The organism is Stutzerimonas nosocomialis (genome assembly GCF_005876855.1).
GTDB lineage: Bacteria > Pseudomonadota > Gammaproteobacteria > Pseudomonadales > Pseudomonadaceae > Stutzerimonas > Stutzerimonas nosocomialis.
In genome coordinates this window covers 1-53673 of record NZ_QLAE01000034.1, presented here as the reverse complement: position 1 = coordinate 53673, position 53673 = coordinate 1, and the positions used below count along the sequence as shown (strand labels likewise).

Annotated in this window: 44 protein-coding genes; 16 read left to right on the top strand and 28 right to left on the bottom strand. The window is 67.1% G+C overall.

Going from position 1 to position 53673, the window contains the following annotated elements; translation table 11 throughout:
• Positions 1-148: 148 nt before the first annotated feature.
• Both DN824_RS18100 and DN824_RS18095 read left to right on the top strand, forming a co-directional pair.
• A complete protein-coding gene (locus DN824_RS18100; protein ID WP_138409807.1) occupies positions 149-970 on the top strand; it encodes a DODA-type extradiol aromatic ring-opening family dioxygenase in 822 nt (273 codons plus the stop codon).
• Positions 971-995: 25 nt separating this feature from the next.
• The gene (locus DN824_RS18095) at positions 996-1274 is read left to right on the top strand and encodes a DUF2218 domain-containing protein (protein WP_138409806.1); all 279 of its coding nucleotides are present in this window, start codon (positions 996-998) and stop codon (positions 1272-1274) included.
• Positions 1275-1280: 6 nt separating this feature from the next.
• On the opposite strand, the gene DN824_RS18090 is transcribed toward DN824_RS18095, so the two are convergent.
• The 7 genes from DN824_RS18090 to glgA form a co-directional block, all read right to left on the bottom strand.
• Entirely contained in the window at positions 1281-2105 is an 825-nt protein-coding gene (locus tag DN824_RS18090) for a M23 family metallopeptidase (protein ID WP_138409805.1), read from the bottom strand.
• Positions 2106-2284: 179 nt separating this feature from the next.
• Positions 2285-4435, bottom strand: coding sequence for a glycogen debranching protein GlgX (gene glgX / locus DN824_RS18085; RefSeq protein WP_138409804.1), 2151 nt, complete (start codon positions 4433-4435; stop codon positions 2285-2287).
• Positions 4436-4501: 66 nt separating this feature from the next.
• Positions 4502-4828: a DUF2934 domain-containing protein gene (locus DN824_RS18080; protein WP_138409803.1), complete on the bottom strand. Its 327-nt coding sequence runs from the start codon at positions 4826-4828 to the stop codon at positions 4502-4504.
• Positions 4829-4842: 14 nt separating this feature from the next.
• Positions 4843-7632 (bottom strand): malto-oligosyltrehalose synthase, encoded by a 2790-nt coding sequence (locus DN824_RS18075; protein ID WP_138409809.1) that lies wholly within the window; start codon positions 7630-7632, stop codon positions 4843-4845.
• Entirely contained in the window at positions 7632-9704 is a 2073-nt protein-coding gene (gene malQ, locus DN824_RS18070; protein ID WP_138409802.1) for a 4-alpha-glucanotransferase, read from the bottom strand. Before malQ ends, DN824_RS18075 begins: the two co-directional genes overlap by 1 nt.
• Positions 9697-11472, bottom strand: a complete 1776-nt coding sequence (gene treZ, locus DN824_RS18065; protein WP_138409801.1) for a malto-oligosyltrehalose trehalohydrolase — start codon at positions 11470-11472, stop codon at positions 9697-9699. The genes malQ and treZ overlap by 8 nt, the downstream gene beginning before the upstream one ends.
• 11 nt (positions 11473-11483) lie before the next feature.
• Complete coding sequence (gene glgA / locus DN824_RS18060) at positions 11484-13034, bottom strand: glycogen synthase GlgA (RefSeq protein ID WP_138409800.1); 1551 nt, start codon at positions 13032-13034, stop codon at positions 11484-11486.
• 301 nt (positions 13035-13335) lie between these two features.
• Between glgA and DN824_RS18055 the strand changes: the two genes are divergently transcribed.
• Complete coding sequence (locus tag DN824_RS18055; RefSeq protein ID WP_138409799.1) at positions 13336-13842, top strand: CinA family protein; 507 nt, start codon at positions 13336-13338, stop codon at positions 13840-13842.
• Here DN824_RS18055 and DN824_RS18050 read toward each other — a convergent pair.
• A complete protein-coding gene (locus DN824_RS18050; RefSeq protein WP_138409798.1) occupies positions 13839-14951 on the bottom strand; it encodes a mechanosensitive ion channel family protein in 1113 nt (370 codons plus the stop codon). The two genes, DN824_RS18055 and DN824_RS18050, sit on opposite strands and share 4 nt — an antisense overlap.
• A 202-nt stretch (positions 14952-15153) precedes the next feature.
• Between DN824_RS18050 and DN824_RS18045 the strand changes: the two genes are divergently transcribed.
• Together DN824_RS18045 and DN824_RS18040 are read left to right on the top strand one after the other, a co-directional pair.
• Positions 15154-15693 carry a ferritin-like domain-containing protein gene (locus DN824_RS18045; protein WP_138409797.1) on the top strand — a complete coding sequence of 180 codons (540 nt, stop codon included), beginning with the start codon at positions 15154-15156 and terminating at the stop codon, positions 15691-15693.
• 87 nt (positions 15694-15780) lie between these two features.
• On the top strand, positions 15781-16044 hold the full coding sequence (locus DN824_RS18040) for a DUF2061 domain-containing protein (RefSeq protein ID WP_241663989.1): 264 nt from the start codon (positions 15781-15783) through the stop codon (positions 16042-16044).
• Between the two features lie 14 nt (positions 16045-16058).
• On the opposite strand, the gene DN824_RS18035 is transcribed toward DN824_RS18040, so the two are convergent.
• Positions 16059-16319, bottom strand: a complete 261-nt coding sequence (locus tag DN824_RS18035; protein WP_138409796.1) for a DUF1652 domain-containing protein — start codon at positions 16317-16319, stop codon at positions 16059-16061.
• 292 nt (positions 16320-16611) lie between these two features.
• On the opposite strand from DN824_RS18035, the gene DN824_RS18030 reads away from it, so the two are divergent.
• The 3 genes from DN824_RS18030 to DN824_RS18020 all read left to right on the top strand — a co-directional run bounded on the left by DN824_RS18030 (position 16612) and on the right by DN824_RS18020 (position 21916).
• The gene (locus tag DN824_RS18030) at positions 16612-16926 is read left to right on the top strand and encodes a hypothetical protein (RefSeq protein WP_138409795.1); all 315 of its coding nucleotides are present in this window, start codon (positions 16612-16614) and stop codon (positions 16924-16926) included.
• Between the two features lie 72 nt (positions 16927-16998).
• A complete protein-coding gene (gene ligD / locus DN824_RS18025; protein ID WP_138409794.1) occupies positions 16999-19599 on the top strand; it encodes a DNA ligase D in 2601 nt (866 codons plus the stop codon).
• Between the two features lie 103 nt (positions 19600-19702).
• On the top strand, positions 19703-21916 hold the full coding sequence (locus DN824_RS18020) for a hybrid sensor histidine kinase/response regulator (RefSeq protein WP_138409793.1): 2214 nt from the start codon (positions 19703-19705) through the stop codon (positions 21914-21916).
• 52 nt (positions 21917-21968) lie between these two features.
• Here the strand turns inward: DN824_RS18020 and DN824_RS18015 are convergent, their stop codons facing one another.
• The 6 genes from DN824_RS18015 to DN824_RS17990 form a co-directional block, all read right to left on the bottom strand.
• The gene (locus DN824_RS18015) at positions 21969-23120 is read right to left on the bottom strand and encodes an acyl-CoA dehydrogenase family protein (RefSeq protein WP_138409792.1); all 1152 of its coding nucleotides are present in this window, start codon (positions 23118-23120) and stop codon (positions 21969-21971) included.
• Between the two features lie 73 nt (positions 23121-23193).
• Complete coding sequence (locus DN824_RS18010) at positions 23194-24237, bottom strand: enoyl-CoA hydratase/isomerase family protein (protein WP_138409791.1); 1044 nt, start codon at positions 24235-24237, stop codon at positions 23194-23196.
• Positions 24234-25127, bottom strand: a complete 894-nt coding sequence (gene mmsB, locus DN824_RS18005; RefSeq protein WP_138409790.1) for a 3-hydroxyisobutyrate dehydrogenase — start codon at positions 25125-25127, stop codon at positions 24234-24236. The genes DN824_RS18010 and mmsB overlap by 4 nt, the downstream gene beginning before the upstream one ends.
• Positions 25128-25187: 60 nt before the next feature.
• Positions 25188-25961: an enoyl-CoA hydratase gene (locus DN824_RS18000; protein WP_138409789.1), complete on the bottom strand. Its 774-nt coding sequence runs from the start codon at positions 25959-25961 to the stop codon at positions 25188-25190.
• Between the two features lie 13 nt (positions 25962-25974).
• Complete coding sequence (locus tag DN824_RS17995; protein WP_138409788.1) at positions 25975-27486, bottom strand: CoA-acylating methylmalonate-semialdehyde dehydrogenase; 1512 nt, start codon at positions 27484-27486, stop codon at positions 25975-25977.
• A 43-nt stretch (positions 27487-27529) separates the two neighbouring features.
• On the bottom strand, positions 27530-29245 hold the full coding sequence (locus tag DN824_RS17990) for an AMP-binding protein (protein ID WP_138409787.1): 1716 nt from the start codon (positions 29243-29245) through the stop codon (positions 27530-27532).
• A 315-nt stretch (positions 29246-29560) separates the two neighbouring features.
• Here DN824_RS17990 and DN824_RS17985 point away from each other — a divergent pair, with 315 nt between their 5' ends.
• Entirely contained in the window at positions 29561-30520 is a 960-nt protein-coding gene (locus DN824_RS17985; RefSeq protein WP_138409786.1) for a LysR family transcriptional regulator, read from the top strand.
• A gap of 145 nt (positions 30521-30665) precedes the next feature.
• Here the strand turns inward: DN824_RS17985 and DN824_RS17980 are convergent, their stop codons facing one another.
• The gene (locus DN824_RS17980; protein ID WP_138409785.1) at positions 30666-31685 is read right to left on the bottom strand and encodes an SDR family oxidoreductase; all 1020 of its coding nucleotides are present in this window, start codon (positions 31683-31685) and stop codon (positions 30666-30668) included.
• Between the two features lie 403 nt (positions 31686-32088).
• Between DN824_RS17980 and DN824_RS17975 the strand changes: the two genes are divergently transcribed.
• Positions 32089-33120 (top strand): SDR family NAD(P)-dependent oxidoreductase, encoded by a 1032-nt coding sequence (locus DN824_RS17975; RefSeq protein ID WP_138409784.1) that lies wholly within the window; start codon positions 32089-32091, stop codon positions 33118-33120.
• A 13-nt stretch (positions 33121-33133) separates the two neighbouring features.
• On the opposite strand, the gene DN824_RS17970 is transcribed toward DN824_RS17975, so the two are convergent.
• The gene (locus DN824_RS17970) at positions 33134-33535 is read right to left on the bottom strand and encodes a hypothetical protein (protein WP_138409783.1); all 402 of its coding nucleotides are present in this window, start codon (positions 33533-33535) and stop codon (positions 33134-33136) included.
• 262 nt (positions 33536-33797) lie between these two features.
• On the opposite strand from DN824_RS17970, the gene DN824_RS17965 reads away from it, so the two are divergent.
• On the top strand, positions 33798-34127 hold the full coding sequence (locus DN824_RS17965) for a four-helix bundle copper-binding protein (protein ID WP_138409782.1): 330 nt from the start codon (positions 33798-33800) through the stop codon (positions 34125-34127).
• A 91-nt stretch (positions 34128-34218) separates the two neighbouring features.
• Here DN824_RS17965 and DN824_RS17960 read toward each other — a convergent pair whose 3' ends face one another.
• Positions 34219-34770, bottom strand: coding sequence for an ATP-dependent Clp protease proteolytic subunit (locus DN824_RS17960; RefSeq protein ID WP_138409781.1), 552 nt, complete (start codon positions 34768-34770; stop codon positions 34219-34221).
• A gap of 744 nt (positions 34771-35514) precedes the next feature.
• Here DN824_RS17960 and DN824_RS17955 point away from each other — a divergent pair.
• Positions 35515-36711: an MFS transporter gene (locus DN824_RS17955; protein ID WP_138409780.1), complete on the top strand. Its 1197-nt coding sequence runs from the start codon at positions 35515-35517 to the stop codon at positions 36709-36711.
• Positions 36712-36721: 10 nt separating this feature from the next.
• Here DN824_RS17955 and DN824_RS17950 read toward each other — a convergent pair whose 3' ends face one another.
• Positions 36722-37030, bottom strand: coding sequence for a hypothetical protein (locus tag DN824_RS17950; RefSeq protein WP_138409779.1), 309 nt, complete (start codon positions 37028-37030; stop codon positions 36722-36724).
• A gap of 207 nt (positions 37031-37237) precedes the next feature.
• On the opposite strand from DN824_RS17950, the gene DN824_RS17945 reads away from it, so the two are divergent.
• On the top strand, positions 37238-38170 hold the full coding sequence (locus DN824_RS17945) for a DUF808 domain-containing protein (RefSeq protein WP_138409778.1): 933 nt from the start codon (positions 37238-37240) through the stop codon (positions 38168-38170).
• Between the two features lie 97 nt (positions 38171-38267).
• Here the strand turns inward: DN824_RS17945 and DN824_RS17940 are convergent, their stop codons facing one another.
• The 3 genes from DN824_RS17940 to DN824_RS17930 form a co-directional block, all read right to left on the bottom strand.
• Positions 38268-39443: an AGE family epimerase/isomerase gene (locus tag DN824_RS17940; RefSeq protein ID WP_138409777.1), complete on the bottom strand. Its 1176-nt coding sequence runs from the start codon at positions 39441-39443 to the stop codon at positions 38268-38270.
• A 205-nt stretch (positions 39444-39648) separates the two neighbouring features.
• Positions 39649-43758: a chemotaxis protein CheB gene (locus tag DN824_RS17935; RefSeq protein WP_138409776.1), complete on the bottom strand. Its 4110-nt coding sequence runs from the start codon at positions 43756-43758 to the stop codon at positions 39649-39651.
• A 43-nt stretch (positions 43759-43801) separates the two neighbouring features.
• Complete coding sequence (locus DN824_RS17930; protein WP_138409775.1) at positions 43802-44128, bottom strand: hypothetical protein; 327 nt, start codon at positions 44126-44128, stop codon at positions 43802-43804.
• A 170-nt stretch (positions 44129-44298) separates the two neighbouring features.
• Between DN824_RS17930 and DN824_RS17925 the strand changes: the two genes are divergently transcribed.
• Positions 44299-44901 (top strand): GNAT family N-acetyltransferase, encoded by a 603-nt coding sequence (locus tag DN824_RS17925; RefSeq protein ID WP_138409774.1) that lies wholly within the window; start codon positions 44299-44301, stop codon positions 44899-44901.
• Here DN824_RS17925 and DN824_RS17920 read toward each other — a convergent pair.
• The 6 genes from DN824_RS17920 to DN824_RS17895 form a co-directional block, all read right to left on the bottom strand.
• The gene (locus DN824_RS17920; protein ID WP_138409773.1) at positions 44878-46455 is read right to left on the bottom strand and encodes an ABC transporter substrate-binding protein; all 1578 of its coding nucleotides are present in this window, start codon (positions 46453-46455) and stop codon (positions 44878-44880) included. The two genes, DN824_RS17925 and DN824_RS17920, sit on opposite strands and share 24 nt — an antisense overlap.
• A gap of 148 nt (positions 46456-46603) precedes the next feature.
• Positions 46604-47029: a GNAT family acetyltransferase gene (locus DN824_RS17915; protein ID WP_138409772.1), complete on the bottom strand. Its 426-nt coding sequence runs from the start codon at positions 47027-47029 to the stop codon at positions 46604-46606.
• 31 nt (positions 47030-47060) lie between these two features.
• Positions 47061-48137, bottom strand: a complete 1077-nt coding sequence (gene modC / locus DN824_RS17910; protein WP_138409771.1) for a molybdenum ABC transporter ATP-binding protein — start codon at positions 48135-48137, stop codon at positions 47061-47063.
• On the bottom strand, positions 48130-48801 hold the full coding sequence (gene modB, locus DN824_RS17905; protein WP_138409770.1) for a molybdate ABC transporter permease subunit: 672 nt from the start codon (positions 48799-48801) through the stop codon (positions 48130-48132). The genes modC and modB overlap by 8 nt, the downstream gene beginning before the upstream one ends.
• Complete coding sequence (gene modA / locus DN824_RS17900) at positions 48798-49559, bottom strand: molybdate ABC transporter substrate-binding protein (protein WP_138409769.1); 762 nt, start codon at positions 49557-49559, stop codon at positions 48798-48800. Before modA ends, modB begins: the two co-directional genes overlap by 4 nt.
• A 9-nt stretch (positions 49560-49568) precedes the next feature.
• Positions 49569-50384 (bottom strand): TOBE domain-containing protein, encoded by an 816-nt coding sequence (locus DN824_RS17895; RefSeq protein ID WP_138409768.1) that lies wholly within the window; start codon positions 50382-50384, stop codon positions 49569-49571.
• A 478-nt stretch (positions 50385-50862) separates the two neighbouring features.
• Between DN824_RS17895 and DN824_RS17890 the strand changes: the two genes are divergently transcribed.
• Positions 50863-53034, top strand: coding sequence for a PAS domain-containing sensor histidine kinase (locus tag DN824_RS17890; protein WP_138409767.1), 2172 nt, complete (start codon positions 50863-50865; stop codon positions 53032-53034).
• A 2-nt stretch (positions 53035-53036) separates the two neighbouring features.
• Positions 53037-53405 (top strand): response regulator, encoded by a 369-nt coding sequence (locus DN824_RS17885; RefSeq protein WP_138409766.1) that lies wholly within the window; start codon positions 53037-53039, stop codon positions 53403-53405.
• Positions 53406-53673 lie beyond the last annotated feature (268 nt).

Below are 53673 nucleotides of genomic sequence, written 5' to 3'. Positions count from 1 at the left end.
GGGATTTCGATGATGTTCCGGGTGCTTTATTGGAGCCATCCAGGGTGCGCTTCGCAGGTCCCAATGAAGTGGCGGGACCTACACGCTTCGCTTCGCGGTTCGCGTGTAGGCGATACTGCCCACCCGTTCCCTCGCACAGGGTGTCGCGATGACTGCCGTAACCGATTCCGTTTCCACCCAGCCCAGCGCGTTCATTCCCCACGGCGCCGGCCCGTGTTTTTTCATGGACTGGAAACCGGCCGATGCCTGGGACGCGATGGCGGGATTCCTGAGCGGCTTCGCCGCGACCCTGGCGCAGCCGCCGAGCGCCATCGTGCTGATCTCCGGCCATTGGCTGGAGCCTGCGTTCACCGTCACCAGCGCGCCGGCGCCCGAGCTGATCTACGACTACTACGGATTCCCCGAGCACACCTATGCGCTGCGCTACCCGGCGCCGGGTAGCCCTGAGCTGGCCGCGCGGGTGCGCGATTTGCTGGCGAACGCGGGTCTGGCCGCGGGCGAGGACGCGCAGCGCGGTTTCGACCATGGCGTGTTCATCCCGTTGAAGCTGATGTTCCCCGAGGCGAGGATTCCCGTGGTGCAGCTGTCGCTGCGCGACGACCTCGACCCCGAGGCGCATCTGGCGGCCGGGCGCGCACTGGCGCCGTTGCGCGGGGAGGGGGTGCTGATACTGGGTAGCGGGATGAGCTTTCACAACATGCGCGGCTATGGCGACCCGCGCTTCGGCCCTGTCTCCGATGCGTTCGACGCCTGGTTGACCCGTGCGGTCGAAGCCCCGGCCGAGCGCCGCGAAGCCGAGCTGGCGCGCTGGAGCGAGGCACCCTCGGCACGCCTGTGCCATCCGCCAGGCGCCGAGGAGCATCTGCTACCCTTGCTCGTCGCGGCGGGCGCCGGTCATTCGGGCCCCGGCCGCAAGGTCTTCGTCGACCGGGTGATGGAGACCACCCTGTCCGCCTTCCGTTTTGCCTGATCCTTCACTTCCAGAGGAGCTCCAGATGGCCGTTTCCACCGCCAGCATCGCCACCCAAACGCCCGAGCGGCTGATCAAGCGTCTTTGCAAGCACTGGGGACACAAGTTCCCGGTGGACCTGCAGGAGCGGAGCGGCACCATCGAGCTGCCCCTCGGCCGCTGCAGCATGCAGGCCGGCGACGGCACGCTCCAGGTCGAGCTCGAAGGCGAGCAGGAGAACCTGCCGCGTCTGCAGGACGTGGTCGCCGATCACCTGCAACGCATGGCCAGCGAAGAATCGCTCGTCATCGACTGGCGCGGCTGACGCCGCTCAGTCGCCACCCATCGCGAAGTTCGGCAGCGATTCCACCGGCCGGGAAAAACGGAAGGGGATCGAAACCAGGGACTGGCCGTCGGACTTCTGCACCACGAAATGAAGATGCGGCCCGGTGCTGCGCCCGGTGTTGCCCGAGCGCGCCAGCAGCGTGCCGGTGCCGACCTTTTGCCCCAGCCTGACCACCACGGAGCCCTTCTGCAAATGCAGGTAAGCGCTCTCGGTGCCGTCGCGGTGGCGGATCCGCACGAAATTGCCCGACGGGTCGGGCCTCCTGCCGGCCTGTTCGTTGCGCACGTCGACCACCGTTCCCTCGCGCGCCGCGATGATCGGCGTCCCCACCGGCATCGCGACATCGACCGCATAGCGGCCCTTGGGGGTGTTGTGGCTGAAGTCGCCACCCGCGCCCTGGGTGATGCGGAAGGGGCCACCCTGCCAGGGCAGCGCATAGGCATGCCCGCCGACGGCACCGGACTTGCCCGGATTCGGCGAGAACTGCATGGCGTAGCTGAAGGCGTGCTGGTACATCAGGGGATAGCCCGGCTGGCGCTTGCGCAGCGTCGCCACGCGTACCCGGCTGCGCGCTGGCACGGTCTTGCGCAGCGGGCCCTTGCCCACGCCCTGAACGTTGACCGTACGGCTGAACACCAGCACGGCGGTGATCGGCACGTCCAGGTCGTTGCGCACGTCCATCGTCGTGCCGGTCCGGCCTTCGTTGACCAGCAGCCTGACACCGGAGCCTGTCTTCGAGCCGGCGGCCTGTACCGCCAGCGGTACCAGCCAGCTCGCCATCAGAAAGAACACTAGCGACAATCGAAGCATTGGGTGATCCCTCACAGTGGATGAGCCAGCGACCTCAGCGCTGCCGGCTGGAGGAAGTCCAGCTGTGGGACTCGATGCCGAACGCGATGGTTCCATCACCCGCAGACCGTCCGGCAGATGGTAGGAACGACAGCGCCCCGGCTGCTTTGGCAGGCGGGGCGCGGCTCGTCGCTTGGGGGTTATTCCTCGTCCTTGACCAGTTCGTAGAGCAGCAGGGAGCGGCCGGTGACCGCGTACTCGGTATCGAACTGGAAGCGCTCGGTGCGCGCGTCCGGCGAGTTGGTGTCGATCAGGCGCTGCCAGTGCGCGCCCTGGGGCACGGCCGGCAGGGTAAAATTGACCACGTCGTGATGCGCGTTGACGATGATCAGCAGCGTCGCATCCGAGCCCGCGCGGCGAATGCCGGTCGGTTGCGCACGGCCGTCGAGCAGCATGCCCATGCACCGGTTGCTGCCGTCTTCCCATTGTTCGACGGTCATTTCCTCGCCGGAGGGCGACAGCCAGGTGACGTCCTTGACGCCGATCTCCTCGTTGTAGGCACCCACCAGGAAACGGCCACGACGCAGCATCGGGAAGCGCTGGCGCAGGCGGATCAGCTTGCGCACGAAGCCCATCAGGGCTTCGCCTTCCTCGCCGAACTCCCAGTTCACCCAGCCGATCTCGCTGTCCTGGCAGTAGGCGTTGTTGTTGCCGTGCTGGGTACGGGCGAACTCGTCGCCGGCGACGATCATCGGCGTGCCCTGGGAGAACAGCAGGGTGGCGAAGAAGTTGCGCATCTGGCGGAAGCGCAGCGCGATGATTTCCGGATCGTCCGTCGGGCCCTCGACGCCATGGTTCCACGACAGGTTGTTGTCGCTGCCGTCGCGGTTGTCCTCGTCGTTGGCCTCGTTGTGCTTGTTGTTGTAAGACACCAGGTCGTTGAGGGTGAAGCCGTCGTGCGCGGTGATGAAGTTCACCGAGCTGAACGGACGCCGGCCGCGCTGGTTGTACAGGTCGCCTGAGCCGGTCAGGCGCGCCGCGAAATCGGCCAGCTTGTCGTCGTCGCCTTTCCAGAACGAACGCACGGTGTCGCGGAACTGGTCGTTCCACTCGGCCCAGCCGGGCGGGAAGCCGCCGACCTGGTAGCCGCCGGGGCCGATGTCCCAGGGCTCGGCGATCAGCTTGGTCTGCGCCAGCACCGGGTCCTGGCGGCAGGCCACGAGGAAGCTGTGGCGTTCGTCGAAGCCGTAGTGCTCGCGGCCGAGGATGGTCGCCAGGTCGAAACGGAACCCGTCGACATGCATCTCGGTGGCCCAGTAGCGCAGCGAGTCGGTGACCATCTGCAGGACGCACGGATGGCTCATGTCCAGGGTGTTGCCGGTGCCGGAATCGTTGACGTAATAGCGCTTGTTGTCCGGTATCAGGCGGTAGTAGGAGGCGTTGTCGATGCCGCGCATGGACAGCGTCGGGCCCATCTCGTTGCCCTCGGCGGTGTGGTTGTAGACCACGTCGAGGATCACTTCGAGCCCGGCGTTGTGCAGGTGCGCGACCATCTCCTTGAACTCGCTGATCTTGCCGCTGGCCAGGTACTTGGCGTGCGGCGCGAAGAAGGCGATGGTGTTGTAGCCCCAGTAGTTGCTCATGCCCTTTTCCAGCAGATGCTGGTCCTGGACGAAGCCGTGGATCGGCAGCAGCTCGATTGACGACACACCGAGCTTGCGGATGTAGTCGATGACCTCCGGCGTCTTGAGGCCCGCGAAGGTGCCGCGGAACTCTTCCGGCACCGCCGGGTGCTGCATGGTGAAGCCGCGGGTATGGGTCTCGTAGATGATGGTCCGGTCCCAGGGCACCTGCACCGGGTGATCGCGGCCCCAGGTGAAGGCCGGGTCGATGATCTTGCTCTTGGGCACGAAGGGCGCGCTGTCGCGCTCGTCGAAGCTGAGGTCGCCATCGGGATGGCCGATGGTGTAGCCGAACAGCGCCTCGGACCATTTCAGTTCACCCACCAGCTGCTTGGCGTAGGGGTCGATCAGCAGCTTGTTCGGGTTGAAGCGATGACCGTTCTCCGGGTCGTACGGGCCGTGTACGCGGTAACCGTAGATCTGCCCCGGGTGGGCGTCGGGCAGGTAGCCGTGCCAGATCTCGTCGGTGTATTCGGGCAGTTCGATGCGCTCGAGCTCGGTCTCGCCCGTGGAGTCGAACAGGCAGAGCTCCACCTTGGTCGCATTGGCCGAAAAGATCGCGAAATTGACGCCCAGGCCGTCCCAGGTCGCGCCGAGCGGAAAGGGAAGGCCTTCACGAATGCGCGACGGGCTGGACACCTGTGGCGGCTGGGCGTTCTTGCTGGACATGGTTCCTCCGTTCGGCGCCGTTGCGCCGATGCAACTCGGTTGTTTGTGGGGTTCAGCGCCCCGAGTTCATGTTTCTTTGGGCTTGCGAGGCGCGCGGGTCTTCTTCATCACCTCGGGCGTGCCGGCAGCCGCATCGGTCGCCTTGGGCGTCGCCTTGGCGGTGCGGCTGCCGTTCTTGGTCGTCGCCGGCTTGGCTACCGCCGCGGGCGTGGCGTCGGTGGGCTTGGTGGCGGTCTTGCGGGCGCGGGCGGGCTTGGCCGCGGGCGAACTGTTTTCAGCCTCGGCTAGCTTGCGGGCCATTTCCCAGTGCCGGGCTTCTTCGCCCACGGGGCAGCCTTCGGACTGCCAGATTTCGTAGGCGAGCTCGCGGATGCGCTGGTCGTCTGCATTCATATCGGTGAATCTCCTTAGGTTGAGGCTGTTGTTTGAAAAATGGCCATGGGCAGGCTATCCAGAGCCTGCGCTACACCCAGGCTCACCCGTGTGGGTGTGACTGCGGATCGAGCAAAAAGTCCCGCCAACGAAACGCCATCCAGCGCTTCGGGCAGCTCGACCTGTGTATCGCCCCATTTCTCCGGGGCGATGCTCGGCTGGTTGGCGCCGTCCAGCAGGGGATAGGCCAGTCGCGCCGCCAGCACCACCAGCCAGCGCCCCTCCCATTCGCGGGCGAAAGCGACCAGGCGGTCGGCCTGGGCGCCGCTGACCTTCAGCGGCAGGTAGCGGCCTTTGGTGAACAGCTCCGGATCGTCCCGGCGCGCCTTGAGCGTGCGTGCGATCAGCCACTGCTTGATGCGTGCATCGTGCCAGTTGGCCAGCAGCTCGGCCGCATCGGCGTCGAGCGAGAAGCTGGCCCGGCGCGCCTCGAAGTCCACCGGCCGGCGGTTGTCCGGGTCGACCAGGCTGAAGTCCCAGTAGTCCGCGCCCTGGTAGAGGTCGGGCACGCCGGGGGTGGTCATGCGCAGCAGGGTCTGCGTCAGGCTGTTGAGCGCGCCGGTGGGGGCGAGTTCGGCCGCCGCGGCGGCGATGTCCCGGCGCAGCGCCGCCCCGGACTCCTCCAGCAGCAGCGCCTGGGTGTATGCCCGGCAGGCCGACTCGTAGGCCTCGTTGGGCGCACCCCAGGTGCTGCGCAGCTTGGCTTCGCGCACGGCCTTTTCCTGCCATTGCAGGATGCGCTTGCAATACACCTCCATGCCCTCGGCATCGTCCGGCTGCAGCGTCGGCTCCCAGCTGCCGAGCAGGGTCTGGAACAGCATCATTTCATCGGCGGGCGAGGGCGCCGGACCGTCGTCCAGCTCCATGCGCCAGGCGGCGGCCTGGTCGCGCCACTGGCCGACCTTGCCGGCGAACCAGGGCGCGCGCTCGCTGATCACCGCGATGCGCGTGCGGGTGTCTTCGCCGCGCTTGTGGTCGTGGGTGGCGGTGGTCAGCAGGTTGCCGGGGAAGTGCTGCTGGCGCGCCAGGCAAGCCTGGTGGAATGCCTCGACGGTGCCGCTGAAGTGCTGGGGATCGAAGCCGACGTCGTTGCGCGACAGCAGCACGGCCGAGCGGTAGCAGGAGGTGTCTTCCACGGCCTTGGCGGCGGCGGGCGAGGTCAGCTGCTGGAAGCGCGTGCAGGCATAGCGGCGCGCGTTGCGAGGCGCGCCCCGGGGCACCGAGCGCAGGCTCTCGCCGCCGAGCCAGCGCTCCAGGTGATCGAGCAGCGGCCAGTCGGCCTCGGGCAGGGTGGTCCGTGCGCCTTCGAGCGCCTGCTGGAAGAACGGCTCGTCGGCTTCGCGGCGTCCGGCCGCCGAGATGTAGGTGCGATAGACCGGGAAGTGAACGATCAATTCGAGCAGCGCCCGGCGAATCGCGCCGAGGGTGATGTCGCGGGTCATCAGGTCGCTGCGCGCCACCTGCAGCAGCGCCTGGGCCACCGCCTCGAAGTCGCCGGCCAGCGTACCGGTCAGGACCAGTTCGCGCGCCTGGCGGACTTCCTCCATGAAGTCGTCGGTGCGGCCGCTGGTCTCGCGCCACAGTTCGCACAGGGGGTCGTGTCCGGCCGGATCGTGCTGCACCAGGGACACCTGGTTCATGAACTCGTAACCGGTGGTGCCATCCACGCCCCAGTCGTCCTGGAGCGTTTCGCCATCGGCGAGGATCTTCTCGACGTAGATCGGCACGTGGTCTTCGGCCGCCTCGGGCGGCCGCGAGGCGTTCAGCCGGTCGACCCGGCGACGCAGGCGGCGGCAGTAGCCGCGCGGGTTGGCCAGTCCGTCGATATGGTCGATGCGCAGCCCGTCGACCAGCCCATCGGCGACCAGCTCGAAGATCTTCGCGTGGGTCTCCTCGAATACCACCGGGCGCTCGACCCGCAGGCCGCCCAGCTCGTTGATGTCGAAGAAGCGCCGCCAGTTGATGTCGTCGGCCGCGGTACGCCAGCTGGCCAGGCGGTAGCTCTGCCGTTCGAGCAGCGAGTGCAGGCGCTTGAAGCCCTGGTCGGTGGTCGAGTCGTAGAGCGAGAGGGCGTCCTCCAGGCACTGGCGGATGGCCGGGTCCTTGAGCTGCTCGGCCAGGTCGGCGCGCAGCTGGCGGGCGGTCTGGTAGGGCGCCGGGTCGGTCTTGAGCGCATCGAAGTGCTGGGCCAGGGGCCTGAGTGCCTCGCAGCCGCGCAGCACCTCGCCGTAGCTCGGCGGAGTGATGGGGAAGCGATGTTCGTAGTGTTCGGCATAGAGCGAGCCGGTGTCCGCATCCAGGCGCAGCGGGATGAGGCCCTGCTGCAGGGCCTCGCCATAGTCGACGCCGAGGAAGGGGATCAGCAGCTGGCCTTCGAGCAGCGGGTCGGGCGAATTCCACTGGATGTCGAAGAACTGGGCGTAGGGGCTGCGACGGCCCCATTCGAGCACGTCGAGCCACCAGGCGTTGCCGCTGCCGCCGACCGCCATGTGGTTGGAGACGATGTCCAGGATCAGCCCCATGCCCTTGGCGCGCAGTGCCTCGACCAACCGGTGCAGGGCCGCTTCGCCGCCCAGCTCGGGGTTGATGCGGGTCGGGTCCGTGACGTCGTAGCCGTGCATCGAGCCGGGACGGGCGGTCAGCAGCGGGGAGGCATAGACGTGGCTGATGCCCAGCTGGTCGAAGTAGTCGACCAGTGCCGTCGCGTCGTCCAGGGTGAAATCGCGGTGAAACTGCAAGCGCAGGGTTGCGCTCAGGGCCTTGATCATTGCCGACTCCGAAGGGATTGCCATCGTGCTTGCGCCAGCCGCTCCAGCCGTCGGGCCGGCGTCTGCGCGTCTAGCAGCGTGGCGCTGTCGCCGGCATAGCGGCGGCGCCAGTTGGGGTGGCTGTCTATGGTTCCGGGCAGGTTGGGCTGGTCCACCAGGCCGAGGGCGTCCTCGAGCGGCAGCAGTACCAGCGGCGCGGGGGTATGGCCGATGAACGAAGTGGCGCCATCGACCACCTCCTGCTCCTGCATCTCGTCGCCTGCCGGGCTGCCGGTGTCCTCGCGCAGGGCGCGCACCAGCCCGTGCCGCTCGCGCTCGCGTTCTTCCATCTGCCCCTTGCGCTTGGATTCGTCGACCTGGCCGACACGGATACGCCAGTCGATGTCGTTGGCCTGCCACCAGCCGGCAATCGACGGAATGTCGTGGGTGGCGGTGGTGGCCAGCGCATCGTCGGGCCATTCGCGCGGCGGCACGAAGCGGGCCTCGTCGTCCCGCTCGAAGAGCAGCACGCGCATGCCGAGAATGCCCCGCGCGGCGAGCTTTTCGCTCAGCCCCTCGGGCACCGTGCCGAGGTCCTCGCCCAGGATCACCGCCTTGTGCCGCCAGGCTTCGAGGGTCAGCAGGCGCAGCATGTCGTCGAACGGGTAGTTCAGGTAGGCACCCTGATCGGGCCCCACGCCCTCGGGCGTCACCCACAGACGCATCAGGCCCATCACATGGTCGATGCGCATGCCGCCGGCATGGGCGAGGTTGGCGCGCAGCATCTCGATGAAGGCCCGGAAACCGTTCTGCTTCAGCCCCCAGGGCGAGAAGGCGGAAATGCCCCAGCTCTGGCCCTGGCGATTGAGGATGTCCGGCGGCGCACCCACCGACAGCGACGACAGCAATTCGGCCTGCCGGCTCCAGGCCTGACTGCCGCCGCTGTCGGCGCCCACCGCGAGGTCCGCGATCAGCCCGATGCCCATGCCTGCGCTCTTGGCCGCCACCTGGGCGCGCTCCAGCCCCCGGGCCATGAGCCACTGGGCGAACGCGTGGAAGCTGATCTCGTCGGCATTCTCCTCGGCGAAGCGCAGCACCGCCGGGCTCGACGGATCGCGATACTGCTCGGGCCAGCTGGCCCAGCCCTGGGGCGAGCCGTCGTCGTCGAGCAGCACGGCATGCAGCGCTTCGAAGCGGCAGTGGTTTTCCAGGGCCTCCCCACCGGCGGCGCGGAAGCTTTCGAAATCCTGTTGCAGGGGATCTTCGCCGGCGCTGAAGTCCTCGAACAGCGCGCGCAGCAGGCGCATCCGCGCGTGCGTGACCGCCAGCCAGTCCACCAGTTCGAGCGCCTCGAGGCGCTGCAACTCATCGGCAAGGCCGCAGGCGTCGATCGCCTGGCGTAGGCGCCGCTCGCCCAAGATGCTGCCCGGCGAGCTGTGCAGCACGTTGAAGAACAGCCGGCTGGAAGGCGAATAGGGGCTGTACTGGTTCGGATACCCCGGGAACATCGCATGCACCGGGCTGATGCCGATCGCCGAGGCGCCATGCTGCGCGGCGTTGCGGGCGAAGTCTTCCAGCGCCTCGGTATCGCCCACGCCGCCGTCTCCGGGGCGGCGAAGCCCGTAGAGCTGGACGGTCAGGCCCCAGGCGCCGGGGCCGGCGACGTCCTCGACCGAGGGGCAGGCCTCGGGCGCCACCGCGACGGTGATCCGTTGGCCGTCCAGGCTGAGCTGGTGATAGCCCGGCGTCTCGATGCCGGGCAGGCGCGCCCGGGCATCCAGCGTCCCGGTCAACGGCTGGGTCTGGTCTTCCAGGCTCAGGCTGTAGGGCGTGTCCGGTGCGAAGTGGTCGCCGAGGTCCAGCGGCATGCCCAGGTCGACGGTCATCAGCGGCGGCAGCTGTGCCTGGCCGACGCTTTCCTCGAGTTTCTGCAGGCTGCGGCGGATCTGCTCGTCGCTGCCGGCTTCCAGGCCGAGCGCGGCAAGCACCTTGCGCAGTACGTCGTCCGGGACCCGCTGGTCGTTGCCGTCGGCATCGACCCAGTCGATCGACAGGCCGGCCGCCCGGGCGAGCTGCTTGAGGTCAGACATGGGCAGGCTCCAGGTGGACGAAGGCGGTGCGCGGCGGCAGCCTGTCGCGGCTCGCCTCGGCCTCGTGGGCACTGGCGTGGAGCAGCCTGGCGGATTCGCCGGCGGGATCGAGCGCCACCGGCAGGTCGCTCAGGTTGAGCGCGATCCGCAGCCGGGAGCCGTCGCCGAGCTGCCAGTGGGCCAGCGCGGCCGCGGTGCCCAGCGCCTGGGCGCCGCCGAAGCGAGCCCCTTCGAGGCGCGGGATGATCTCGCGGTGGCGAACCGAGAGCAGCTCCCGGTACAGCGCGTGCCATTCGGCATGGCCGGGTTCGCGGATGCTGGTGAAATCCGGGCAGGAGGCGTCGAAGGTCTTCTGCTCGTTGGGGTCGGGAATCCGCGCGCGCGTCGCCTCGTCCTGGAATTCGGCGAACTCGGCGAATTCGCCACGCCGGCCTTCACGCACCGCATCGGCCAGTTCGCCGTGGTGGCTGGTGAAGAACAGGAACGGCTGACGCGAGCCCCATTCCTCGCCCATGAACAGCAACGGCACCATCGGGGAGAGCAGCAGCAACGCCGTGGCCGCCCTGAGCGCGTCGGGGTCGGCGAGGCTGATCAGGCGTTCGCCGAAGGCGCGGTTGCCGGTCTGATCGTGATTCTGCAGGAACAGCACGAAGGCCGTCGTAGGCAGGTGCCCGCTCGGCTCGCCACGCGATTCACCACGGCGGTTCTGCTGGCCCTGGTAGATGAAGCCTTCGCCGAGAAAGCGCACCAGCTTGTCGGTCGAGTCCTGGTGGTAGTCGCCGTAGTAACCCTGGCTTTCGTCGGTCAGCAGGGTGTGCAGCACGTTATGGCCGTCGTCGTTCCACTGGGCATCGAAGCTCTGTTCGAGCAGGCTGGAACGGTTGTGTTCGTTCTCCAGCACCAGGTGCACGTGGCGTCCTGGCTCGGTCTCGGCGCGGATGCGCTCGGACAGCTCGGTGAGAAAGCTGCGGTCCGGAATCGCATGCACCGCATCGAAACGCAGGCCGTCGAAGCGGTACTCCATCAGCCACATCAGCGCGTTGTCGATGAAGAAGTTGCGCACCTCGCTGCGGCGAAAATCGATCGCATCGCCCCAGGGCGTCTGCTGGTCATGGCGGAAGAAGTGCTTGGCGTAGCGCCCCAGGTAATTGCCATCCGGGCCGAAGTGGTTGTAGACCACGTCGAGAAAGACCATCAGCCCCAGCTCATGGGCCCGGTCGATCAGCCGCTTGAGGTCTTCGGGGTTGCCGTAGGAGGCTTCGGGCGCATAGGGCAGCACGCCGTCGTAGCCCCAGTTGCGGTCGCCGGGGAATTCGGCGATCGGCATCAGCTCGATGGCCGTGACGCCAAGCTCGGCCAGCTCCGGCAGGCGCGCTTCGATGCCCGCGTAGCCGCCGTACGCCAGTACGTGCAACTCGTAGAGCACCGCCTCGTGCCACGGCCGGCCTTTCCATTCGGGGGTGCGCCAGCGATAGGCGTCGGGGTCGATCAGCACGCTGGGTGAGTGCACGTCGCCGGCCTGGAGGCGGGACGCGGGGTCCGGCACGTCCAGTTCGTCATCGATGCGAAAGCGGTAGTGGGTACCCGGACGGCAGGGCGCCTCGACGCTGTACCAGCCGTCGTCGGCCGCCTGCATGGGGAGTGTGTCGCCATCGACAAGAACCAGGCTGACGCTTTTGGCGTCGGGCGCCCAGAGCCGGAACCGAGCATGAGTATCGTCAAGAAGGACCGGTCCGTGATGCCCCCTCCGGGTGTATTGCATTGGCATTGATGACCTCTTCAAACAGTGGTTGCGGCCGCCTGCTGGTCTCCCAAAAGTCGCCGATAGAGTTGGTCGTACGGCGCGATCGACTGTCGCCAGAAGAACCCGGCGTTCATCGCGCGGCAACGCATCGCGTTGAGCAGCTGGGGGCGCTCGAACACCGCCAGCGCACGCTCAACCGCGTGGCGATAGCTGTCGACCGTGGCGTCGTCGAACAGGAACCCGGTGACGCCGTCCTCGATGGAGTCGGCCAGCCCGCCGGTGCGGCGTGCGACCGGCAGCGAGCCGAAGCGCTGGGCGTACATCTGGCTCAGGCCGCAGGGCTCGAAGCGCGAGGGCATCAGCAGAAAGTCGCTGCCGGCGAACAGGCAGCGCGCGTCGGTTTCGTTGAAGCCGATGTGCACCCCGACCTGGCCCGGGTAGCGCGCGGCGAGTTCACGCAGCTCGTCTTCGATGCGGGCGTCGCCACGGCCGATGATCGCCACCTGGCCACCGGCTTCGACGATGGTCTGCGCGACGCCACGGGTCAGGTCGATGCCTTTCTGGTGGACCAGCCGCGACACCACGCTGAACAGCGGCCCCTCGGACGGCGCCAGGCCGAACATCTCCCGGACGTGGCGGGCGTTGGCGGCCTTGCCGGCCCAGTCATGCAAGCCGAAGTTCTGGATCAGGTGGGTATCGGTGGCCGGGTCCCAGCTTTCGTCGATCCCGTTGAGGATGCCGCTGAGCAGCCCCTGGCGGGCCTTGACCCGCAGATAGCCATCCAGCCCGCAGCCGAATTCCGGGGTGGTGATTTCTTCGGCATAGGTGGCGCTGACCGTGGTGACGTGGTCGGCGTAGGCGATGCCGGCCTTGAGCAGGGACAGGTGCCCGTAGAACTCCATCTGCTCGAAATGGCACGCCTCGACCGGGATGCCCAGGCGGCGACGCTGGTTCATGCTCATCAGCCCCTGGTAGGCCAGGTTGTGGATGGTGAACACGCTCGGCGTCTTCAGGCCGCGCCAGCGCATGTAGGCGGGCACCAGGCCCGCCGGCCAGTCGTGGGCGTGCACCAGGTCCGGCGCCCAGCGGATGCAGGCGGTGCCGCCGGCGATTTCCGCCGCGGCCAGGCCGAGCCTGGCGAAGCGAACCGGGTTGTCGGGCCAGTCGTTGCCGTGCTCGTCGCCGTAGGGCGTGCCGTCACGCTCGTACAGCTCGGGGCAGATCAGTACATAGATGATCAGGCCATCGGGCAGGTCGAGCCGGCCGATCTTGCAGGCCGGCACGTCCGCCTGGGGGCCAAGGCTGCCGACCACGCGAATCGGCTGGCCGCATTCGAGCACCTGCGGGTATCCGGGGATCAGCACGCGCACATCGTGCAGCGGACCCAGGGCTCGCGGAAGGGCGGCGGACACGTCCGCCAGGCCGCCGGTCTTGACCAGATCGGTCAGCTCGGAGGTGACGAACAGGATTTTTTTCTTGTCGTCCTGGGTGCTGCTGATCTGCAGCACCGGGCGGTTCCCTGAAGGTAACGATCGATCGATTTTCTTCGATGCTATCGGCTGGGCATTCACAGCTGCATTACTCATCACGTTCTCCACGAGCCACCGGCCACCATGCCGATGCCAACAACGAGCACAAATTTCCCGCGTTAAGGCCCTAAAACCCGACGCAACCATGAGCACAGCAAGATTTGGAGTTCCTTGTTCGAACCGCCGCGCAGGCGGGTAGGACAGCGTTGGCCCTACACCTGAACAAGACCGGGACGCTATGAAGAAGTTCTCACCTTTGGGCGAAAAGAGCGGGGCTGGAACTTTGCATCTGACCGCCGGCTCGGAAAGGGACGCCGCGCCTTAAACGAAGACGCCTTACAAGACTGGAGTACGAGCCATGCAAGACCTTGCTGACGTGATTTCCTTTCTCAAGGAAAACGACCTTCAGCTGACCACCGCCGAATCCTCCACCTGCGGCCTGATGGCCTCGCTGCTGGGTGACCTGCCTGGCTGCGGCCAGGTCCTCGACAGCGGCTTCGTCGTCTATTCGCCCAAGGCCAAGAACCGTCTGCTGCACGTCAGTTTCGAGACCATCGAAACCTTCGGCCTGACCAGCGAAGAGGTGGCCACCGAGATGGCCATCGGCGCGCTCAACGCCAGCGTCGCCACCATTGCCATCGCCAATACGGGCGTTGCCGACGACTCGGCCGAAGACGAGGCGGGCACCCATTGCTTTGCCTATGCGCTGATGAAGGACGATCGGCAGGTGGTGATCAGCGAAACGGTGAAGTTCGACGGCGATCGGGTAGAGGTGCGCAAGCAGGCCGCGCGCCACGGCCTCACGGTGCTCGCCGAGAAGTACCGACTGCTGCTGGACAAGCTGCGCCAGGGCGCCGACGACTAGACCGGCGGCTGCCGTTCGGGTTCGACGTGCTCGGGGGTATCGCGGTCGATCTGGTGCTTCTGACCGACCGCCAGGTCCGCCCGCAGTTGCGGCAGCGCGTTGGGGTACTGGCGCTGGACGAAACCGATCAGGTTTTCCCGGATGTGGCAGCGCAGGTCCCAGTTGCGTGACGAGTCGGGCGAGCTCACCAGCGCCCGCAACTGAATCGACTTCTCGCTGGTATCGGTCACCTGCAGTACGCAGACGCGGCCGTCCCAGAGTTCGGGGACGTCCTTGCAGAGCCGGCGCAGCTCCTCGCGCAGCGGCTCCAGCGGCAGGGAATAGTCGACCCAGAGGAACACCGAGCCGATGAGGCTCGAACCGCTGCGGGTCCAGTTCTGGAACGGCTGTTCGATGAAGTATTGCAGCGGCGTCACCAGGCGGCGGTCGTCCCAGATGCGCACGATCACGTAGGTCGCGGTGATTTCCTCGATGCGCCCCCATTCCCCTTCGACGATCACCACGTCGTCCAGGCGGATCGGCTGGGTGATGGCGATCTGCATGCCCGCGATCAGGTTGGCCAGCACCGGGCGGGCCGCGAAACCCACCGCAAGACCGGCCAGACCCGCCGAGGCCAGCAGGCTGGTGCCGAACTGCCTGGCCGCGGGAAAGGTCATCAGCATGCTGGAGACGCCGACCAGCAGGATCAGGAAGCTCAGGCTGCGCAGCAGTACGCGGGTCTGGGTCTGGATGCGTCGGGCGCGCAGGTTGTCGGCGACGTTGACCGGGTTGCTCAGCAGGATCACCTGTTCGATCCCGCGCAGCGCCCGCAGCGCCATCCAGGTGACGCAACCGATGATCAAGAGACCAGTGACGTGGCGCGCCGCGCCGATGAACAGCACCTCGTCGGACGCGGCGGTCCAGACCGCCTGCAGGCCCAGCAGGGGCAGCAGCAGGCGCACGGGTTTTTCCAGGTGCTGAGAGAGTTCGCGGGTCACCACGAAGCCGCGGGCCAGGCGAAGAATCACGGCGGTGAGCACCCGGCTGAACAGGCTGAGGATCAGCAGAACGATGGTCGCTGCCGCGAGCGCTCTGAAGTTGGGGTTGGCGATCTGGTCTTGCCAGTCCATCAGGGCGGCTGGGAGTTCGATGAGTCTGCTCCGTTTTCCGTAGGTCCAGAGTCAGAGACTGGACCGCAGGAGCAAAGTTCAGCGATCGGAACTGTCCGACAAGCGCGCTCAAAAAACGGGAACTCCCGCAATCGGAGCCTCTCCCAATCTACATGGGTGCCGCAGCGGCCCCGCTTCAAGACCCCATTTAGGAGTACGGATCATGCAAAGTGCACAGACTGGTATCGACACCAACGATGTCCGCGTCGAGCGAATGGTCGAGTGGCTGCGCGACGCCCATGCGATGGAGGCCCAGGCCGAATCCATGCTGACCAAGCAAGCCGCCCGCATCGAACACTACCCGGAAATGAAGGCGCGCATCGAGCAGCACATCGAGGAGACGCGCAATCAGTCCCGCCTCATCGAGCAGTGCCTGGAGCGCTACGGCCACTCGGCGTCCACCCTCAAGGACATGGGCGGCAAGATGATGGCGATGGGGCAGGCCATGGGCGGGATGATGGTCGAGGACGAAATCGTCAAGGGTGGCCAGATGGGCTACGTCTTCGAGAACCTCGAGATCGCGTCCTACACCATTCTCATCGCGGCGGCCGAATCCCTGGGCGACACCGAGACCAAGCGGATCTGCGAGTCGATCCTGAAGGAAGAAGAGGCCATGGCCACCTGGATCCTGGACAACCTGCCACAGCTGACCCAGGCGTACCTGACCCGCGCGGCGACGCCGGACGCGGTCGCCAAGCGCTGACCCGTCGCCGGCATGCGCAGCTCCGTTGCGCATGCCGGTTCTTCGTTCATGCGTAACTCCTCATGCACCAACGCCCGGGATCATTACATGCCAAGACCGATGCTCAAGACCTTGACCTTCGCCATCCTTCACTTCGCCACCGCGTTTCTGGTGGTGTACGCGCTGACGGGCAGCTTCGTCATCGGCGGGACCGTCGCGCTGATCGAGCCGCTGTGCAACACGGTGGTGTTCTATCTGCATGAGCGCGCCTGGTTGCGGTTCGGCAAGCGCAAGGCCGAACGCACGACGAGCTATGGCCACGACGTGCTGCTGCGCCACCTGGGTAACAAGGCCCGACCAGCTGACAAGTAAGGGGCCGATGGCGCTCAGTCGTGGCGCGTTTCCAGCACGCCGCGGGTGGCGAACAGCTCGATCCGCAGCTCCTGCGCCAGGCGCACCAGATGCGCGGCGTCACGGCATTGCTCGTCCGTCACACCCAGGACGGTGAGCTCTTCGGTTCCGCTGGGTTCGCCGTACACGCGGATGCTCAGGGTGCGGTTGAGCTGCGTGCGGCACTCGCATCGATAAGGCTGCAGGTGGTCATGCAGGATGGCTTCGATCTGAGTCAGAGACAGGCGTCGGTCCATGGAATCCTCCTTATGCTGGAGGTGGACGAGAACGCAGATAAACCCCTTTGCGTCCCGCTGGTTTCTCAACCCTAGCACGCCGGCAACCGATGTAAACCCGGCCTGGCGCGGCGCAGCGACGCGGCCGGCCAGGACGGCCTGCCAGGGCCTTCGGGCCTTCTACCGTTCATCGGCTATCGCTTTCCCGGTCGCCACGGCGATACGGTCCGCTGCAACTCGCCGGTGCGGGCATTGCCCAATCCATAGAACCCACAGGAGGTTGCGTCGCTGTCGCAGCCTGAAGGAGATCCCGATGAAGAAACTGACCGCCAGCCTGTTCGTGAGCTGTCTGTTGACCGTGCCCGCCGTGACCTTCGCCCAGTGGCCCGCCGGCACTCCGGAATCCGAGCGCGGCGCCATGCCGAGCACTCAAGGCAATCCGGCGCCGCAGGAAGAGGTCGAGACCCGCGTCGACAGCCAGGGCCGCACCGTCATCGAAGACGGGCGGGAAGTGAGGGGCGCCGGCGAGGCGGCCGGGCAGGCGGAGCAGGGCGGCCGCCACTCGGGCGACGGCGGCATCACCGACAGCAGCTCCGACCCCGGCCAGATCGAAGGCCCGGCCCGCTGATCGGGCCGGCGCCCGGCGGCTGTGGCCGGGTCATCCCATCTACCGATCAAACGCCCGTCGTCGGAGGGTTGCATGGCGCTGGACGAATACAATCGCAAGCGTGATTTCGCGGCCACCCCCGAGCCGTCGGGCGCCACGCCCAAGGTGCGCAAGAAGGGCCGTGCCGCCGCCCATGCGCTGCAATATTGCATCCAGAAGCACGACGCGACGCGCCTGCACTACGACTTTCGCCTGGAGCTCGACGGCACTCTCAAGAGCTGGGCGATCCCCAAGGGGCCGTGCCTCGACCCCAAGGTGCGCCGCCTGGCGGTGCATGTCGAAGACCACCCACTGGACTACGCGACCTTCGAGGGCAACATCCCCGAAGGGCACTACGGCGCCGGCGACGTCATCGTCTGGGACCGGGGCGTGTGGACGCCCGAGGGCGATCCCCACCAGGGCTACGAGAAGGGCAAGCTGAAGTTCGCCCTCGAAGGCGAGAAGCTCTCCGGCAGCTGGAACCTGGTGCGCACCGGCATGAGCGGCAACAAGGAACAGTGGTTCCTGATCAAGTCCCGTGACGACGCGGCGCGCGACGAGAGCGACTACGACGTGGTCGCCGAGTTGCCCAACAGCGTGCTGAGCGATCGCACGCTGATTCCCCGCAAGCGCGGCGCCGCCAAGGCCAGGGAGACGACCGCCTCGGTGAAACCCCCCGGCCGGCGCCGCCCGCGCAAGGAAGGCGCCGTCGAACTCGAAGGCGCCCGCCCCGCACCGCTGCCCGACAGCTACAAGCCGCAGCTCGCGACGCTGGTGGAGTCGGTGCCCGACGGCGACTGGCGCTACGAGATCAAGTTCGACGGCTACCGGATCATGGCGCGCATCGAGTCGGGCAAGGTCCAGCTGTTCACCCGCAACGGCCACGACTGGACCGCCAGGATGCCGCGCCAGGCCGAGGCGCTGGCGAGCCTGGGGCTGGAGTCGGCCTGGCTCGATGGCGAGGTGGTGGTGCCCAACGAGGAGGGCACCCCCGATTTCCAGGCCCTGCAGAACGCCTTCGAGGTCGGCCGCAGCGCGAGCATCGTCTACTACCTGTTCGACATGCCCTACCTCAACGGCATGGACCTGAGCGGCGTACCGCTGGTGGACCGCCGTGCGGCGCTGTCCGCCGTGCTCGAGCGCAGCGAAAGCGATCTGCTGCGCTTCTCCGCCGATTTCACCGAGGAGCCCGACAGCATCCTGGAAAGCGCCTGCCAGATGAAGCTCGAAGGGCTGATCGGCAAGCTCGCCGGCAGCGCCTACGTGTCCCGGCGCAGCAACAGCTGGGTGAAGATCAAGTGCAAGAACCGACAGGAATTCGTGATCGTCGGCTACACCGACCCCAAGGGCGCGCGCAGCGGCTTCGGCGCGTTGCTGCTGGGCCTGCACGATGAGAGCGGCGCGCTGCGATACGCCGGCAAGGTGGGGACCGGCTTCAATCACGCGACGCTGCAGAGCCTGCACGCCAAGCTCAAGCCGCTGAAGGTGAAGAAACCCGCGGTGGTCAATCCGCCCACCGGGGCAGACGCCCGTGGCGCCCACTGGCTCGAGCCCTCGCTGATGTGCGAGGTCGCCTATGCCGAGATGACCCGCCAGGGCATCATCCGCCATTCGGTGTTCCACGGCCTGCGCGCGGACAAGCCCGCCGAGAACATCACCCACGAGCGCGCCGTCCCGCCGCCCGACGAAGCGTCAGGCAAGCCCGACCGCAAGCGCGCTGCGAAGAGCCGCACCCGCACCACTGCGGACACGCCGTCCAAGGCCACGGCACCGATCAGGATCTCCAATCCGGAGCGGGTCATCGACAAGAGCAGCGGTGCGACCAAGATGGAGCTTGCCCGCTACTACGCGCAGGTCGCCCCCTGGTTGCTGCCGCACCTGGCGCAGCGGCCGCTGGCGCTGGTGCGCGCCCCCGAGGGTATCGACGGCGAGCTGTTCTTCCAGAAGCACTCGGAAAAGCTGAGCATTCCCCACATCACCCAGCTCGACCCCGCGCTCTATCCCGGGCATGCGGCGCTGATGGTCATCGACTCGCCCGAAGCGCTGGTCGGCGCGGCGCAGATGGGCACCATCGAACTGCACACCTGGAACGCCGTCGCGCCGGATCTCGAACACCCTGATCGCTTCGTGCTCGACCTCGACCCGGACCCCGCGCTGCCCTGGAAGCGCATGGTCGAGGCGACCCAGCTGACCCTGACGCTGCTCGACGAAATCGGCCTGCAGGCCTTCCTCAAGACCAGCGGCGGCAAGGGCATGCACATCGTCGTACCGGTCACGCCGGGGCAGAGCTGGGACGAGGTCAAGGCCTTCAGCCAGGGCATCGCCCGTTACATGGCCAAGCTGTTGCCGGATCACTTTTCCGCGGTCAGCGGGCCGAAGAACCGCGTCGGCCGGATCTTCATCGACTACCTGCGCAACAGCCGTGGCGCGAGCACCGTGTCGGTCTATTCGGTACGCGCACGCGAAGGGCTGGCCGTATCGGTGCCGATCCACCGGGACGAGCTGGCCGACATCAAGGGCGCCGACGTCTGGACGCTGCGCACCCTGCTGCCACGCCTGGAGGAACTGGGCGGGGACGATCCCTGGGCGGGCCTGGCCGAGGTGGAGCAGGTGATCACCGACGAAATGCGCGAGCGCCTCGGCATCCGTCGTTGACCCGCGCACCGCCACCTGGCCGGCTGCCTGCTCTTTGGCGCCAATGGTATGCTCGCGTACCCGCATCCTGACGATGCGGCCTTTCGCCCGGTGAGCAGCAATCGTGTCCATCCGTTCCCGTCTGATTCTGCTTGTCCTGTCGGTTCTAGCACCCACGCTGCTGTTCTGCCTTGCGGTGATCTACTCGGTCTATTCCGCCCAGCACGCCCATATCCAGCGGACCATGAGTGAGGCCACCCGCGCGGTCGCCCTGGCGATCGACCGGGACCTGGCCAGGCGCGACGCGATCGTGTCGACCCTGGCTCACTCGCCGTCGCTGGTTCGCGGCGACTTCCCGGTGTTTCGCTCCTACCTGATGAGCCTCCTGGAGTCGGACGAGAACGTCTTCGTGGTCGGCGACGAGGAGGGCCACCAACTGCTCAACACCCGCGTGCCCGAGGGCCAACCGCTGCCGGAAAACACCGCTGCCGCGTCCTATCCGCTCCACGAGGGCATGAACGTGTCGGGCCTGTACATGTCCCGGATCGGCAAGCAATACAGCTTCGCCGTCACCAGGCCGGTCTACCGCGACGGCGAACTGGTCTACCACATCTCCATGGGCTCGTTCGCCAGCCAGATCGATGACGTGCTGGCCGAGCAGCGGTTGCCCGAAGGCTGGCTGGGAACCGTGGTGGATCGGGACATGACCATCGTGGCGCGTTCGCGCAGCCCCGAGACCTACGTCGGGCTGAAGCCCAGCGACTACATGAAGGACGTGTTGCGCCAGTCCAACCGCGGCTCTACCGAGTCGGTCACCCTCGACGGCACGCCGGTCTATTCCTTCTTCAGCCGTGCGCCGGCGTCGGGCTGGACGGTGATCCTGGCGCTGCCCAAGGCGGAGCTGCGCGGCAGTGCGCTGCGCGCCGTGACGGCGGTTTCCATCGGCAGTCTGCTGCTGCTCGGCGTCTCGCTGATCCTGGCGTTCTGGGTCGGGCGCAAGATCACCCGTCCGCTCGACGTGCTGGACGATGCCGCGCAGGCCATGGGCCGTGGCGAGCCGATCGAGGCGCCGGTGACCGGCCTGGACGAGACGGACCGCACCGGCCGGGTGCTGGCCGAAGCCAACCGCCGGATTCTCAACGGCAACGCGCTGATGCTCGAACGGGTGGCCGAGGCCGTGCGCCAGGCCGAACAGTCGCAGCAGGCCATGCTCCAGGGGCAGAAGCTCGAAGCGCTCGGCCGCCTTACCGGCGGCATCGCCCATGACTTCAACAACCTCCTGCAGACCATGACCGTCGGCCTGCAGCTGGCCGAGCGGATGACCGTCGATCCGCGCGCGAAGATGGCGCTGGAGGCCTGCAGCCGTTCGGTCCAGCGCGGCACCAAGCTGACCCGGCAGCTGATGATCTTCGGTCGTCAGCGAACGCAGGAGTCGCAGGTGATCGACCTGCGCGAGCTGCTGCTGGGCATGACCGATCTGCTCGAAGGCGCCTTGCCCAGCCGGATCAACCTGCGGGTCGAGCTGCCGGAGCGCCCCTGGCTGACCTGCGCCGATCCGCTGCAGTGCGAACTGGCCATCCTCAACATGACGTTCAACGCCCGCGATGCCATGCCCGATGGCGGCGAGGTGCGGATCGGCCTGGACGAAGTCCGGCTGCCGGACGACAACCCCCATGCCCTGCCGGCCGGCTCCTACATCAGCCTGACGCTGCGCGACAACGGCCAGGGGATGAGCGAGGACGTGCTCGCCAAGGCCTTCGAGCCCTTCTTCACCACCAAGGCGGTGGGCGCCGGTACCGGCCTGGGCCTGGCCCAGGTCTACGGCTTCGCCAGCCAGTCAGGCGGCACGGTGGTCATCCACAGCCAGCCCGGCGAAGGCACCGAGGTCCGGGTGCTGCTGCCCATCTGCCAGGAAAACGAAGTCGCTCCGCAAGCCGCTGCGCCCGCAGCGATCGAGGGCCGCTTCGACGCCCGGGTGCTGCTGGTGGACGACAACGAGCAGGTGCGCGACGTGGTCGCCTCGATGCTGCGCGAGCTGGGATGCGAGGTCGAGGAGGCGGCCGATGCCGCCCAGGCCCTGAAGCGATTCGACGATCCCGACAAACCGGCCTTTGACATCGTCTTCTCCGACATCGTGATGCCGGGCGAGCTGGACGGCATCGGCCTGGCCCAGGCCCTGCGCGCCCGCTCGCCGGAACTGCCGATCCTGCTGGCGACCGGCTACACCGAGCGTGCACCGGCGGACTACGGCTTCCGCGTGCTGGCCAAGCCCTACGACATGCACCTGCTGGTCGAGGCGCTGCAGAGCGAGATCAGGCACGACCGCGAGGGGGCCTGAAGGTCTCCTCGCTCACGCCCGGTTCAGCTCCGGCCCGAGCAGCCACTCGGCGCTACAGGGAATAGTCTGCAAGCTGGCGGGCGATGAGCAGCCGCTGCACTTCGCTGGAGCCCTCGTAGATCTGGGTGATGCGTGCGTCGCGGTAGTAGCGTTCCACCGGGTAGTCTTCGAGAAAGCCGTAGCCGCCGTGGATCTGGATGGCCTGGGAGCAGACCTTTTCGGCCATTTCCGAGGCGAACAGCTTGGCCTGGGAGGCTTCGGAGAGGCAGGGCAGGCCGGCGCTCTTGAGGCGTGCGGCGTGCAGCACCATCAGCCGCGTCGCGTTGATCCGGGTGTGCATGTCGGCCAGCATGTTGGCGATGCTCTGGTGGCCGATGATCGGCGTGCCGAACTGGACCCGTTCGCGGGCATAGCCGAGCGCCGCCTCGAAGGCGGCCCGGGCGATGCCCAGGGCCTGGGCGGCGATGCCGATGCGGCCGTTTTCCAGGTTCGACAGGGCGATGGCCAGGCCCTTGCCGCGGGCGCCCAGCATGTTGGCCTCGGGAATGCGGCAGTCGTCCAGGGTGATGGCGCAGGTGTCCGAGGCGCGGATGCCCATCTTGTGTTCGCTGCGCTCGACCTGGAAGCCCGCCGTGTCGGTCGGCACCAGGAACGCGGAGAGGCCTTTCTTGCCCAGGTCCGGGTCGGTCACGGCGAAGACGATCGCGAGCCTGGCCCGCTTGCCGTTGGTGACGAACTGCTTGGCGCCGTTGAGCACCCACTGGCCGTCGCGCAGCTCGGCGCGGGTGCGCAGGTTGTGGGCTTCGGACCCGGCCTGGGGCTCGGTCAGGCAGAAACAGCCGATGGCACGGCCGCCGGCCAGGTCAGGCAGCCAGGTCTGCTGCTGCTCGTCGGTGCCGTATTGCAACAGCGGGCCGCAGCCCACCGAGTTATGCACGCTCATCATCGTTCCGGTGGCGGCGTCGGCCGCCGAGATTTCCTCCACCGCCAGGGCGTAGGCGACGTAATCGGTATAGCTGCCGCCCAGGCGTTCGGGCACCACCATGCCCAGCAGGCCGAGCTCGCCCATCTGCGCGATCAGCCGGTCGTCGATCCAGCCGGCCTTTTCCCAGGCCTGGGCGTTGGGCGCGATCTCGCGGCGGGCGAAGTCGCGCGCCATGTCGCGGATCATGATTTGCTCTTCGGTCAGTTCCAGATCATGCATGGGGCTGTTCCTTGTTCTTGTAGGGCGTCTCGGCGGTCACCGCCAACCTTCAGACACGCGAAGGGCGCGACCGTCAGAGCCCATCGAAAAAATGCTCGACCTGCTCGGCGGTGACCTGCTCCAGGCGCTGGTAGCGCCAGCGCGGCTTCTTGTCCTTGTCGACCAGCATCGCGCGCACGCCTTCGGCGATGTCGCCATGCTCGAACCAGAGCGCGCCGACGTGCTGCTCCATCTCGAAACAGCCCGCCAGATCCCGTTCGGCGCCACGCCGTTGCAGCTCGTGGGTCACCACCAGCGCCAGGGGCGAGCGGCTGTGCAGCAGCGCGAGGGTGTCCTGTGCCCATGGGCGGTACTGCGGATGCCGCTCGCCTTTCAGCGACTGCAGGATCGAGGCGACGTCGCCGGCGGCGAAGTGCTCGTCGATGGCCGGCTGCAGGGTCGCCAGCGGCGGATCGGGCAGTTCGCGCCGCAGGTGATGCTCGAACAGCCGGGCCATGCCATCGGTTTCGTGCAGATGGGCCAGGGTCTCGTCCAGCCCTGCGAGCGCGTCGCTGGCCAGGTAGCCGTCGGCGAGCCCGCAATACAGGGCATCGGCCGCGCCGACACGGGTGCCGGTCAGCGCCAGGTAGAGCCCGAGTTGGCCGGGCAGGCGCGGCAGGAAATAGCTGGCACCGACGTCGGGGAAGAAGCCGATGGCCGTCTCCGGCATGCCCAGCTGGCTGCGTTCGGTGACCAGGCGCAGCCGGGCGCCCTGGGCCAGGCCCATGCCGCCGCCGAGGGTGAAACCGTCCATGAGCGCGACGATGGGCTTGGGGTAGCGGTGGATGTACTGGTCCAGCGCGTATTCGTCGCGGAAGAAACGCTCGTGCATGTCGCTGCCGGCGCGGTGGCTCTCGTAGAGCGCACGGACGTCGCCGCCGGCACAGAAGGCCTTGTCGCCGGTGCCGCGCAATACGATCACCCGCACCGCCGGGTCCGGCTCCCAGGCCTGTAGATGGGCGTGCAGCTGGCACACCATCTCAAGCGTCAGCGCATTCAGCCCCGCCGGCCTGTCGAGGATCAGGTGGGCGACGCCGTCGCGCACCTCGCTGCGTATCGGCGCTTCGGCCGTGTTCATGGCTGCTGCCTGAGGTAGGTCTGGATGATCGCGGAGAAGTCCAGCCCGCCGTTGCCATCGGCGCTGAAGCGCTGGTAGAGCTGCTGGGCGAGGGCGCCGAGAATCACCGGCTGGCGAATCTGCTTGGCCGCCTCGGTGGCCAGCCCCAGGTCCTTGAGCATCAGGTCGGTGCCGAAACCGCCGCTGTAGCCACGCGAGGCCGGTGCGTTTTCCAGCACGCCGGGGTAGGGGTTGTAGGTGTCCGAACTCCAGCAGCGCCCGCTGGAGGTGTTGATCACGCCGGCCAGCACGGCGGGGTCCATGCCCAGGGAGACGCCCAGGGACATCGCCTCGGCGACGCCGATCATCGAGATGCCCAGCAGCATGTTGTTGGCCACCTTGGCGACCTGCCCGTTGCCCGAGTCGCCGCAGTGCACGATGTTCTTGCCCATCGCCGCGAGGATCGGCTGGGCGCGGTCGAAGTCGGCCGCCGAACCGCCCACCATGAAGGTCAGGGTGCCGGCCGCCGCGCCGCCTGTGCCGCCGGACACCGGCGCATCGAGCATCGGGTTGCCGCGTTCCTGGGCGGCCCTGGCGACTTCGCGGGCGCTCATCGGGTCGATGGTCGATGAGTCGATGAGCATCACGTCCGGCCGGACATGATTGAGCAGGCCCTGGCTGCCCAGGTAGACCTGACGCACGTGGATGGCGGCAGGCAGCATGGTAATGATGAGTTCCACCGGCGCCCGCGCCACCGCGATCGGCGAATCCGCGGCGGTGGCGCCTGCCTCGACGGCGCGGGTCATCGCCTCGGGCGACAGATCGAAAACGGTGAGCCGATGGCCCGCCTTGAGCAGGTTGAGGGCCATCGGGCCGCCCATGTTGCCCAGTCCCAGAAAGCCGATATGCATGGTGATGTCTCCGTCTCGAACACCTCGCGGCCGGGGCCGCGAACGGTGCGGTAATGGGATTCAGCGATGGCCGAACCGTGCGGTGCGCTTGTCGATGAACGCCTGCATGCCTTCCTTCTGGTCGGCCGTGGCGAACAGCGAATGGAACAGCCGTCTCTCGAAGCGAACCCCCTCGCAAAGGCCGATCTCCAGGGCGCGATTCACGCTTTCCTTGATCATCAGCACCGACTGGCGGGAGCGCCCGGCGATCGCCCGCGCGACCTGCAGGGTTTCCTCCAGCAGCGCATCGGCCGGTACGACCCGCGCCACCAGGCCCGCGCGCTCGGCTTCGTGGGCATCCATCTGGCGCCCGGTCAGGCACATCTCCATGGCCTTGGACTTGCCCAGCGCCCAGGTCAGGCGCTGGGTGCCACCGATGCCGGGCATCACCCCGAGGGTGACTTCGGGCAGGCCGAAACGGGCGGTGTCGGCGGCGTAGATGAAGTCGCACATCAGGGCCAGCTCGCAACCGCCGCCCAGGGCGTAGCCGGCCACCGCCGCGATCAGGGGCTTGCGTCGCTGGGCGATGCGGTCGGCGGCGGCGAAGAAGTCGTCCAGGTAGCTCTGCGGGTAGCTCAGGTCGACCATCTCCTTGATGTCCGCGCCCGCCGCGAAGGCCCTGGCCGAGCCCGTGATGACGATGCAGCCGACCGCCGGGTCCGCCTCCAGGCGATCGAGCGCCTGGTTCAGCTCGCCGATCAGCTGGCTGTTCAGCGCGTTGAGTGCCTTTGGCCGGTCGAGGGTGAGCAGGCCGACGCCGTCGCTCACTTCGACCTGCAGGGTGCTGTCGCTCATGCTCGCCTCCGGCTCACTTGAGGGTGATGGTGGTGTTGACCGAAGTGCCGACGTCGCTTTCGTCGAACCAGCGCTGGGTCACGGTCTTGGTCTGGGTGTAGAACTGCACCACCTGCTTGCCGTAGGGACCGAGGTCGCCGAGCTTCGAGCCCCGCGAGCCGGTGAAGGAGAACATCGGCACCGGCACCGGGATCGGCACGTTGATGCCCACCTGGCCGACGTCGATCTCCTCCTGGAAGTGCCGCGCCGCCGCGCCGGAGCGGGTGAAGATCGCGGTGCCGTTGCCGTTGGGGTTGGCATTGATCAGGGCGATGGCCTCGTCCAGGGTCGCGGCGTGCATCACGCACAGCACCGGGCCGAAGATCTCCTCGCGGTAGATGCTCATCTCGCTCGTGACGCCGGAGAAAATGGTCGGGCCGACGAAGTTGCCGTTCTCGTAGCCGGCGACGGCCGGGTTGCGGCCGTCCAGCTCCAGCGTCGCGCCTTCCTGCTGGCCGCGCTCGATCAGGCTGCTGACGCGGTCCAGCGCGGCGCAGGAGACCAGCGGGCCGACGTCGGTGCCGGCTTCGACGCCCGCATTGACCTTCAGCGTGCGCGCCTTGGCCACCAGGTCGCCGATCCACTCCTGCGCCTGGCCCACCAGCACCACCACCGAGAGCGCCATGCAGCGCTGGCCGGCGGCACCGAAAGCCGCGCCCGCCAGGTTGTTGAGCGTCTGTTCCTTGTGCGCATCGGGCAGCACGATGGCGTGGTTCTTCGCGCCCATCATGCATTGCACGCGCTTGCCGGCGGCGCTGGCGCGGTTGTAGACGTGGGTGCCGACATGGGTCGAACCGACGAAGGACACCGCCCTGATGTCGGGGTGGTCGCAGATCGCGTTGACCACCTCGGCGCCGCCATGGACGACGTTGAGCACGCCCGCCGGCACGCCGGCTTCGAGCGCGAGCTCGGCCAGGCGCATGGTGACCATCGGGTCCTGTTCGGAGGGCTTGAGCACGAAGGTGTTGCCGGTGGCGATGGCCATCGGGAACATCCACAGAGGGATCATCGCCGGGAAATTGAAGGGTGTGATGCCGGCGCACACGCCGATCGGTTGCAGCAGGGTATAGGTGTCGACGCCGCTGGCCACGTTGTTGGCCAGCTCGCCGAGCTGCAGATTGCCGATGCCCGCGGCGTGCTCGACCACTTCCAGGCCGCGGAACACGTCGCCTTCGGCGTCGGCCAGGGTCTTGCCCTGTTCGGCGGTGAGGATGGCGGCTAGCTCTTTCATGTGCTCGCGGATCAGCTGCTGGTACTTGAGGAAGATCCGCGAGCGCGCGCCGATCGGCGTCTTGCGCCAGGTCTGGAAGGCGCGTTTGGCGCTGCTTACCGCCGCCTCGATCTCATCGGCGGTGGCGAACGGCACCCGGGCCAGCACCTCCTGGGTCGCCGGGTTGACGATGTCGCGCCATTGCTCGGTGGTGGAGTCGACGAACTCGCCGTCGATCAGGAGTTTGACGCGGGGTACTGCCTGGCTGTCGTTCATGCTGCGGTCCTCAGGAATGTGCAGTGGGCTCGATTCGCGGCGCTCAGCAGGCGACGCCGACCTTGAGCGAGGGGAAGTCCTCTTCGAAGTATTCGTGCGGCTCGCGGGTCTCGCCCTGACGGCGCCGGGCTTCGAGCTGGCGCAGCTCGACCCGGCGGATCTTCCCCGACAGGGTCTTGGGCAGCTCGCTGACGAACTCCAGGCGCCGCACCCGCTTGTAGGGCGCCAGGTGCTCGCGGGCGAAGGCGAGGATGTCGGCCGCCAGCTCAGGGCAGGGCGCATGGCCCTGGGCCAGGATCAGGAAGGCCTTGGGCACGCACAGCCGGACGGGATCGGGGCTGGGCACGATGGCCACCTCCATCACCGCGTCATGCTCGATCAGCGCGCTTTCCAGCTCGAAGGGGCTGATGCGGTAATCGGAGGCCTTGAACACGTCGTCGGCGCGCCCGACGAAGGTGATGTAGCCATCGCTGTCGCGCACCGCAGTGTCGCCGGTGCGGTAGTAGCCGTCGCGCATCACCTCGGCGGTCTTCTCGGGGCTGTCCTCGTAGCGGGTCATCAGCCCGAGCGGGCGCGGATCGATCCGCAGAGCCACTTCGCCCTCGTCGCCCGGCTTGCCGTCGGCGTCGAGCAGTACCACCTCGTAGCCGGGCAGCGGCCGCCCCATGGAGCCCGGCTTGACCGCCTGGCCCGGCGTGTTACCGACCAGCGCGGTGGTTTCCGACTGGCCATAGCCGTCACGCAGGGTCAGGCCCCAGCACGCCTGGATCTGCTCGATGATCTCCGGGTTGAGCGGCTCGCCGGCACCGATCACCTCGCGCAGCTTGAGCCGGCCGCGGTAGGCGGCGAGGTCTTCCTGGATCAGCATGCGCCAGACCGTCGGCGGCGCGCACAGGCTCGTCACGCCGTAACGTTCCAGGGCGGCGAGCAGGCCCGGTGCGCTGAAACGCGCCACGTTATGGATGAACACGCAGGCACCGGCGTTCCAGGGCGCGAAGAAGCAGCTCCAGGCATGCTTGGCCCAGCCCGGCGACGAAATGTTCAGGTGCAGGTCGCCGGGCTGCAGGCCGATCCAGTACAGGGTGGACAGGTGCCCGACCGGGTAGCTCTGGTGGCTGTGCAACACCAGCTTGGGCTTGGACGTGGTACCGGAGGTGAAGTAGAGCAGCAGCGGATCGCTGGCGAGCGTCGGCCCGTCCGGCTCGAACGTCTCGGGCATCTGGTCCGCGACGCGGTAGTCGGCCCAGCCCGCCGTCGCCTGGCCGATGCACAGCCGCGTGTAGTCGCCCTCGAGCGCTTCGAACTTGCCGCAGTGGTCGCTGCCCACCATGACGTGGCGCACCCGGCCGCGTTCGAGCCGGTCGCGCAGGTCTTCGCCGGTCAGCAGGCCGGTGGCCGGGATGACCACGGCGCCTAGCTTGAACGCGGCGAGCATGGTTTCCCATAGCGCCACTTCGTTGCCCAGCATCAGCAGGACCCGGTCGCCGCGATTCACGCCCAGGCTGCGCAGGTGGTTGGCGACCTGATTGGAGCGACGCGACAGCCGATCGAAGCTGTAGACCTCCTCGCTGCCTTGCTCGCAGACGATGCGCAGCGCCGGCGCCTGGTTGTCGCGCGCCATCTCGTCGAAGTAGTCCAGCGCCCAGTTGAACCGGGACAGCTCGGGCCAGCGGAAGCCCTCGACGGCACGGGCATGATCGGTGCGATGGGCGAGCAGGAAGTCACGCGCAGCGACGAAGGAGCGGCTGTTCGGGTTCATCGGTGTTCTCCGTGAGGAGCCTTCCGTGGCGTTCTGGTCGGGGCGGCGAGCGGTCGCGCCCACGCGGCAATCGTGGCGGTAGCGGAACGATCAGACGGGAGGTGTTCGCCCCGAATCAGGGGCACGGAGGTGTGTGGCGGACAGGTGGCGCGGCACCCGGATCGGGGCGCGGGCAGGGCAGTGGTTCATCGTGGCCGTCTCGTTCTTGTTGTTGTGGTGGCAGGCAACACGCCCAACGGCGCATGGCCTTGCCCGGTGGGATCGAGTATAGATGGGGGAACTTCACCTTAAAAATCACAAAAAAACCGAAGCCATATGCAAAAAACTCACATGAGCCCCAACGAGCTGAACTGGGACGACCTCAAGTTCTTCCTCGAAGTGGCGCGCAGCCGCAAGGCCAGCGCCGCCGCCAGGCGCCTGGGCGTGGACTACACCACCGTGTCGCGGCGCATCCGTACCCTGGAGCAGGCGCTCGGCGCACTGCTGTTCGAGAAATCGCGCGGCAGTGGTTTCGTGGTGACGCCCGAAGGACAGCGCCTGCTCGGCTACGCCGAAGTGCTGGAAAGCACCCTGCAGACGGCCTGCGAACAGGTCGCCGGCACCGGTCTGTCGCTGTCGGGCAATGTGCGCATCGGCTCTACCGAGGGCTTCGGCACCTACTTCGTCACGCCGCAGATCTGCGAATTCCAGCGTTTCTACCCGGCGATCACCTTCGACGTGCTGCCGGTGCCGCACTTCGTGAGCCTGTCCAGGCGCGAGGCGGACATCGCCATCGCCCTGGAGCGGCCCGAGCGTGGCCCCTACATCTGCTCGAAGCTGTGCGACTACCGGCTCAAGCTCTACGCCACGCCCGAATACCTGGCCCGCCATGCACCGATCCACGGCGTCGCGGACCTGGCCGGGCACTGTTTCAACACCTACGTCGACGACCTGGCCTTCAGCCCCGAGCTGCTCTACCTGGAGCGGGTGGTGCCCGGTGCGATCAGCACGTTGCGCAGCACCAGCGTCATCGCCCAGTACCAGGCGACACTGCAGGGGCGGGCCTTGGCGATCCTGCCGTGCTTCATGGCGGCGCCCGATTCGAGGCTGGTGGAGGTGCTGCCGGACGAGCTGGCCATCACCCGGCATTTCTGGATGTTCTATCGAGAGGACCTGGCCAGGCTCAAGCGCATCACCCTGGTGGCGCGCTACCTGCGCGCCTGCGCCGAGCAGAATCGAGGCCTTTTGATGGGCGAAACCAATCGCATGACCTTCTGCGAGTCGGCGCCGGACTAGCCTCGCCGGTGGATGTCGCCCGTGACCTGTGTTGGCCTTTTCGCGGTCAAGGCTGGGCGCCCCCGACTGTTCCCACGAGAGCCCTCGATCCGTGGGAGTGGTCTTGACCGCGAGTCTTTCTTCCCCATAAGGCGCGACGAACCGCCTACGGCAGCCCATTACCGCCCGTGGCGGCGAACACCTGCCCGGTCACGTAGCTCGCTTCGGTGGAGGCAAGGGTGACGAACAGCGGCGCGATTTCGGCGGGCTGTCCGGGCCGTTTGTACGGCGTGTCGCCGCCGAAGGTTTCCAGGTTCTCCATGGTCTGCCCGCCGGACACCTGCAGCGGTGTCCAGAACGGGCCGGGCGCCACCACGTTGACGCGGATGCCTTTCTCGATCAGCTGCTTGGCCAGGCTCTTGCTGAAGGTGGTGATGCCGGCCTTGGTCATCGAATAGTCGAGCAGGTTGTCCGGCGCGCTGTAGGTGACCACCGACGAGGTATTGATGATCGCGCCGCCTGCGGGAATGTGCGCAAGGGCGGCCTTGGTGATCCAGAACATCGCATAGAGGTTGGTCTTCACCGTCCAGTCGAATTCTTCGGTGCTGATGTCCAGGATCGAGTCGTAGCTCCGCTGGCGCGCGGCGTTATTGACCAGGATGTCCAGGCCGCCGAGCTCCTTGACCGTGGTTTCGACCATCTGCCGGCAGAACGCCTCGTCGCGAATGTCGCCGGGCACCGCGACGGCCTTGCGACCCTCGGCGCGGATCAGTTCGAGCACCTCCTGGGCGTCGGGCTCCTCGTCGGGCAGGTAACCGATGGCGACGTCCGCCCCCTCGCGCGCATAGGCGATGGCCGCGGCCCGCCCGATACCCGAGTCACCGCCGGTGATCAGCGCCTTGCGCCCGGCCAGGCGGCCGCTGCCGCGATAGCTCTTCTCGCCGTGATCGGGGCGCGGCTCCATCTTGCCCGCCAGGCCCGGCCAGGGTTGCGACTGCTTCTGGAACGGCGGCTGCGGATAGAGCGTCTTCGGGTCCGTCATGGGCGCGGCGGTCGCAGCCCCGGCGGCGCCGGAGCCACCGGCCGCGTTCTGGGCGAACACCGGCGCGGCGGCGGCAGCGGCAACGGTCACGGCGGCGCCTTGCAGCAGCTTGCGGCGGGACGAAGAGATATCGTTCGAACTCATGGACGGGCTCCTGGGTGGAGAGGGTGGAGGCGCGGCTGCGCCTGGAGGCACCTGCGAAACGGTGCAGGCGGTAGACGGGCCCGGCGCTGCCATCGTTCGGCGCGTTCATCCGAATCCCCAGGCCTGCTGCCGGCGCTGCGCGAGGCGATTTCCCCGATCACGAAGCCCTGCCGCGCTCATGTGGGGGCGGTCGGCAATGCTCGTGCTGGAACCAGCAACGCCTTTGTGGAGCCGTCTTGACCGCGAAGGACTTGGCGCCGATTCGCGGCCAAGACGAGGCGTCCCCGTCCGCGCCCACGGGTTCGATACGCGAGGCGCCACGACAGGCGCGCTGCAACCAGCACCGGCCATGGCTGTCGACTCATGGAGGCGCGCTTTGGCGCTCACGACCCAGGAGCACGCGATGACCCGCCCGCACCCCTCGTCCATCGCCCGGATCTGCATGCTGCTCGTCGCTGCGCTGTGGCTGGCCGGCTGCGCCATCTCGCCCCGGCTGAAGCCGGAGGACGCGCCGGCCGTGGCGGGCAAGACCTTCGTCGTCACCGGCGCATCGAGCGGCCTCGGACGGGGCGTGGCGCTCAGGCTCGCGTTGATGCAGGCCAACGTGGTGCTGGCCGCGCGGCGTACCGAGGTGCTCGAGGAGGTGGCCGCAGAGGTTCGCTCCGCCGGCGGCAAGGCGCTGGTGGTGACCACCGATGTCAGCGATGCCGAACAGGTGCAGCGTCTGGCCCGGCAGACACTGGATGCCTTCGGCCGCATCGACGTTTGGATCAACAATGCCGCAGTCGGCGTCCTCGGGCGGTTCGAGGAAATCCCCCTGCGGGACCATGCGCGCGTGGTGGACGTCAACCTCAAGGGCGCCATCTACGGCAGCCATGTGGCGATGCGTCAGTTCCGCCAGCAGGGCTACGGAACGCTGGTGAACGTCGGCTCGGTGGAAAGCGAGGTGCCGCTGGCCTATCACGCGTCCTACGCGGCCACCAAGGGCGGCGTGATGAACCTGGGCGTCGCGCTGGCCGAGGAGATCCGCCTCAGCGGCAGCGATACCATCAGTGTCGCCACCGTGATGCCCTGGGCGATCGACACGCCGTTCTGGGAGCATGCCGCCAACTACACCGGCGGAACGGCGCGAATGGCGTCGATGGACGGCCCCGAGCAGGTGGTCGAGGCGATCGCCTGGGTCTCGGTCCATCCCCGCAAACGCCTGCCGGTGGGCTGGAAGGCGCGGGGCGCGGTGGTTTCCCATTCGCTGATGCCCGGGCTCAGCGAGCGGATTTCAGCGAACATCGCGCACCGCTGGCAGATCGAGAACGCGCCGCCGGCGCCGGCCACCACCGGTGCCCTTTACCAGCCGATGCCCTCGACCAGCGGTGTCGACGGCGGCGCAAGGCAACGGATCGAGCGGGAGGAGGCCGCCCGCAGGCAGGCGCGATAGGGCGGCGTCTGGCTCAGTCGAGCAGCTGGTCGTCGCGCTGCAGCACGTAGATCCGGCTGCCGGCGTCGTCGCTGTAGTCCACGACGAAGTACATGATCACCTGCACGCCGGGGATCGTCGCGACGAAGTCGCCGACCTGGGTGACGAAGGCCTGCTTGCTGCCGGGCGCCGCCTCCGGCTCGATGTAGGCGGTGAAGAACGAAGCGGGATCGGCGTCGCCATAGAATTCGTCGCGTTCCAGGGCATCCCAGTCGGCGGGCGGCTCGAAGACGCCGCGAAACAGGATACGGGCATCGCCCAGATCGGTTTCATCCGCATCGGGGTCGCGTTCGTCGGGGCGGTAGAGGGTGCAATCGAGCGCATCGGGATGTTCGAGGATGGCGCTGCGGGACGGGTGTTGCGCGAGATCGGCCAAGGAAACCTCCCAATGATGGCGGTACCGTCGTGTCTGACGGCGCACGACAGTGTGGGAGAAGTCGCCGCGTGGCAGCAACCGGTTTGCTTGTGGCCGGTTTCACGCCGGCTCATAGAGGCCGTGACGATACCCAGCCGGACGTCAGGCTGGCGACGAAGCGGAGGAAACCCCCGGCGCCGATCGGGTCGTATCTGAGGGCGCCGCGAAAGCCGTGGCCGACCGCTCCGAACGTGCTCGACCGACCCGACACAGGAGAATCCCGATGACGACCGCTCAATACGACAGCTGTATCCAGGCGTGCAGCACCTGCGCCGTGGCGTGCGACACCTGCGCCGCTTCCTGCCTGCGTGAAGATGACGTGAAGATGATGGCCCGCTGCGTCCAGCTGGACATGGACTGCGCCGACATGTGCCGGATGGCGGCTGCGCTGATGGCCCGGCAAAGCGACTTCGCCAAGCAGTTCTGCGCGCTCTGCGCACAGGTCTGCCGTGCCTGCGGCGAGGAATGTGGCAAGCACGACGCCGATCACTGCCGCAAATGCGCCCAGGCATGCCTGGCCTGCGCGCAGGAGTGCGAGCGCATGGCGGCCTGAATCGCCAGCCGAGCCCGGCCGATGCCTCTGCCGGCATCGGCCGGGCCTGCAGCGCGCTCAGCGATCGCCCAGCGTCAGGCTCGGACGACGGTCAGGAATGGACCGCCCAGGAAACGGCGCCCGCCGGCATGTAGGCATCGTCCACCGCGTGGATGAGCCCGGTCGCCAGCGCTTCCTCGGGGTTGAGGATTCGCGGGGCGGCCATCAGGTACTTGGCGATGTCCAGCGACTGCTCGGCACCCTCGGTCCGCTCCTTGACGATGTCGGCGTAGAGCTGCAGGTCGTAGTCGAGGCTCATGGCGTACTCGGACATGCGCGAATGGTCGACCGAGCCATGGATGTTCCAGTGGAACGGGTGAAACAGGAACTTGCTGTGGCGACAGGCCGTTCTCTTGCGTCCGGCCAGGAACAGGATATTGCCCATCGACTCCACCGTGCCCAGGTTGTGGGTATGAACCGGAACGGGAAGCGACATGAGGAAGTTGTAGAGCGAGAATCCGTAACTGCACTCACCGCCCATGGTGGCGATCTTCAGGATGATCTCCGATGCATCCTGCTGAACGGCCTGGGAGCACTTGTCGATAAGTTGCCCGCAGGTTGCGGAGTTGATCGGGCCGGTGAAGTTGACAATATGTGTGGTCATAATTACTACCTGACGATTATGCCGTTGGATATCTGGCTGTGAGCCACGTTTAAACACGTCGGCCTGTCGCTGCGTATCTTGAGCGCGCGATGGATTTCTCCCGATATGGGCGACGAGCGGTGAGCTGCGTGCGGAGGAGCTGCGTGTCGATTGGCGACGAAGGCTCCGTAGAGGCCGTCTCGCTGGGGCCTGCCGCCATGCGCACTGGAATCGGTGCGGTTGCAAATGGGCGGCTGGCCGAAGTCGGTCGGCCTGAAAGGCCGGACCCGGGGTTTAGCTGGCTTGGAGAAGTTTCATGTCTCTTCGCGGCGCCGATTATAGCGAACAGATCTTGTCGATAGTTCCCTCCGATTGCCTGGTGTCCGACGAATGGAAGATATGCCGTTTCGTTCAACGGTCAGCAAAACCACAGTTACCGTAGTTTCAAAAGTGTCTGGAAACAGCGTCATTCCAGTGTTCGCTTCGCTATTACCGTTTCGCTTGGACCTATTGCCGCTTCGTTTAAAAGAGTATCGTTCGGAGTGGCCGCAGACCGATGAGTCAGTTTCCAACCGCCGATTACCGCTCCGCGAGCTGACGCCGAGCCGGGGAGGGAAGTGACCGCTCCCTGCGGCATCGTCTGTCTATCCGTGCGCCGTCCGGTCCGGGTCGACGGACACGGCACCTCGCGGCCGACACCCCGATGCCCTGCGCTCACGGCGGCATAGGGCGCCGGCTCCCGATCACTTTCTGCAAGGCGCTTCGATGAGTTCTGCCAGACCTGCGTCCAACGACACCGCGCTGATCCTCTCGCTCGTGCTCTTCAATTTCATCTCGTTCATTTCCATCGGCATCCCGCTGGCGTCGCTGCCGGGCTACATCCATCACGACCTGGCATTCAGCACCACCGTCGCCGGCGTGGTGATCGGCGTGCAGTACCTCGCGACCCTGATGTGCCGGCCAATGGCCGGGCGCCTGGCCGACGAGCTGGGGGCGAAGAAGACGGTCATCCTGGGCATGGCCGTCAGCCTGGCCAGCGGCCTGCTGCTGACCCTGGCGGTGTGGCTGGATCACTGGCCCCTGGCGAGCCTTGGACTGATGATCGTGAGCCGGTTGCTGTTGGGACTGACCCAGAGCCTGGTCGGTATTTCCGGCATCAGCTGGGGCATCGCCCGGCTCGGGCCGGACAGCGCGGCGCGGATCATTTCCTGGAACGGCGTTGCCGCCTATGGCGGTGTCGGCATCGGCGCGCCGCTGGGCGTGATGCTGACCGACCAGCTCGGTGTCTGGAGCCTCGGCGTGCTGACCATGCTGCTCGCGGTCCTCGGCCTGGGCCTTGCCTGGCGCAGGGAGCCGGCGCCGGTCAGCCGGGGCGAGCGCCTGCCGTTCGGCAAGGTGCTGGGGCGTGTGGCGCCGCATGGCATGGGCCTCGCGCTGGCCACCATCGGCTACGGCGCGATCAGTTCGTTCATCGCCCTGTATTACTCCGCTCGCGGATGGGAAGGCGCGGCCTGGTGCCTGACCGCCTATGCGGCCACCTTCATCGGCACGCGGCTGTTGTTCCCCAATGCCATCAACCGGATCGGCGGATACCCGGTGGCGGTCGCCTGCCTGGTGGTGGAGATCCTAGGTCTGCTGACGCTGTGGGTGGCCAATTCGCCAGCCGTGGCGCTGGCGGGGGCGGCGCTGACCGGTTCCGGCCTGGCGCTGCTGTATCCCGCCATCGGCGTCGGGGTGATCGCCCGTGTCGACAGTGCGAGCCGCAGCTCGGCGCTCAGCGTGTTCGCCATGTTCTTCGACCTGGCGCTGGGCCTGGCCGGCGCGATCATGGGCGTGCTCGCCGCCTGGACCGGGCTGCGCAGCATTTTCATGGGATCGGCGCTGGCCGCGATCGCGGCATTGCTGATCATCGTCGTGCTGATGCGCCAGGAGCAGCGAAGGGCCGGCGGCAGCGACGGCTGACGCGGCCCCGTCAGAGCAGGGTGACTTGCTGCGCCCGGACGACCATCTCTTCCTGGCGAAAACGGCGCTCCAGCGTCGCGCGGTAGCCGGCCCACCAGTCGCGCTCCAGGGTCGAGGCCATGACTTCGTAGATGACCGACTCGTCGTGGACCGGATGCTGGCCCTCTTCGAGCCACACGCCCGACGCCGGCGCCCGGGTGTAGGCGGTAAGGCCTCCAAAACGCTCGACGAGCTCGTCGCGCACGTCGGCGAACAACGCCCTGGGCAGGGCCTGACCGTCATTGTCGTAAAGCGGCAGGAGCAGCTGGATCTGGTACATGGCGGCCTCGATTGCGACGGCTGAGCACATCTGGACCACAAAAGCGCTGGTGCGTCGCCAACGCGCCCTGATCGGGCCAGGCAGGGCGCGACAGCCGTCCATCCCCCGAACCCAGCGGCTCGGGAACGCTCTGCCGGCTGGATGAATCAAGATGTTGCCGGCGCATCCCGCGCCGGCCCCCATTGTTCATCGAACGAGAGATACGCCTTGGCCACCAGCCTGTTAGCCCTGATCGACGATATCGCGACCGTACTGGATGACGTGTCCGTGATGACCAAGGTCGCTGCGAAGAAGACCGCCGGCGTGCTCGGCGACGACCTGGCGCTCAACGCGCACCAGGTCACCGGCGTCAGCGCCGACCGCGAGCTGCCGGTGGTCTGGGCGGTGGCCAAGGGTTCGCTTCGCAACAAGGCGATCCTGGTGCCGGCGGCCTTGCTGATCAGCGCCTTCCTGCCGTGGCTGATCACGCCATTGCTGATGCTCGGCGGTGCGTTTCTCTGCTTCGAGGGCTTCGAGAAACTCGCCCACCGGTTCTTTCCCCACGGCGACGACGGCCACGCCGAGCGGGTCGCCGCGATCACCGATCCCTCGGTCGACCTGGTCGCCCTGGAGAAGCAGAAGATCGGCGGGGCCGTACGGACCGACTTCATTCTCTCCGCGGAGATCATCGCCATCACCCTGGGGACGGTGGCCGGCGCCGCGTTCACCCAGCAGGTAGCGGTGCTCGTCGGTATCGCCCTGATCATGACGGTCGGGGTCTATGGCCTGGTCGCGGGCATCGTCAAGCTCGACGACCTGGGCCTGGCGCTGAGCAAGACCGGCAGCGCGATGCTGCAATCGATCGGCCACGGCATCCTGGCGGCCGCGCCCTGGCTGATGAAAACGCTGTCGGTGGTCGGCACGGCCGCCATGTTCATGGTGGGCGGCGGCATCCTCACCCACGGCGTGCGCACCCTGCATCACCTGATCGAGAGCAGCGCCGACCAGGTCGAGCACCTGCCTTACGTAGGCGCCGTGCTCGGTGGCGTGCTACCGACGCTGCTCGACGCCGCCTTCGGCATTCTCGCCGGCGGCGTCGTGTTCGCCGCGGTGACCCTGGTCAGCCGGCTGCGGCACAAGGGCGACGCCGCGGCGCATTGAGCCCGGGGCGGCCTTCGGTACCGGCGCCTGCGCTTCGAGCAGCCGCTCGCCGATCATGGGATACAACGGCTGGTCCTCGGTCGGGCGTGCGGGCCGCTTAACGGCGGCCCTGGGCGATGACGCCCTGATAACAGGTCGCCAGATGGTAAGGGCTGGTCGAGGGCATGTCGGAGCGGCTCAGGCGGCCCTGGCCGTCCAGGCACTCATGCCAGCCACGGGCATGCAGAAAGCGCTCGGCGAACCGGCCGAGCCGTTCGTTCAGCACCTGCGGCTCGGTACCGCGCAGGGCGAGGGCGCGCAGGTATTCGGCCTGGGCCCAGATGCGCTGGGTGCCGTCGAGCAGGCTGCCGTCCGCGGCGAGCATCGCGCTGACGGCGCCGCTGTTCGCGTCGAGCCCGTGGGCGAGTGCGAACTCGAATGCGCGTTCGAGCGAGGCGTGCAACGCCGTGGCGGCCAGCAATGGAGAGCCGTGCAGCAGGAAGAACCATTCGAACTGGTGGCCGGGTTCGAACCAATTGTCCGCCGCCCCGAGGGGCTTTTCCAGCACCACGCCGGTGGCCGGGTCGACGAAACGGGCCTGCATCGCATTCACCAGCGCGAGCAGGGCGTCGCGGGTGAGGGCGTCGTCGCGCAGCGCCAGGGTGGCGAGAAAGGCCTCGGTCAGGTGCATCAGCGGGTTCTGCAGCGGACCGCTGCCGAGCGGCGACCAGTCTTCACCCAACTGGGCTTCGTACAGGCCCTGGCCGTCGGCGAAGCGCTCGCGCACCAGGATCAGCGCCGCCTGCAGCACGCTATCGGCCTGCGGGTCCTCGACCCTGGCCCGGTAATGGGCGCAGGCGAAGATCACGAACGCGTGGGTGTAGAGGTCCTTGCGCCGGTCCAGCGGAGCACCCTCGGCGTCGATGCTGTAGAACCAGCCGCCATTGTGCGCGTCGTAAAAGTGCCGCTGCAGCGAGGCGAACAGCCGCGCTGCGCGTTCACGCGCCTGGGGCACGTCCGGCTGGTCGATCAGGCTGGCGAACAGGAACAGCTGCCGCGCGCAGGCCATGGCGCGGTAACGCTGCGCGGGCAGGGGGCGCTGCTCGGCGTCCAGCGCTTCGTAGGGCAGCTCCAGCCGGGCGTTCCAGCCGGGGCCGAGCCACAGCGGCACGATGACCCGGTGGAAGTGCCGCAGCAGGGCGTCGAGCGGGGAAGAGGGCGTTGCGTCGGAAGCGGAGCGGGGCAAGTCGGACATCGGCAGGCATCGCGGATTGAGGGTAGCGCATGGTAGCAAGCCGCGGCGCCGCCGGATAACGTGCCTCTGTCCGTCTGCAACTGGGCCTGGCGCCCAACGCTTTCGGTCAACGCGGGAGCGAGCAACGCAGCGCTCAAGGGCACCCACCGGCGATGTCTGTTTGCCCACACGCCCGTAAGCCCACTCGTGGAGCGGTCTCGACCGCGAATAGAGCCCGCACCGCCCTTGAACCCAAACCAAACGCTCAGCCCTCCCGCCCCCCGACCACCGCTTCGGCCGCATCGATCAGGGCATCGAAGGACACCGGCTTGCCCAGGTGGCGGGCGAAGCCCGCGCTGGTGGCGCGCTTGATGTCTTCCTGGCTGGCGAAGCCGGTCAGGGCGATGCCGGGCGGCGGGTCGTCGAGGCGTTTGCGCACCGCCTCTATCAGCTGGTGGCCGTCCATGCCCGGCATGCCGATGTCGGAGATCAGCAGGTCGAACGGTCCATGGGGCAGAAGCTCCAGCGCCTGCTGGCCGCTGTTGGCGGTGAGCACCCAGGCGCCCTCGATCTCCAGCAGCATCTGCAGCGTCTCCAGCACGTCCGGGGAGTCGTCGACCAGCAGGATGCGCACGCCGCCGAGCCGTCCATCCCGATTCTCGTCCGTCCGGGTCGGTTCCTGTTCCGCGGTCTGGGTGAGCAGGGGCAGCCAGACGCTGAAGCGCGAGCCCTTGCCGCCCCCCTCGGACGCCGCTTCGACCCACCCTCCGTGGGCCTCGGTCAATTCCTTGACCAGCGCCAGGCCGATCCCCAGACCCTCCTTGGTACGGGCGGCGGGCCGGCCTTCGGCCTGGTCGAACACGTTGAAGATGTAGGGCAGGTTGGCGGGGTCGATGCCGCAGCCGGTGTCGGTCACGTCGACCCTGACCATGTTCTCCTCGCGCTGCAGCTTCAACCCGATCTGCCCGCCGCGGGGCGTGAATTTCAGCGCATTGCTGATCAGGTTCCAGATGATCTGCTCGACGCGGGTGTGGTCCGCCTCGAGGATGAACGGCTCGGCGCAGGGCTCGTAGTCCAGTTCCAGCTTCGATTCGAGCAGCTCGTTGTGGACGCCGTTGATGATCTCGCCGATGACCTGGTCGAGGTCCACCGGCGTCAGGGTCAGCTTCAGCTTGCCGGTGTGGGCACGGCTCAGTTCGAGCAGGTCGTCGATGATCAGCGCCTGGCTGCGCACGGCCTGGAGGATCGCCTGGCAGGATTTGCTCATCATCGTCGAGCGGCTGATCACCGGCAGCCGCGAGAGCAGCTCGGCGTTGAGCTGAACCAGGTTGAGCGGATGCTTGAGCTCGTGGGAAATCATCGCGAAGAACTGGTCCTTGCGCTGGCTGAGGCTCTGGCTGCGCTCGAGTTCGGTCTCCTGGGCCAGTTCCTGCTGCTTGCGGATGGTCAGGTCGCGGCAGATCTTCACGAAGCCCCGCGGCTCTTCCAGCCCGAGCGGGGTGACGATGCCGCTGCAGTAGAACCGCTCGCCGCCCTTGCGGTAGTGCCAGCGCTCGTCTTCGGCGCGGCCGTCCTGCAGCGCGCGCTCGCGCTCCTGCTGCGCGGCGCCGGCCTCGCGGTCTTCGCGCAGGAACACGACATCGGCGGACTGGCCGAGCATTTCGTCCTGGCTGTAGCCGAAGGTGAGCTCCGCGCCCCGGTTCCAGCTGGTCACGGTGCCCTGCAGGTCCATGGTGATGATCGCGTAATCGCGGGTGCTGTCGGCCACCAGCCGCATCAGCTGCTCCTCCTCGTGCAGCTTGCGCTCGGCCTCGCGACGCGCGGTGATGTCGATGAACGTGAGCACCGCGCCGTCGATGCGGTCCTCGAGGGTGCGGTAGGGCAGCAGGCGTGCGATGAAGCAGCGCCCGTCGTCGCTGCGCACCTCGCGCTCCACCTGGCCGAGCGACTCGAAGACCTGGCCGATGTCGGCCCGCATCTGGGCATAGTCGAGCCTGTGGGACACCTCGAGGACCGGCCGGCCGGTATCGTCGACGGTCAGGTCGAACAGGTCGGTCGCGCGCGGGGTGAACCATTTGAGGCGCATCGCGCGGTCGATGAACAGCGTGGCGACCCCGGACGAGGCGATCAGGTTGCGCAGGTCGTCGTTGATCTTGGCGCTCTGTTCGATTTCAGCGCGCAGGTCCTGGTTGGCCAGCTGCAGTTCTTCGTTGAGCAGCTGCAGCTCCTCGCGCCTGGCTTCGAGTTCTTCGGTGGCCGAACGCAACTCCTCGTTGATGGCCTGCAGCTCCTCGTTGGACGCCATGAGCTCCTCGGACGAGAGGAAAGCGCCCTCGGTGCTGCTCTGCAGCTGCTCACGCGTGCCCCGCAACTCGCGCTCCAGCTGTGCGACGAAGTCTTCGTCGAAGGTGCGCTTGCCTTCGCTGCCAAGCCTTGCCGCCGTGGTGTCGTCGGCAGCGGTCGCCTGGAACAGGATCACGGCCAGCGTCCGGCCGCTCTGCTGGAACGGCCGGACCAGAAGCGCCAACTCCACCGGCCCCTCGTCGAGGGTGACGGCCAGGGTCTGGCTGACGCTGGCGTCCGTCTCGAACGCCTTGAGCAGGGCGCTGCGCAGGCCGTCGCGCAGGGACGGGTGAATGGCGCTGAGCAGCTCGCGGGAGGGCTCGCCCGCGACGGGCCGCAGATAGCGCCCGGCATCGCCGGACATCCGCAGGATCTGGCTGTCGCGGCTGACGATCAGGCTCGGCGGCGCGAAGCGCTCGACCAGCCAGCGCTGGATCTCGGCGTAGCCCGACGCCTCGTCCTGCGCCGATGACGGAGCCGCATCGACAAGACGCGACGCCGGGCTGTAACGCTTCGCGCGTGGGGCCGCTACGGCCTGGTAGATGCGGTTCTTCTTGTCGACCACCCTGAAGAGTTCGGGGCAGGCGTCGGCCGATTCGGCGCTGCCCAGGAACAGGAAACCGCCGGGAAGCAGGGCGAAGTGGAACATCTGCAGCACGACGCGCTGGATGTTCCAGTCCAGGTAGATCAGCAGGTTTCGGCAGACGATCAGGTGCTGATGGGAAAAGGGCGGGTCGCGCAACAGGTTGTGCTGGGTGAACAGCACCTTTTCGCGAATCTCGTTGCGGACCTGGTAGTACTCGCCCGCCTGGGTGAAATACTGGTGAAGCCGGCCCAGCGTGACGTCCGCCGCGATCGCCTCGGGATACAGGCCCCGGCGCGCGCGGGCGATGGCGGCGGCGTCGATGTCGCTGGCGAACACCCGCGGGCGCACCCGGCCGCTTCGGACCGCTGCCTGCTCGCAGAGCAGCATCGCCAGGGAATAGGCTTCCTCGCCGGTGGAGCAGGCCGCCGACCACACCCGGATCGTGTCGCAGGAAGCATCGGCGAACAGCTGCGGGATGATGTCGCGCTCCAGCGCTTCGAAAGCTTCCCGGTCCCTGAAGAAATCGGTCACGCCGATCAGCAGGTCACTCAGCAGCAGCGGGGCCTCGTCGGGCGTTTGCAGCAGGTAGTCGAGGTAGGCGTGCAGGTTCGGCCTGGCCACCACCTGCATGCGGCGCCCGATGCGCCGCAGCACGGTGGCGCGCTTGTAGGGACGAAAATCGTGGCCGGTACGCTGCTTCAGCTCCGAGATGATCCTGTGGAGCGCCTGCAGGTCCGTTTCGTCGTCATCGCGGCCCGGCCCGGGCTTGGCGTCGACCGGTTCGTCCGCCGACAGGGGCAGCTGGATGGCGTGCGCATTGGTCCAGAGGTCGAGCAGCTTCTGCGGCATGTCCTCCACCGGCAACACCAGGTCGACCTTGCCGGTGTCGATGGCGCAGCGGGGCATGAATGCGTACTCGGCATCCTGCGGCTGCTGCGCCAGGGTCACGCCGCCCTGTTCCTTGATCCGGGCCAGGCCGACCGAGCCGTCGCTGCCGGCGCCCGAAAGAACGATGCCGAAGGCCCGGTTCCGATGCGCGTCGGCCAGGGTCCGGAAGAAGGTATCGATCTGTGCGCGTTGCCCGGCGCCCGGCGGGAGGTCGCTGAGGCACAGGTGGTTATCGGAGAGGACGAGGTCCTTGCCCGGCGGGATGACGTAGACCCGCCCGGCCTCCAGCCGCGTGGGGCCGACGACCTGGCTCACCGGCATTGGCGTGGCACGCTGCAGCACGCTCGCGGCGTGACTTTCGTGATCGGGCGACAGGTGTATCACCACCACGAACGCCATCCCGCTGTCGGCGGGCACCTGCGCCAGGAACCGCGCGACCGCCTGCAGGCCGCCCGCCGAAGCGCCGATCCCCACCACCGGAAAATTCAGCGTACTGCGGGCGACCGCCTGCGGGTCGCCCGGGGCCGAAGCCACCTTTTGCTGTGCGTGCTCTTTCATCTGTACTCACACATCCCGGGCGTTTGGCTACTTCTTTGAGGCGTCATGGCCGATCGACGCTGTCCGCCGCCCCCGCTGACCGCCGAGCGTCCGGCATGACGCCGCTATGTGCCGGATCGAGGATCCACTGCAGCTGATGGAGCAGTTCCTCGCAGTTCTCACCGCGCTGCAGCCAGTCGTTGTAGGCGCGCTGCAGCGCTTCGAGGGCCTGTTGTGCCGCGTACGCCGCCTTGTCCTCCGAATCGGTCGGTTGCCAGGCCTCGAACAGGGCCGTCAAGTCACGCTGGGCCTGCTCAGGCCCGCCACCTTCGGCCCAGCGCGAGGCAATGCCTCGGGCCTGTTCCAGCGCAATGAAGGCGGGACGGGTCATCGCAGGCTCTCTCCATGCAGATTTCGGATAATCATCGGACTGTGCCGCGCATGACAGATTCGCGGCCACTGGTCGGCCGGCCAGTGGCCGCCAGCGGATACGAACCCTGTCTGTGGCCAGGAGGCGGGGTGTGCTATTGAAGAGGGCCGAATCCGCCTCCATGGACCGCGATGCTCCCGACACTGACCACTTCCAGGCTCTGCCTGAGGCCGTTCACCCTGGCCGATGCCCCGGCGCTGCAACGGTTGGCCAACGACCCACGGATCGGCGACACCACCGCGACGCTGCCGCATCCCTATGGGCTGCACCACGCCGAATCCTGGATCGCGATACACGAGGACCTCTACGCCTCGGGCCGGGCGATGCCGCTGGCGATCACCCGCGAAGGAGAACTGCTGGGCACCATGGGTTTTGCCACGCTGTCATGGACGCATCAGCGCGCGGCGCTGGCCTACTGGATCGGCACGGCGCACTGGGGCCGCGGCTATGCCACCGAAGCGGCGGCCGCGCTGGTCGCCTACGGCTTCGCAGACCTGAAACTGCAACGGATCTGGGCCGAGTGCTTCAAGCGTAACCTCGCCTCGGCGCGGGTGCTGGAAAAGCTGGGGATGCGCTACGAAGGCTGCCTGCGCGGCGAGTTCAAGAAGCACGGCGTGTTCGAGGACATGCTGCGCTACGGGCTGCTGGCCGATGAGTGGAACCGAGCGCAGGTGTCGACCGACAGGCCGCGCCCGGGATGTGAGACGGGTTCAGCGGCCCATCGAGACCTGTGAGAAGTCGACCCGCCCGAAGGGACTGACGCGATAACCCTGCACCTCGGCCCGCAGCAGCGCGCTGGCGGTGGGGTGTGCCAGCGGCACCCAGAGAGCCTGTTCCTGGATGATCCGCTGCGCCTGACGGTAGAGCTCGCTGCGCCTGGCCTGGTCGCCGGTCGCCTTGCCGTCGCGGATCAGGTCGTCGAGTCGCTGGTCGCAAAAGCGCGCGAAGTTCAGCCCGGACGCCTTCGACGCACAGGCGAATTGCGGGGTGAGAAAGTTGTCCGGGTCGCCGTTGTCGCCAGCCCAGCCCATGAACAGCAGGTCGTGTTCACCGGCCTTCGCGCGGCGGATCAGCTCGCCCCATTCGACCACCTGGATCTCGGCCTGGATGCCGACCTTGGCGAGGTCGGCCTGCAGCAGCTGCGCGCCGAGGCTGGGGTTGGGGTTGAGCACGCTGCCGCTCGGCCGTGTCCAGATGCGCGTCTTGAAGCCTTCGGCAAGGCCGGCCTCGGCGAGCAGCGCCCGGGCTTTTTCCGGATCGTGCGGGTAGCCGGGCAGCTCTTGCGCGTAGCTCCAGGTGTTGGGCGGATAGGGACCGTTGGCCTCCGTCGCGCTGCCTTCGAACACCGCCTTGAGGTAGCTGGCCTTGTCGAATGCCAGGTTGATCGCCTGGCGCACCTTGGGCTGGTCCAGCGGCGGATGGTCGCTGTTGAGGGCGACGAAGGCGGTCATGAACGCAGGCGTCTGTTCCACCTTGAGGTTGCTGTCCTGCTGCGCGGCCTGCACGTCCTGCGGCTTGGGCGAGAGCGCGACCTGGCATTCGCCACGGCGCAGCTTCTGCAGCCGCACGTTGGCGTCGGGGGTGATGGCGTAGATCAGCGCATCGACCTTGGGCGCGCCGGCGAAATACTCGGCGTTGGCCGTGTAGCGCACCACCGCATCACGCTGGAAGCGGCGCAGCACGAAGGGGCCGGTGCCGATCGGCTCGCTGTTGAGCTTCTCCGGCGTGCCGGCACTCATCAGCTGCCCGGCGTATTCGGCCGAATAGATCGAGGCGAAGCCCATGCTCAGGGTCGCGAGGAAGGTCGCGTCCGGCTTCGTGAGGGTCACGGTCACCGTCTGCGGGTCGCTGGCCTCGACGCTCCGGATCAGCTCCGGCCACTGCATCGACTGCGCGTGGGGATAGCCGCTGGCCGCGGTGCCATGCCAGGGGTGGTCGGCATCGAGCATGCGACGGAAGCTGAACACCACGTCCTCGGCCTGGAGCGGCCGGCTGGGGGTGAAATAGTCGGTGCGATGGAACTGCACGTCGTCGCGCAGCGTGAAGCGATAGGTCAGCCCATCCGCGGAGACCTCCCAGCGCCGGGCCAGGCTGGGCAACAGCTCGCCGCGCTCGGCATCGAACTCCACCAGGCGATTCATCAGCACGTCGGCCGACGCGTTGGTGGTGGTCAGCGCGTTGTACTGCACCACGTCGAACCCATCCGGGCTGGCTTCGGTACAGACCGCAAGGCTCGCGGCCTGGGCGCAGAAGGGGGCAAACAGGAGGGCGAGGGCGGCTAGACGCATGGGCATGGGACTCGTGGGTTGGCGGGAAGCCCGCCGGTCAGGGGCGGGGCGCAAGGACGGGCTTCAACCCTAAACCAGCGGCCCCTGCATCTCAAATGCACGGACAGCGACGACGGCGCGGCGGTTCGTACGCGGGGCAGGACTGCGGTCAGTCGGGCAGGTCCGGAATCAGGCGTTTGCCGAGGCTGAACACGTCATCGGTTCCATAGCCCAGCGAACGGTAGAACGCCAGCGTCCGCTCGTTGGACGTGCGTACCAGCAGGTTGAGCTTGGGGCAGCCCAGGGCGAACAGGCGCTGCTCGACCGCCTCCAGCATCTGCCGGCCGTGGCCTTGCGCCTGATACGCCGGCGCCACGGCCAGGTAATGGACCGAACCCCGGTGGCCGTCGTAGCCGGCCATGGCGCTGGCCATCAGCTCGCCGGCGACCTCGCCGACCAGGAACAACTCCGGTTGCTGGGTGAGCTTGCGGGCGATGTCCTTGTGCGGGTCGTTCCAGGGACGCGTCAGGCCGCAGTCCTCCCAGAGTTGCACGACCGCGTCTTCGTCGGCGGGGTGGTAGGGGCGAATGTTCATGGCGTCTTCCAATGGCCGGGGGCTGCGCGGCTCAACGTACCAGCGCGGCGGATTTGATCTGCGCATACACGTCGAGGCCAGGCCTCAACTCTAGCTGGTCGGCGGACCGGCGTGTAATGCGCGCGAGGATCGAGGTGCCGCCCAGATCCAGCCGCACCAGCAGACGGCTCGGGTCGCGGTCGGGGATCAGGCCCTGGATGCGCGCCGGCAGGCTGTTGAGGATGCTGCTCCGGTGCGGTGGCGCCAGGGCGAGGCTGACGTCCCGCGCCAGTATGCGCAGGCGGGTCCGGGTGCCGAGGGGCAGGTCCGACAGCGCGACGCTGAGCGTGCCGCCGGGCACGTTCAGGGTGCTCAGGTGGTAGTGGGGATCGTGTTCGGCAAGGGTCGCGGTCAGCACCGCGGCGGCCTCGTCGAGCTGGGCGAGGGGAAGATCGGGGTCGGTCAGCAGTGCGTTCAACGACCCGCTGGCACGCACCCGTCCGGCCTCGAGCAGGACCAGGTGATCGGCGAGCCGGGTGACCTCATCGGGCGAATGGGTGACGTAGACCACCGGGATGGAGAGCTCGGTGTGCAGGCGCTCCAGGTAAGGCAGGATCTCCGCCTTGCTGTCCAGATCCAGGCTCGCCAGGGGTTCGTCCATCAGCAGCAGCCTGGGGCTGGTCAACAGGGCCCGGGCGATGGCGACCCGCTGTCGCTGTCCGCCGGAAAGCTGGTTGGCGCGCCGAGGCAGCAAGGACTCCAGGCCGAGGAGGGCGGTCGCCTCGTCGAGGTCGATATGGCGCTCGGCACGCGGGACGCGACGGTAGCCGAAGGTCAGGTTGTCGCGAACGTCCAGGTGGCCGAACAGGCTGGCTTCCTGGAATACGTAGCCGAGCGGACGGCGATGGGTGGGCAGGCAGTAGCGGCCGTCGAGCCAGCGTTCGCCGCGAAAGCTGAGCTCGCCCTGGGCCGGATCGAGGCCGGCGATGGCACGCAGCAGGGTGGTCTTGCCGCAGCCGGAGCGGCCGAACAGCACGCTGATCCCGGTGGCGGGCAGCTGCAGGCGGACATCGAGCCGAAAGGTGTCCCGCTGCACCTGCAGCCGCGCGTCGATTCCCACTTCAGACATGGACGGCCTCCCGCCGCAAACGGCCCAGTATCACCAGCACCACGAAGCTGAACACCACCAGGCACGCCGACAGTATGTGGGCGTTGTCGTACTGCATCGCCTCGACATGGTCGTAGATCTGCACCGAGACGACGCGGGTGCGGTCCGGGATGTTGCCGCCGATCATCAGCACCACGCCGAACTCGCCGACGGTATGGGCGAAGCCCATCACCGCCGCGCTGATGAAGCCGGGGCGCGCCAGGGGCAGCACGACATGCCGGAAGCTGTCCCACGGCGAGGCGCGCAGCGTCGCGGCGACCTCCAGCGGGCGCGGCCCGATGGCGGCGAAGGCGTTGTGCAGCGGCTGCACCACGAACGGCAGGGAATAGACCATCGAGGCGATGACCAGCCCGGCGAAGGTGAAGGGCAGCAGGCCGATGCCGGTGGCCTCGGTCAGGCGGCCGACCGGCCCTTGCGGCCCCATCAGCAGCAGCAGGTAAAACCCCATGACCGTCGGCGGCAGGATCAGCGGCATTGCGACCAGCGCGGACACCGCGCTCTTGAAGCGCGAGCGGGTACGTGCCAGCCACCAGGCCAGCGGGGTCCCGAGCAGCAGCAACAACACGGTAACCAGCGTCGCGAGCTTGAGCGTGAGCCAGATCGCGCCCCAATCCTCCGGGCTCATGGTTCGACGCCATACCCGTAACGAGCCATCAGCGTCCTGGCCTGCTCGGTGTGCATGAAGTCGAGCAACGCGCGGGCCGCCGGATTGTCACGCCCGCGCTCGAGCACGACGGCGTCCTGGCGAATCGGCGTATAGCGCTCGGCGGGCACGATCCAGGCCGATCCGCGGCTTATCTCGCCATCCAGGTAGACCTGGGACAGGGCGACGAAACCGACCTCGGCGTTGCCCGTGGCCACGAACTGATAGGCCTGGGTGATGTTTTCGCCCTGGACGAGCTTGCCCTTGAGTTCAGCCTCCAGCCCCATGCCGCGCAGCACTTCCAGGGCGGCGGCGCCGTAGGGCGCTGCGCTCGGGCTGGCGATGGACAGATGGCGGAAATCGGCGCGTTCGAGCAGCGCCTCGCCATCGCTCACATAGCCCTCGCGGGCCGACCAGAGCACCAGTTGCCCGAGCGCGTAGGTGAACTGGGTATCGCCCAGGGCCTTGCCTTCCTCGACCAGCCGCGTCGGTGTGGCGCTATCGGCGCTGAACAGCACCTCGAAGGGCGCGCCATTGCTGATCTGTGCGTAGAACTTGCCGGTCGAGCCATAGGCGAGGCGCGCCCGGTGACCGGTGGCGGCCTCGAACACCTCGGCCAGCTCGCGCATCGGCGCGCTGAAGTTGGCGGCAACGGCGACCTGCACTTCATCGGCGCTGGCTAGTGCGGGAAACAGAACGCAAAGGACTGGAAAGAGGAGGCGGGAGAAGAAGGTAGGCATAGGTCTCGCTCAGTCGACGGCAATGATGATGTGGGACGCCTTTATCAAGGCGGTGCAGGGCTGGCCGACCTGGATACCCAGCTCGTCCACACTCTGGTTGGTGATCACCGCAACCAGCGTGCGATGCTCGGACAACTGCAGTTTCACTTCGCTGTTGATCGCGCCCGGGGTGATGGAAAGCACCACGCCGTGCAGGCGGTTCTGGGTGCTGATCCGCACCTCGGGGTCCGGCGACAGCAGCACGAAACTCGACTTGATGAGGGCGATCGCCGGCGTGCCGGGGGCGAGCTGCAGCGCCTCGATGCTGTCGCGTGTGATGTTGGCGACCAGCGCCAGCCCGCCACCCAGATCCAGCGTGACGCTGCCATTCACCGAGCCCGGCCGGATCTCGGCGACACGTCCCCTGAACTGATTGCGCGCGCTGGTTTTCATCGCAATGGCCCTGAGCAGGTTATCGGCCTCTTCGTGGCGCTCGGCACCGGCGGCCAGCTGCGCCAGGAAGCGCTCGTACTCGGCCTGCATGCGGCGCCAGGTATGCACCATCTGCCGGCCGAAATCGGTCAGACGCGTTCCGCCACCGCCGGAACCGCCTGCTTCCCTGACGACCAGCGGGCGCTCCGACAGGTTGTTCATCGCCTCGACGGCATCCCAGGCGCCCTTGTAGCTGAGCTGGACGGCCTTGGCCGCCTGGCTGATGGAGCCGGTTCGCTCGATCTGTTCCAGCAGCTCGACCCGCTTGCCGCCCAGGTAGGCCTTGTCGTTGCGGTTGAACCAGAGATGCCCGTCGATGCGAAGCGCGCTTTCGGATGGCTTGTCGCCAGTCATGTCGATCCCGGTAGATAAAAGTGAACTGAGATGAACGTTATATATCTGACTATATAGCGATAGGTCCACGTTTTGGAATGCGCTGCGCTGCCGCAGGCTTCGCATGGCACGAGCCTTCAGCGCAACGATCCGCGAACCCCGACGTTTCGTCGCAGCAGCCGTGCGGTAAGACGTCGGACAGGGTCAACTTGTTGTCGACAACCCGATACCACACGTGCTTCCCTGCGCCCGACCACCCAATACACAGCCATGACGCCAAACCGTAACGGTAATCGGGACGGGCGCACGCCGGTGCGTGACGCTACGATGTGCAATCTTCCGGTCTGCATCGAGCCGTTGGCTGACGTCACCAGTCCAATGAAATACCTACTTGCCAAAGCGGGCGCCGACATGGAGGCCCGGGGAAGATCTCCGGATGTTTTCCTTCAGCAACCTGACAGGTATGTCGTTTTAGCCAGGGGCGAAGAGGAATAAGTGAATGCCTGAAACAGAAGACTCCCAGGGACCGCTGAGCGAATACGACAGCCTGGTTTCCCTGAATGCGCGCGCGCTCGATGCCATTCCTGCGGCTGTATATCTCTGCGATCGCGACGGCTGGCTGGTCAGCTACAACGCCGAAGCCGCGCGCCTGTGGGGAAGGGCACCCGTATCCGGCAAGAACGGCGACCGCTTCTGCGGCTCGCATCGGCTTTTTTCAGCGGACGGTACGCCGCTCGATCGCGAAACCGACTATCCGACAGCCACGGCGCTCAGGACGGGAATCTCGCCCAGCAAGGCCGACGTGATCATGCGGCGTCCGGATGGCAGCGAATTCGCGGCCCTGGTCAGCACGAGGGTTCTCAAGGACGAGCAGGGAATCGCCCAGGGCGTGATGGCCAGCTTCCAGGACGTCTCTTCGTATCGCGCTGCGGCGCAGGAGCTCCGGCAAAAAAGCGCCGACCTCGAGGATTTCTTCGAAAACAGCGCGGTAGGCCTTCATATCGTCAATGCCGAAGGGCTGATTCTGCGCGCGAACAAGGCCGAACTGGCCTTTCTGGGATACAGCCCCGAGGAATACATCGGTCGCCATATCGCAGAGTTTCACGTGGATGCGCCCGTTATCGAGGACATCATCAGCAAGCTTTCCAACGGAGAAAGGCTGGAGGGTTACCCGGCACGGCTGCGGGCCAAGGACGGCGCCATCAAGCATGTCGCCATCACCTCCAACGGTCGGTTCGAGGACGGCAGGTTCTACAACACGCGCTGTTTCACGGTCGACGTGACCGACCTCCACACGGCGAAGGCCGCACGGCGGGAGAGCGACGAGAGGCTCTCGGCGACATACGAGGCGGCCACGGTGGGGATCGCCGAGAGCGATGCGGAAGGACGGTTGCTGCGTGTGAACGACGCCCTCTGCAACATGCTCGGCAGAACCCGCGAACAGCTACTGGCGATGACGTTTTCGGACTACACGCACCCGGACGACATCGAGGCGGACGCCGCCTTGTATGGGCGTCAGGTGGCCGGTGAACTCGACAGCTATGTGCTTCGAAAACGCGCCCTCAAAGCGGATGGCGAGGTCGTTTATCTCGACATCAACAGCTCGTCGGTAAGGTCGGCTTCAGGCGCGTTTCGCTACGGCGTGCGCGTCATTCAGGACGTCACGACGGCGCAGCGAATGGAAACCAGAATCCGCGAGAGTGAACGGCACCTGCGAGACCTTCTCGAGGCATTGCCCGCGGCGGTTTACACAACCGATGCAGAGGGCCGCATTACATTCTTCAACCAGGCGGCCGTCGAACTCTCGGGCCGGACACCCCGATTGGGGGACATGTGGTGCGTCTCCTGGCGGCTCTACAACACCGACGAAACGCCGCTGCCACACGATCAGTGCCCCATGGCGATCGCATTGAAGGAAAACCGCCCGATACGGGGTGCCGAGGCCATTGCAGAGCGGCCCGATGGCACCCGCGTGCCCTTTGTGCCTTATCCGACGCCCCTGCACGACGCCGATGGCGCGTTGATCGGCGCGATCAACATGCTGATGGACATCACCGAACGAAAGCAGGCGGAAAACCGGCAGAAGGTACTGATCGACGAACTCAATCATCGGGTCAAGAACACGCTCGCCACAGTCCAATCGCTGGCCAGCCAGACGGCCCGAAATGCGGAGTCCGCACAGGACGGGTACAAGCGCTTCGAAGCGAGGCTGCTGGCCTTGTCCCGGGCGCACGATCTTCTGACCAAGCGCCATTGGGGCGACACGCCGCTGGATTCCCTCGCACGCGAGGTGCTCGTGCCGGTGCTGGGGCATGCCCCCGATCGTCTCGTGATCGAAGGAGCCTTCATCGAAGTCAGCTCAAGAGTAGCGCTCAACCTCACGATGACCCTCAACGAACTGGCCGTCAACGCGCTGAAATACGGGGCGATGTCAGCCGAAACGGGCACCGTTTCCGTCAGCTGGAGCGTGCAGTCCCAAGCGGATGGCGCACGGCTCAGCCTGGAATGGCGCGAGCAGGGAGGGCCGCGGGTGAATCGTCCCGAACGACGTGGCCTCGGTTTTCGCCTGATCGAGCGATGCATCGAGCGCGACCTGGGCGGAAAACTCGACATCACCTTCGATCCCGAGGGCGTCATCTGCCGTCTTTCGATGCTCATCGGAACGGATTGACCATGACCGAATTCGTCGGGGTCAGGGTGCTCGTCGTCGAAGACGAAGGCGCGATCGCCATGTTGATCGAGGACCTGTTGGAAGAGCTCGGATGCACCGTCGTAGCCTCGGTCGCGCGTCTCGGTGCGGCGTGCGAGGCAGCCAGGTCGGCGGAGATCGACCTGGCGATGCTGGACGTGAACCTGGCCGGCCAGCTGGTTTTTCCCGTCGCCGAAATCCTTCGCGACCGCGACATTCCATTTCTCTTCAGTACCGGCTACGGCGCCAGCGGGATACCAAGCGAGTTCGACGGATGCCAGGTCTTGCGCAAGCCGTTTTCGGACAGTGACCTGCGGGACAAGATCGCGCTCGCCGTAAAGCCGCGACGGTAACCCGGTAGTCGCTGCGAAATCCGTATCGCAAGCGTGCAGGAGCGACGCCTGAAAGGCTGGACTCGGCAAAATCCAGCAGGCTCGCCAGAACGCGCCAACGTTGTAGCTGGAGCGCGGAGTGCGGAATCGGCGTCAGATCATCCAGCAGCGTCAACGGTTCGTCGAAGAACAAAGCCATGGAGCTTGGGCAGACCGATGCTGTTAAGGATTGAATCCTGGGAAGCGGCAGGCCAGCCGCCCCCGGCGAATCCATAGTGCTTCGCATAAT

Bases quoted from the DNA above. Each gene is read 5' to 3' on its own strand.
- DN824_RS18100 (WP_138409807.1), top strand. From the start codon at position 149: ATGACTGCCGTAACCGATTCCGTTTCCACCCAGCCCAGCGCGTTCATT.
- DN824_RS18095 (WP_138409806.1), top strand. From the start codon at position 996: ATGGCCGTTTCCACCGCCAGCATCGCCACCCAAACGCCCGAGCGGCTG.
- DN824_RS18090 (WP_138409805.1), bottom strand. From the start codon at position 2,105: ATGCTTCGATTGTCGCTAGTGTTCTTTCTGATGGCGAGCTGGCTGGTA.
- glgX (WP_138409804.1), bottom strand. From the start codon at position 4,435: ATGTCCAGCAAGAACGCCCAGCCGCCACAGGTGTCCAGCCCGTCGCGC.
- DN824_RS18080 (WP_138409803.1), bottom strand. From the start codon at position 4,828: ATGAATGCAGACGACCAGCGCATCCGCGAGCTCGCCTACGAAATCTGG.
- malQ (WP_138409802.1), bottom strand. From the start codon at position 9,704: ATGTCTGACCTCAAGCAGCTCGCCCGGGCGGCCGGCCTGTCGATCGAC.
- treZ (WP_138409801.1), bottom strand. From the start codon at position 11,472: ATGCCAATGCAATACACCCGGAGGGGGCATCACGGACCGGTCCTTCTT.
- glgA (WP_138409800.1), bottom strand. From the start codon at position 13,034: ATGAGTAATGCAGCTGTGAATGCCCAGCCGATAGCATCGAAGAAAATC.
- DN824_RS18055 (WP_138409799.1), top strand. From the start codon at position 13,336: ATGCAAGACCTTGCTGACGTGATTTCCTTTCTCAAGGAAAACGACCTT.
- DN824_RS18050 (WP_138409798.1), bottom strand. From the start codon at position 14,951: ATGGACTGGCAAGACCAGATCGCCAACCCCAACTTCAGAGCGCTCGCG.
- DN824_RS18045 (WP_138409797.1), top strand. From the start codon at position 15,154: ATGCAAAGTGCACAGACTGGTATCGACACCAACGATGTCCGCGTCGAG.
- DN824_RS18040 (WP_241663989.1), top strand. From the start codon at position 15,781: ATGCCAAGACCGATGCTCAAGACCTTGACCTTCGCCATCCTTCACTTC.
- DN824_RS18035 (WP_138409796.1), bottom strand. From the start codon at position 16,319: ATGGACCGACGCCTGTCTCTGACTCAGATCGAAGCCATCCTGCATGAC.
- DN824_RS18030 (WP_138409795.1), top strand. From the start codon at position 16,612: ATGAAGAAACTGACCGCCAGCCTGTTCGTGAGCTGTCTGTTGACCGTG.
- ligD (WP_138409794.1), top strand. From the start codon at position 16,999: ATGGCGCTGGACGAATACAATCGCAAGCGTGATTTCGCGGCCACCCCC.
- DN824_RS18015 (WP_138409792.1), bottom strand. From the start codon at position 23,120: ATGCATGATCTGGAACTGACCGAAGAGCAAATCATGATCCGCGACATG.
- DN824_RS18010 (WP_138409791.1), bottom strand. From the start codon at position 24,237: ATGAACACGGCCGAAGCGCCGATACGCAGCGAGGTGCGCGACGGCGTC.
- mmsB (WP_138409790.1), bottom strand. From the start codon at position 25,127: ATGCATATCGGCTTTCTGGGACTGGGCAACATGGGCGGCCCGATGGCC.
- DN824_RS18000 (WP_138409789.1), bottom strand. From the start codon at position 25,961: ATGAGCGACAGCACCCTGCAGGTCGAAGTGAGCGACGGCGTCGGCCTG.
- DN824_RS17995 (WP_138409788.1), bottom strand. From the start codon at position 27,486: ATGAACGACAGCCAGGCAGTACCCCGCGTCAAACTCCTGATCGACGGC.
- DN824_RS17990 (WP_138409787.1), bottom strand. From the start codon at position 29,245: ATGAACCCGAACAGCCGCTCCTTCGTCGCTGCGCGTGACTTCCTGCTC.
- DN824_RS17985 (WP_138409786.1), top strand. From the start codon at position 29,561: ATGCAAAAAACTCACATGAGCCCCAACGAGCTGAACTGGGACGACCTC.
- DN824_RS17980 (WP_138409785.1), bottom strand. From the start codon at position 31,685: ATGAGTTCGAACGATATCTCTTCGTCCCGCCGCAAGCTGCTGCAAGGC.
- DN824_RS17975 (WP_138409784.1), top strand. From the start codon at position 32,089: ATGACCCGCCCGCACCCCTCGTCCATCGCCCGGATCTGCATGCTGCTC.
- DN824_RS17965 (WP_138409782.1), top strand. From the start codon at position 33,798: ATGACGACCGCTCAATACGACAGCTGTATCCAGGCGTGCAGCACCTGC.
- DN824_RS17960 (WP_138409781.1), bottom strand. From the start codon at position 34,770: ATGACCACACATATTGTCAACTTCACCGGCCCGATCAACTCCGCAACC.
- DN824_RS17955 (WP_138409780.1), top strand. From the start codon at position 35,515: ATGAGTTCTGCCAGACCTGCGTCCAACGACACCGCGCTGATCCTCTCG.
- DN824_RS17950 (WP_138409779.1), bottom strand. From the start codon at position 37,030: ATGTACCAGATCCAGCTGCTCCTGCCGCTTTACGACAATGACGGTCAG.
- DN824_RS17935 (WP_138409776.1), bottom strand. From the start codon at position 43,758: ATGAAAGAGCACGCACAGCAAAAGGTGGCTTCGGCCCCGGGCGACCCG.
- DN824_RS17930 (WP_138409775.1), bottom strand. From the start codon at position 44,128: ATGACCCGTCCCGCCTTCATTGCGCTGGAACAGGCCCGAGGCATTGCC.
- DN824_RS17925 (WP_138409774.1), top strand. From the start codon at position 44,299: ATGCTCCCGACACTGACCACTTCCAGGCTCTGCCTGAGGCCGTTCACC.
- DN824_RS17920 (WP_138409773.1), bottom strand. From the start codon at position 46,455: ATGCGTCTAGCCGCCCTCGCCCTCCTGTTTGCCCCCTTCTGCGCCCAG.
- DN824_RS17915 (WP_138409772.1), bottom strand. From the start codon at position 47,029: ATGAACATTCGCCCCTACCACCCCGCCGACGAAGACGCGGTCGTGCAA.
- modC (WP_138409771.1), bottom strand. From the start codon at position 48,137: ATGTCTGAAGTGGGAATCGACGCGCGGCTGCAGGTGCAGCGGGACACC.
- modB (WP_138409770.1), bottom strand. From the start codon at position 48,801: ATGAGCCCGGAGGATTGGGGCGCGATCTGGCTCACGCTCAAGCTCGCG.
- modA (WP_138409769.1), bottom strand. From the start codon at position 49,559: ATGCCTACCTTCTTCTCCCGCCTCCTCTTTCCAGTCCTTTGCGTTCTG.
- DN824_RS17895 (WP_138409768.1), bottom strand. From the start codon at position 50,384: ATGACTGGCGACAAGCCATCCGAAAGCGCGCTTCGCATCGACGGGCAT.
- DN824_RS17890 (WP_138409767.1), top strand. From the start codon at position 50,863: ATGCCTGAAACAGAAGACTCCCAGGGACCGCTGAGCGAATACGACAGC.
- DN824_RS17885 (WP_138409766.1), top strand. From the start codon at position 53,037: ATGACCGAATTCGTCGGGGTCAGGGTGCTCGTCGTCGAAGACGAAGGC.